At 39.6% G+C, this 56666-nt stretch carries 51 protein-coding genes, 40 tRNA genes, 3 rRNA genes and 1 riboswitch (1 of these 95 running past the window's edge); of the genes, 22 read left to right on the top strand and 72 right to left on the bottom strand.

The window, feature by feature from the left end; translation table 11 throughout:
• The 3 genes from C9J29_RS14845 to C9J29_RS14835 form a co-directional block, all read right to left on the bottom strand.
• Positions 1-742 carry the 5' portion of a SulP family inorganic anion transporter gene (locus tag C9J29_RS14845; protein WP_107922373.1) on the bottom strand. Its footprint begins 1001 nt before the window's first position, so 742 of the gene's 1743 nt are visible here — the first part of the coding sequence; it begins with the start codon at positions 740-742; the stop codon falls past the left edge of the window.
• A 57-nt stretch (positions 743-799) separates the two neighbouring features.
• A complete protein-coding gene (locus C9J29_RS14840; protein WP_008176651.1) occupies positions 800-1147 on the bottom strand; it encodes an ArsR/SmtB family transcription factor in 348 nt (115 codons plus the stop codon).
• Between the two features lie 144 nt (positions 1148-1291).
• The gene (locus C9J29_RS14835) at positions 1292-2473 is read right to left on the bottom strand and encodes an MDR family MFS transporter (RefSeq protein WP_008176650.1); all 1182 of its coding nucleotides are present in this window, start codon (positions 2471-2473) and stop codon (positions 1292-1294) included.
• A gap of 226 nt (positions 2474-2699) precedes the next feature.
• Between C9J29_RS14835 and mnmL the strand changes: the two genes are divergently transcribed.
• Both mnmL and mnmM read left to right on the top strand, forming a co-directional pair.
• The gene (mnmL, locus tag C9J29_RS14830; RefSeq protein ID WP_089985609.1) at positions 2700-3656 is read left to right on the top strand and encodes a tRNA modification radical SAM protein MnmL/YtqA; all 957 of its coding nucleotides are present in this window, start codon (positions 2700-2702) and stop codon (positions 3654-3656) included.
• The gene (gene mnmM / locus C9J29_RS14825; RefSeq protein WP_089985606.1) at positions 3653-4231 is read left to right on the top strand and encodes a tRNA 5-(aminomethyl)-2-thiouridylate-methyltransferase MnmM; all 579 of its coding nucleotides are present in this window, start codon (positions 3653-3655) and stop codon (positions 4229-4231) included. The genes mnmL and mnmM overlap by 4 nt, the downstream gene beginning before the upstream one ends.
• A 59-nt stretch (positions 4232-4290) precedes the next feature.
• Here mnmM and C9J29_RS14820 read toward each other — a convergent pair whose 3' ends face one another.
• Positions 4291-5799 carry an alanine/glycine:cation symporter family protein gene (locus C9J29_RS14820; RefSeq protein WP_107922372.1) on the bottom strand — a complete coding sequence of 503 codons (1509 nt, stop codon included), beginning with the start codon at positions 5797-5799 and terminating at the stop codon, positions 4291-4293.
• 126 nt (positions 5800-5925) lie between these two features.
• Positions 5926-6732 (bottom strand): alpha/beta hydrolase, encoded by an 807-nt coding sequence (locus C9J29_RS14815; RefSeq protein ID WP_008176643.1) that lies wholly within the window; start codon positions 6730-6732, stop codon positions 5926-5928.
• A gap of 134 nt (positions 6733-6866) precedes the next feature.
• On the opposite strand from C9J29_RS14815, the gene C9J29_RS14810 reads away from it, so the two are divergent.
• Positions 6867-7379, top strand: a complete 513-nt coding sequence (locus C9J29_RS14810) for a gamma carbonic anhydrase (RefSeq protein ID WP_036220965.1) — start codon at positions 6867-6869, stop codon at positions 7377-7379.
• Positions 7380-7550: 171 nt separating this feature from the next.
• Here C9J29_RS14810 and metK read toward each other — a convergent pair whose 3' ends face one another.
• Entirely contained in the window at positions 7551-8747 is a 1197-nt protein-coding gene (metK, locus tag C9J29_RS14805; RefSeq protein WP_107922371.1) for a methionine adenosyltransferase, read from the bottom strand.
• Between the two features lie 283 nt (positions 8748-9030).
• A riboswitch (SAM riboswitch) is annotated at positions 9031-9149 on the bottom strand.
• Positions 9150-9541: 392 nt separating this feature from the next.
• On the opposite strand from metK, the gene pckA reads away from it, so the two are divergent.
• Positions 9542-11128 carry a phosphoenolpyruvate carboxykinase (ATP) gene (pckA, locus tag C9J29_RS14800; RefSeq protein ID WP_089985604.1) on the top strand — a complete coding sequence of 529 codons (1587 nt, stop codon included), beginning with the start codon at positions 9542-9544 and terminating at the stop codon, positions 11126-11128.
• A gap of 87 nt (positions 11129-11215) precedes the next feature.
• On the top strand, positions 11216-12172 hold the full coding sequence (locus C9J29_RS14795) for an alpha/beta hydrolase (protein WP_089985603.1): 957 nt from the start codon (positions 11216-11218) through the stop codon (positions 12170-12172).
• Positions 12173-12251: 79 nt separating this feature from the next.
• Here C9J29_RS14795 and C9J29_RS14790 read toward each other — a convergent pair whose 3' ends face one another.
• The 10 genes from C9J29_RS14790 to C9J29_RS14745 all read right to left on the bottom strand — a co-directional run bounded on the left by C9J29_RS14790 (position 12252) and on the right by C9J29_RS14745 (position 21681).
• On the bottom strand, positions 12252-13028 hold the full coding sequence (locus C9J29_RS14790; RefSeq protein WP_008180377.1) for an alpha/beta hydrolase family protein: 777 nt from the start codon (positions 13026-13028) through the stop codon (positions 12252-12254).
• Positions 13012-13479 carry an NUDIX domain-containing protein gene (locus C9J29_RS14785; protein ID WP_107922407.1) on the bottom strand — a complete coding sequence of 156 codons (468 nt, stop codon included), beginning with the start codon at positions 13477-13479 and terminating at the stop codon, positions 13012-13014. Before C9J29_RS14785 ends, C9J29_RS14790 begins: the two co-directional genes overlap by 17 nt.
• A gap of 240 nt (positions 13480-13719) precedes the next feature.
• The gene (locus tag C9J29_RS14780; protein WP_090003229.1) at positions 13720-14643 is read right to left on the bottom strand and encodes an aminopeptidase; all 924 of its coding nucleotides are present in this window, start codon (positions 14641-14643) and stop codon (positions 13720-13722) included.
• 11 nt (positions 14644-14654) lie between these two features.
• The gene (locus C9J29_RS14775; protein ID WP_043990725.1) at positions 14655-15416 is read right to left on the bottom strand and encodes an IclR family transcriptional regulator; all 762 of its coding nucleotides are present in this window, start codon (positions 15414-15416) and stop codon (positions 14655-14657) included.
• A gap of 133 nt (positions 15417-15549) precedes the next feature.
• Entirely contained in the window at positions 15550-16818 is a 1269-nt protein-coding gene (locus tag C9J29_RS14770) for a M20 family metallopeptidase (protein WP_090003230.1), read from the bottom strand.
• Positions 16811-17764, bottom strand: a complete 954-nt coding sequence (locus C9J29_RS14765; protein WP_008180369.1) for a DUF1177 domain-containing protein — start codon at positions 17762-17764, stop codon at positions 16811-16813. The genes C9J29_RS14770 and C9J29_RS14765 overlap by 8 nt, the downstream gene beginning before the upstream one ends.
• A gap of 54 nt (positions 17765-17818) precedes the next feature.
• A complete protein-coding gene (locus C9J29_RS14760; protein WP_008180368.1) occupies positions 17819-18826 on the bottom strand; it encodes an ABC transporter ATP-binding protein in 1008 nt (335 codons plus the stop codon).
• Positions 18810-19832, bottom strand: a complete 1023-nt coding sequence (locus tag C9J29_RS14755; RefSeq protein ID WP_043990724.1) for an ABC transporter ATP-binding protein — start codon at positions 19830-19832, stop codon at positions 18810-18812. Before C9J29_RS14755 ends, C9J29_RS14760 begins: the two co-directional genes overlap by 17 nt.
• A gap of 17 nt (positions 19833-19849) precedes the next feature.
• A complete protein-coding gene (locus C9J29_RS14750; protein WP_008180364.1) occupies positions 19850-20716 on the bottom strand; it encodes an ABC transporter permease in 867 nt (288 codons plus the stop codon).
• Between the two features lie 2 nt (positions 20717-20718).
• Positions 20719-21681, bottom strand: a complete 963-nt coding sequence (locus C9J29_RS14745) for an ABC transporter permease (protein WP_008180362.1) — start codon at positions 21679-21681, stop codon at positions 20719-20721.
• A 216-nt stretch (positions 21682-21897) separates the two neighbouring features.
• Between C9J29_RS14745 and C9J29_RS14740 the strand changes: the two genes are divergently transcribed.
• The 4 genes from C9J29_RS14740 to C9J29_RS14725 all read left to right on the top strand — a co-directional run bounded on the left by C9J29_RS14740 (position 21898) and on the right by C9J29_RS14725 (position 26449).
• Positions 21898-23499 carry an ABC transporter substrate-binding protein gene (locus tag C9J29_RS14740; protein ID WP_089985597.1) on the top strand — a complete coding sequence of 534 codons (1602 nt, stop codon included), beginning with the start codon at positions 21898-21900 and terminating at the stop codon, positions 23497-23499.
• Positions 23500-23562: 63 nt separating this feature from the next.
• Positions 23563-24633 carry an amidohydrolase family protein gene (locus tag C9J29_RS14735; protein ID WP_008180358.1) on the top strand — a complete coding sequence of 357 codons (1071 nt, stop codon included), beginning with the start codon at positions 23563-23565 and terminating at the stop codon, positions 24631-24633.
• Positions 24630-25805 carry an amidohydrolase gene (locus C9J29_RS14730; RefSeq protein ID WP_089985595.1) on the top strand — a complete coding sequence of 392 codons (1176 nt, stop codon included), beginning with the start codon at positions 24630-24632 and terminating at the stop codon, positions 25803-25805. The genes C9J29_RS14735 and C9J29_RS14730 overlap by 4 nt, the downstream gene beginning before the upstream one ends.
• On the top strand, positions 25778-26449 hold the full coding sequence (locus C9J29_RS14725; protein WP_089985593.1) for an AroM family protein: 672 nt from the start codon (positions 25778-25780) through the stop codon (positions 26447-26449). The genes C9J29_RS14730 and C9J29_RS14725 overlap by 28 nt, the downstream gene beginning before the upstream one ends.
• A gap of 66 nt (positions 26450-26515) precedes the next feature.
• On the opposite strand, the gene C9J29_RS14720 is transcribed toward C9J29_RS14725, so the two are convergent.
• On the bottom strand, positions 26516-26833 hold the full coding sequence (locus C9J29_RS14720; RefSeq protein WP_008180353.1) for a hypothetical protein: 318 nt from the start codon (positions 26831-26833) through the stop codon (positions 26516-26518).
• Between the two features lie 137 nt (positions 26834-26970).
• Between C9J29_RS14720 and ytzI the strand changes: the two genes are divergently transcribed.
• The 4 genes from ytzI (at position 26971) to C9J29_RS14705 (ending at position 28688) form a co-directional block, all read left to right on the top strand.
• Positions 26971-27117, top strand: coding sequence for a YtzI protein (gene ytzI, locus C9J29_RS14715; protein WP_094029594.1), 147 nt, complete (start codon positions 26971-26973; stop codon positions 27115-27117).
• 51 nt (positions 27118-27168) lie between these two features.
• A complete protein-coding gene (locus C9J29_RS24360; protein WP_008180350.1) occupies positions 27169-27330 on the top strand; it encodes a hypothetical protein in 162 nt (53 codons plus the stop codon).
• Complete coding sequence (yidD, locus tag C9J29_RS14710) at positions 27327-27560, top strand: membrane protein insertion efficiency factor YidD (RefSeq protein WP_008180348.1); 234 nt, start codon at positions 27327-27329, stop codon at positions 27558-27560. The genes C9J29_RS24360 and yidD overlap by 4 nt, the downstream gene beginning before the upstream one ends.
• Positions 27561-27668: 108 nt before the next feature.
• Complete coding sequence (locus tag C9J29_RS14705) at positions 27669-28688, top strand: metal ABC transporter solute-binding protein, Zn/Mn family (protein WP_107922370.1); 1020 nt, start codon at positions 27669-27671, stop codon at positions 28686-28688.
• Here the strand turns inward: C9J29_RS14705 and C9J29_RS14700 are convergent.
• The 6 genes from C9J29_RS14700 to C9J29_RS14675 form a co-directional block, all read right to left on the bottom strand.
• Entirely contained in the window at positions 28682-29860 is a 1179-nt protein-coding gene (locus C9J29_RS14700) for a transglutaminase domain-containing protein (protein WP_043990723.1), read from the bottom strand. The genes C9J29_RS14705 and C9J29_RS14700 overlap by 7 nt on opposite strands.
• A gap of 142 nt (positions 29861-30002) precedes the next feature.
• Positions 30003-31427: an o-succinylbenzoate--CoA ligase gene (locus C9J29_RS14695; RefSeq protein WP_090003233.1), complete on the bottom strand. Its 1425-nt coding sequence runs from the start codon at positions 31425-31427 to the stop codon at positions 30003-30005.
• A gap of 215 nt (positions 31428-31642) precedes the next feature.
• Positions 31643-32461, bottom strand: coding sequence for a 1,4-dihydroxy-2-naphthoyl-CoA synthase (gene menB, locus C9J29_RS14690; RefSeq protein WP_008180343.1), 819 nt, complete (start codon positions 32459-32461; stop codon positions 31643-31645).
• A 66-nt stretch (positions 32462-32527) separates the two neighbouring features.
• On the bottom strand, positions 32528-33337 hold the full coding sequence (gene menH / locus C9J29_RS14685) for a 2-succinyl-6-hydroxy-2,4-cyclohexadiene-1-carboxylate synthase (RefSeq protein WP_107922369.1): 810 nt from the start codon (positions 33335-33337) through the stop codon (positions 32528-32530).
• Complete coding sequence (menD, locus tag C9J29_RS14680) at positions 33334-35049, bottom strand: 2-succinyl-5-enolpyruvyl-6-hydroxy-3-cyclohexene-1-carboxylic-acid synthase (protein WP_090003235.1); 1716 nt, start codon at positions 35047-35049, stop codon at positions 33334-33336. The genes menH and menD overlap by 4 nt, the downstream gene beginning before the upstream one ends.
• Positions 35042-36427, bottom strand: a complete 1386-nt coding sequence (locus C9J29_RS14675) for an isochorismate synthase (RefSeq protein WP_089985579.1) — start codon at positions 36425-36427, stop codon at positions 35042-35044. The genes menD and C9J29_RS14675 overlap by 8 nt, the downstream gene beginning before the upstream one ends.
• 248 nt (positions 36428-36675) lie before the next feature.
• Between C9J29_RS14675 and C9J29_RS14670 the strand changes: the two genes are divergently transcribed.
• A complete protein-coding gene (locus C9J29_RS14670) occupies positions 36676-37593 on the top strand; it encodes a 1,4-dihydroxy-2-naphthoate polyprenyltransferase (RefSeq protein ID WP_008180339.1) in 918 nt (305 codons plus the stop codon).
• Positions 37594-37607: 14 nt separating this feature from the next.
• Here C9J29_RS14670 and C9J29_RS14665 read toward each other — a convergent pair whose 3' ends face one another.
• The 3 genes from C9J29_RS14665 to C9J29_RS14655 all read right to left on the bottom strand — a co-directional run bounded on the left by C9J29_RS14665 (position 37608) and on the right by C9J29_RS14655 (position 39870).
• Positions 37608-38537: a dipeptidase gene (locus C9J29_RS14665; RefSeq protein ID WP_008180338.1), complete on the bottom strand. Its 930-nt coding sequence runs from the start codon at positions 38535-38537 to the stop codon at positions 37608-37610.
• A gap of 45 nt (positions 38538-38582) precedes the next feature.
• Positions 38583-39035: a TraR/DksA C4-type zinc finger protein gene (locus tag C9J29_RS14660; protein ID WP_089985576.1), complete on the bottom strand. Its 453-nt coding sequence runs from the start codon at positions 39033-39035 to the stop codon at positions 38583-38585.
• A gap of 73 nt (positions 39036-39108) precedes the next feature.
• Positions 39109-39870: a MerR family transcriptional regulator gene (locus C9J29_RS14655; RefSeq protein ID WP_089985573.1), complete on the bottom strand. Its 762-nt coding sequence runs from the start codon at positions 39868-39870 to the stop codon at positions 39109-39111.
• A gap of 176 nt (positions 39871-40046) precedes the next feature.
• On the opposite strand from C9J29_RS14655, the gene C9J29_RS14650 reads away from it, so the two are divergent.
• Entirely contained in the window at positions 40047-41360 is a 1314-nt protein-coding gene (locus C9J29_RS14650) for a trypsin-like peptidase domain-containing protein (protein ID WP_107922368.1), read from the top strand.
• Positions 41361-41412: 52 nt separating this feature from the next.
• Here C9J29_RS14650 and C9J29_RS14645 read toward each other — a convergent pair whose 3' ends face one another.
• Together C9J29_RS14645 and C9J29_RS14640 are read right to left on the bottom strand one after the other, a co-directional pair.
• Complete coding sequence (locus C9J29_RS14645; protein ID WP_008180332.1) at positions 41413-42621, bottom strand: diaminopropionate ammonia-lyase; 1209 nt, start codon at positions 42619-42621, stop codon at positions 41413-41415.
• Between the two features lie 118 nt (positions 42622-42739).
• On the bottom strand, positions 42740-43735 hold the full coding sequence (locus tag C9J29_RS14640) for an ABC transporter substrate-binding protein (RefSeq protein WP_107922367.1): 996 nt from the start codon (positions 43733-43735) through the stop codon (positions 42740-42742).
• A gap of 146 nt (positions 43736-43881) precedes the next feature.
• On the opposite strand from C9J29_RS14640, the gene C9J29_RS14635 reads away from it, so the two are divergent.
• Genes C9J29_RS14635 through C9J29_RS14625 form a run of 3 tightly spaced genes read left to right on the top strand, consistent with a single transcriptional unit; the run spans position 43882 to position 46751 of the window.
• On the top strand, positions 43882-44883 hold the full coding sequence (locus C9J29_RS14635) for a FecCD family ABC transporter permease (RefSeq protein WP_089985571.1): 1002 nt from the start codon (positions 43882-43884) through the stop codon (positions 44881-44883).
• Positions 44883-45938 (top strand): FecCD family ABC transporter permease, encoded by a 1056-nt coding sequence (locus tag C9J29_RS14630; RefSeq protein WP_008180327.1) that lies wholly within the window; start codon positions 44883-44885, stop codon positions 45936-45938. The genes C9J29_RS14635 and C9J29_RS14630 overlap by 1 nt, the downstream gene beginning before the upstream one ends.
• 15 nt (positions 45939-45953) lie before the next feature.
• Positions 45954-46751, top strand: a complete 798-nt coding sequence (locus tag C9J29_RS14625) for an ABC transporter ATP-binding protein (protein WP_008180325.1) — start codon at positions 45954-45956, stop codon at positions 46749-46751.
• 120 nt (positions 46752-46871) lie between these two features.
• Here C9J29_RS14625 and C9J29_RS14620 read toward each other — a convergent pair.
• From C9J29_RS14620 to C9J29_RS14515, 22 genes are all read right to left on the bottom strand, one after another.
• A tRNA-Glu gene (locus C9J29_RS14620) sits at positions 46872-46943 on the bottom strand.
• A 2-nt stretch (positions 46944-46945) separates the two neighbouring features.
• A tRNA-Ser gene (locus C9J29_RS14615) sits at positions 46946-47036 on the bottom strand.
• An 11-nt stretch (positions 47037-47047) separates the two neighbouring features.
• Positions 47048-47124 (bottom strand) — tRNA-Asn (locus C9J29_RS14610).
• A gap of 8 nt (positions 47125-47132) precedes the next feature.
• A tRNA-Ile gene (locus C9J29_RS14605) sits at positions 47133-47206 on the bottom strand.
• Position 47207: 1 nt separating this feature from the next.
• A tRNA-Gly gene (locus C9J29_RS14600) sits at positions 47208-47281 on the bottom strand.
• 5 nt (positions 47282-47286) lie between these two features.
• A tRNA-Phe gene (locus C9J29_RS14595) sits at positions 47287-47362 on the bottom strand.
• A gap of 53 nt (positions 47363-47415) precedes the next feature.
• Positions 47416-47491 (bottom strand) — tRNA-Asp (locus C9J29_RS14590).
• Positions 47492-47494: 3 nt separating this feature from the next.
• A tRNA-Met gene (locus C9J29_RS14585) sits at positions 47495-47569 on the bottom strand.
• A gap of 50 nt (positions 47570-47619) precedes the next feature.
• Positions 47620-47712 (bottom strand) — tRNA-Ser (locus C9J29_RS14580).
• A gap of 18 nt (positions 47713-47730) precedes the next feature.
• Positions 47731-47804 (bottom strand) — tRNA-Ile (locus tag C9J29_RS14575).
• 6 nt (positions 47805-47810) lie between these two features.
• A tRNA-Met gene (locus C9J29_RS14570) sits at positions 47811-47884 on the bottom strand.
• 26 nt (positions 47885-47910) lie between these two features.
• Positions 47911-47986: transfer RNA gene (locus tag C9J29_RS14565), tRNA-Ala, on the bottom strand.
• 17 nt (positions 47987-48003) lie between these two features.
• Positions 48004-48080: transfer RNA gene (locus C9J29_RS14560), tRNA-Pro, on the bottom strand.
• Between the two features lie 9 nt (positions 48081-48089).
• Positions 48090-48166, bottom strand: a tRNA-Arg gene (locus tag C9J29_RS14555).
• An 8-nt stretch (positions 48167-48174) separates the two neighbouring features.
• Positions 48175-48263: transfer RNA gene (locus tag C9J29_RS14550), tRNA-Leu, on the bottom strand.
• A gap of 5 nt (positions 48264-48268) precedes the next feature.
• Positions 48269-48343 (bottom strand) — tRNA-Gly (locus tag C9J29_RS14545).
• 36 nt (positions 48344-48379) lie between these two features.
• Positions 48380-48464, bottom strand: a tRNA-Leu gene (locus tag C9J29_RS14540).
• A 21-nt stretch (positions 48465-48485) separates the two neighbouring features.
• Positions 48486-48561: transfer RNA gene (locus tag C9J29_RS14535), tRNA-Lys, on the bottom strand.
• A gap of 8 nt (positions 48562-48569) precedes the next feature.
• Positions 48570-48645: transfer RNA gene (locus C9J29_RS14530), tRNA-Thr, on the bottom strand.
• A gap of 6 nt (positions 48646-48651) precedes the next feature.
• Positions 48652-48724, bottom strand: a tRNA-Val gene (locus C9J29_RS14525).
• Positions 48725-48734: 10 nt separating this feature from the next.
• Positions 48735-48850, bottom strand: a 5S ribosomal RNA gene (gene rrf / locus C9J29_RS14520).
• A 248-nt stretch (positions 48851-49098) separates the two neighbouring features.
• Positions 49099-50169: a cysteine desulfurase family protein gene (locus C9J29_RS14515; protein WP_107922405.1), complete on the bottom strand. Its 1071-nt coding sequence runs from the start codon at positions 50167-50169 to the stop codon at positions 49099-49101.
• 100 nt (positions 50170-50269) lie between these two features.
• On the opposite strand from C9J29_RS14515, the gene nadB reads away from it, so the two are divergent.
• The 4 genes from nadB to C9J29_RS14495 all read left to right on the top strand — a co-directional run bounded on the left by nadB (position 50270) and on the right by C9J29_RS14495 (position 54319).
• A complete protein-coding gene (gene nadB / locus C9J29_RS14510) occupies positions 50270-51856 on the top strand; it encodes an L-aspartate oxidase (RefSeq protein ID WP_107922366.1) in 1587 nt (528 codons plus the stop codon).
• A complete protein-coding gene (gene nadC, locus C9J29_RS14505; RefSeq protein ID WP_107922365.1) occupies positions 51813-52673 on the top strand; it encodes a carboxylating nicotinate-nucleotide diphosphorylase in 861 nt (286 codons plus the stop codon). The genes nadB and nadC overlap by 44 nt, the downstream gene beginning before the upstream one ends.
• Complete coding sequence (nadA, locus tag C9J29_RS14500; protein WP_107922364.1) at positions 52660-53763, top strand: quinolinate synthase NadA; 1104 nt, start codon at positions 52660-52662, stop codon at positions 53761-53763. The genes nadC and nadA overlap by 14 nt, the downstream gene beginning before the upstream one ends.
• Positions 53764-53902: 139 nt before the next feature.
• Positions 53903-54319 carry a VOC family protein gene (locus C9J29_RS14495; protein WP_008181739.1) on the top strand — a complete coding sequence of 139 codons (417 nt, stop codon included), beginning with the start codon at positions 53903-53905 and terminating at the stop codon, positions 54317-54319.
• Positions 54320-54386: 67 nt separating this feature from the next.
• On the opposite strand, the gene C9J29_RS14490 is transcribed toward C9J29_RS14495, so the two are convergent.
• From C9J29_RS14490 to C9J29_RS14385, 22 genes are all read right to left on the bottom strand, one after another.
• Positions 54387-54458: transfer RNA gene (locus C9J29_RS14490), tRNA-Glu, on the bottom strand.
• Between the two features lie 2 nt (positions 54459-54460).
• Positions 54461-54551, bottom strand: a tRNA-Ser gene (locus C9J29_RS14485).
• Between the two features lie 11 nt (positions 54552-54562).
• A tRNA-Asn gene (locus C9J29_RS14480) sits at positions 54563-54639 on the bottom strand.
• A gap of 8 nt (positions 54640-54647) precedes the next feature.
• Positions 54648-54721 (bottom strand) — tRNA-Ile (locus C9J29_RS14475).
• A gap of 1 nt (position 54722) precedes the next feature.
• Positions 54723-54796: transfer RNA gene (locus C9J29_RS14470), tRNA-Gly, on the bottom strand.
• Positions 54797-54801: 5 nt separating this feature from the next.
• A tRNA-Phe gene (locus C9J29_RS14465) sits at positions 54802-54877 on the bottom strand.
• 53 nt (positions 54878-54930) lie between these two features.
• Positions 54931-55006, bottom strand: a tRNA-Asp gene (locus C9J29_RS14460).
• Positions 55007-55009: 3 nt separating this feature from the next.
• Positions 55010-55084: transfer RNA gene (locus C9J29_RS14455), tRNA-Met, on the bottom strand.
• A gap of 50 nt (positions 55085-55134) precedes the next feature.
• Positions 55135-55227 (bottom strand) — tRNA-Ser (locus tag C9J29_RS14450).
• 18 nt (positions 55228-55245) lie between these two features.
• A tRNA-Ile gene (locus C9J29_RS14445) sits at positions 55246-55319 on the bottom strand.
• A 6-nt stretch (positions 55320-55325) separates the two neighbouring features.
• Positions 55326-55399: transfer RNA gene (locus C9J29_RS14440), tRNA-Met, on the bottom strand.
• A gap of 26 nt (positions 55400-55425) precedes the next feature.
• A tRNA-Ala gene (locus C9J29_RS14435) sits at positions 55426-55501 on the bottom strand.
• Between the two features lie 17 nt (positions 55502-55518).
• Positions 55519-55595, bottom strand: a tRNA-Pro gene (locus C9J29_RS14430).
• Positions 55596-55604: 9 nt separating this feature from the next.
• A tRNA-Arg gene (locus C9J29_RS14425) sits at positions 55605-55681 on the bottom strand.
• A gap of 8 nt (positions 55682-55689) precedes the next feature.
• Positions 55690-55778: transfer RNA gene (locus C9J29_RS14420), tRNA-Leu, on the bottom strand.
• A 5-nt stretch (positions 55779-55783) separates the two neighbouring features.
• Positions 55784-55858 (bottom strand) — tRNA-Gly (locus C9J29_RS14415).
• Between the two features lie 36 nt (positions 55859-55894).
• A tRNA-Leu gene (locus C9J29_RS14410) sits at positions 55895-55979 on the bottom strand.
• Positions 55980-56000: 21 nt separating this feature from the next.
• Positions 56001-56076, bottom strand: a tRNA-Lys gene (locus tag C9J29_RS14405).
• An 8-nt stretch (positions 56077-56084) separates the two neighbouring features.
• Positions 56085-56160: transfer RNA gene (locus tag C9J29_RS14400), tRNA-Thr, on the bottom strand.
• A 6-nt stretch (positions 56161-56166) separates the two neighbouring features.
• Positions 56167-56239: transfer RNA gene (locus C9J29_RS14395), tRNA-Val, on the bottom strand.
• Between the two features lie 10 nt (positions 56240-56249).
• Positions 56250-56365, bottom strand: a 5S ribosomal RNA gene (gene rrf, locus C9J29_RS14390).
• Between the two features lie 187 nt (positions 56366-56552).
• Positions 56553-56666, bottom strand: a 23S ribosomal RNA gene (locus C9J29_RS14385); the annotation flags it as partial.

Genomic DNA, 56666 nt, shown 5'->3' with positions numbered 1-56666 from the left:
CAATAAGCTGCTGTAGGCGCTCGATTGTAATAGTAGGTATTGCGAAATAGGGTAATGTATTAGGTATTTGACCATAGGCTGTGGCAATCGTAGCCACTTGACCTGAAAAAAAGAAAGTCGCCACAAGAGTGGAGACTATAATACCCACTAATGCACCGGGAACCTTTGGAAAGAATTTAGGTGTCATCATTATTGTTATGAAACAAATGACTGCTGTTAAAATACTGAAAATATTAGTAGTTCCAATTTGCTTTCCTATCTCTTGAATATTCGCTATAAAATACTCATGTCTTGTCATATTGGTTAGTCCTAAAAAATTGGCAATTTGACCTGTAAAAATAATTACTGCTATACCTGCTGTAAAACCAATTGTTACAGGACGGGGAATAAATTTTATTAAGGTCCCTAGCTTAAAAATGCCCATTAAGCAAAGCAATACCCCCGCCATTAAACCTGCCAGTAATAAATCCTCATAGCCATACGTTAGGACAATTCCTAAAAGAATCGGCACAAAAGCCCCTGTAGGTCCTCCAATTTGATATTTTGATCCACCAAAAATGGAAATCAAAACACCTGCAATACAAGCCGTATAAATACCATATTCAGGCTTTACACCTGATGCAATAGCAAAGGACATTGCAAGTGGAATAGCAACGATTCCAACAATGATTCCGGACAATAAATCCTTTTTAGCATGATGGACTGAATACCCTTCAAAACGTCCTGTAAACAGTGACTTCATAGATAAATCTTCCCTTCCCAATAATAAGCAAAGCATAACTTTTCCACATTATGGAGGTTACTTATTTTCTTCGTCACTATCATTACTTGTCATTTCCTCTAATCTTGAAATGGTATGAACTAAATGGTTATTAAAAATATCCTTGGCCACACCAAGTAATTCACCAATCATCGGATCGCTTAAAGAATAGTAAACTTTCTTGCCTTCTTTCACTCCATAAACGATATTTTTAGCGCGTAATACACTTAGCTGCTGAGAAACGGCGGATCCCTCTTTCTCTAAGCAATCTTGAATCTCATTGACACTCTTCTGACCTTCTACAAGAAGTTCCAGTATTCTAATACGTAATGGATGTGCTAACGCTTTAAAAAAATCTGCCTTAAACTGCTGCAATCCTTCTTCCATAAAATAAATCCCCCCATACAACTACATATTCAAATATTTGAATATGTATGATTGTAAGCCTATATTGATAATTTTTCAATATCCACTATGAAAAAAAGAGCAAACCAAGTGTGTAACACTCGATTTGCTCTTTGCATTTATTCACTATGAATCTACTACTATGTTGTTCTTCTTGAGAGGATAATCATAAATAAGACATGGTATAATCGCGAACAGCACAATGACTACTAAAGTTAAAACGAGAGGAATCATGCCATATTGATCCACCATAATTCCACCAAACAAAGGACCGATCATACGTCCACCAGTCGCAGCACTGTTAATAATACCCTGATAGAAGCCTTGTCGACCTTTTGGGGCAAGTTGATTTGCAATAGTTGGTAATGCTGGTGTATAAAACATTTCTCCGAAAGTTAAGACAAGCATGGCTACACCAAACATTTTAAAATCACTCGCAAACGCGATAATACCAAAGGATATAGCGATTAAGATGACACCAAAAACCAATTGACGTTTTAACTGATGCTCCCAACGTTTGATAAGCGGTGCAATGAGCGGCTGCCCTATCACAATTAGCAGACCATTAATCGTCCATAGTAAACTATACTGCTTTAATCCTAAACCTAAATCTTGCGTATAGGATGAAATTGTTGCACTCCATTGCGAATAGGCTAGCCAACATAAAACGGAGGATGAACTAATGATTAATAAGGCATAGAATGGTGCCTTGTTAATGATTCGCTTACTTTCACCAACCACATTCTTTGGTGCAATACTCCCTACCTCTAAACGTTTAAATGTCAGCAAAGCAATAATAAAGAATAAAATATACATCCCTAAATTGACCTTAAACACATAGTCAAATTGATAATCGGCCACCACACCTGCAAGTGCAGGACCTACAGCTACACCCACATTTTGAGCCAAATAGATGGCATTAAAGGCCTTTCGCCCACCCTCTGGCCAGGCTGCTCCAGCCAATGCGAACATACTAGGAAAAACAATACCCCCACTAAAGCCTAATATCGTTAAAAACCATACATAATGCGGCCACCCGTGCCAAAGCGTTAAGCCTATTAATGAAGCAATTGTTAAAAGGATTCCAAGCATGATGGCTTTATAACCACCTATTCTATCAAATAGGTAACCACCTAATAGATTGCCTAAAACACCCGCAGCAGAATTTAGCATCAGGACAAAGCCAGCCATCGCCAGCGTTTTCCCTAAATAATCATGCATATATATGGCATTTAAAGGCCATAAAAATGAGTTGCCTGTTGTGTTCACAAGCATTCCGATAATTAAAAACCAAACACGTTTTGGCATTTGATGTCCTCCATTATTTCGCGTCTCTAAATAGCTAGTTTATGCTGAAATACTTAAAAGTACAAGGAAAATAATTTTACCTTTTTTACAATTTATTAAAGGCTATGAATAGCTATAATTCACTAGATCCAAGCGAAAATTGGAGCAACATCTTTCATGATATATCCTTACCCCATGACGGAACGAGATGCTCATGATAAAATAAGGCGTTAGAGGAGTGAAATAGATGACAGAAATTAATTTTCCTTTTCCTTCTGAAGGGAAAAGATACTATACATGGAATCGCTATTTACGCGATCAATTTGGTCACAAAGTATTTAAAGTAGCATTAGATGCTGGCTTTGATTGTCCAAACCGTGATGGTACGGTTGCCTTTGGCGGCTGTACATTTTGCAGCGCTGCAGGCTCAGGTGATTTTGCAGGCAACAAGGTTGATCCGATTGAAGTTCAATTCGCTGAAATTCGAGACAAAATGCACCAAAAATGGAAAGACGGCAAATATATGGCTTATTTTCAGGCCTATACGAATACACATGCCCCGCTCCCAGTGTTAAAGGAAAAATTCGAAGCTGCTTTGGCGCAGGAAGGTGTTATAGGTCTTTCTATTGCTACTCGACCTGATTGTTTACCAGATGATGTTGTAGAATATTTAGCAGAATTAAACAAGCGTACGTATTTATGGATTGAGCTTGGTCTTCAAACCGTTCATGAAAAAACTGCCAATCTTATTAATCGTGCACATGATTATGCAACCTATGTGGAGGGCGTTGAAAAACTTCGAAAGCATGGTATTCGTGTTTGCTCACATATTATAAATGGTCTACCGCTTGAAGATTATGACATGATGATGGAAACTGCACGAGCAGTGGCGAAGCTAGATGTCCAAGGTATTAAAATCCACTTACTTCATTTATTAAAAGGGACACCAATGGTGAAGCAATATGAAAAAGGGATGCTCGAGTTTTTAGATCAGGATGTTTATACAAAACTAGTCGCTGATCAGCTAGAAATTTTACCACCCGATATGGTCATTCATCGCATTACAGGTGATGGACCTATAGATTTAATGATTGGTCCAATGTGGAGCGTTAATAAATGGGAAGTATTGAATGGCATCGATGCCGAATTGGAGCGCCGTGGTAGTTGGCAGGGGAAATTTTATAAGACTGAGGTTGTTAAATGAAACTACAACGAGTTTTACAATATGCTCAACAGCTACTAAAAGATAGTGTGGAAGAAGGAGATACAGTTGTTGACGCCACTGCCGGAAATGGCCATGATACGCTGTTTTTAGCACAGCTAGTCGGGGATGAAGGACAAGTTTATGCTTTTGATGTCCAAAAAGAAGCAGTCGACGCAACACTACATCGTCTACTAGACCATGGTTTAGAACATCGCGCCCTTGTTTTAAATAAAGGGCATGAAGAAGTAGCCAATTTCGTACACAAGAAAGTAGCCGCAGCCATTTTTAATCTCGGCTATTTGCCGGGTGGCAATCATGATATTATTACCAAGCCTAGTACAACGATTCAGGCTATTGAAGACTTGCTTAAGCTTTTAAAGGTTGGCGGTTTAATCATCCTTGTTATTTATCATGGTCACCCTGGTGGCAAAGAAGAACGAGATACTGTAATAGACTTTGTCAGCCAACTTCCACAAAAATATGTCCATGTCTTAAAATACGAATTTCTCAATCAGCAAAATGACCCTCCATTCGTCATTGCGTTAGAAAAGATGAAGGATTATCCTAATTTATAGACAATTTAAAAGGCTAACTAATAGTATAGTGGGAACTATTAGTTAGCCTTTCTCTTTACCTATTTATTTTTACGTTTTTCATTATAGTCTACCCAGAAATCTGCGCCTTTAATGCCTAGTTTACGAGGATCAAAGACAGGGTCTTTTCCTTCTTTTTTCTGTTTCTCGTAATCTTTTAAAGCAACGATAGCCGGTTTCATAATAATTAAAATGGCTAAAACGTTAATCCATACCATCAGACCAAGACCTACATCCCCCATTGCCCAAGCGAGTCCAGACGTACGGATTGTGCCATAGAATGCTGCAATTAAAATCGCTATTTTCGCAATCCAGATGAAGACCTTTTCGGTACTACCTCTAAATAAATAAGCCACATTTGTTTCAGCGATATAGTAATACGCCATAATCGTTATAAAGGCAAAGAAGAATAGTGCGATAGCTACAAATGGTGCACCAAGTCCAGGTAAGGATGATTCAACTGCATATTGCGTATACGCAGCACCTTCCTGAATACTCTTAGCAAATGTCATTTGCTCATCACCCGTTAAGCCGCCTTTATTGAATTCCCCAACATGGATAAATGGATCTGTTCCTTCGGCTGCCTTTTCATCTTGTACATTATACATACCCGTAAATAAAATCATAAAGGCTGTAGCTGAACAAATTAATAAGGTATCAATGTATACAGACGCTGCTTGGACAATCCCTTGTTTAGCAGGGTGGGATACTTCTGCTGCGGCAGCTGGGTGCGCCCCAGTCCCTTGACCAGCCTCATTTGAATAGATTCCTCGTTTCACACCCCAAGCAATTGCGGAGCCAATAATACCTCCAAATATTTCTTGTGCTCCAAATGCACTTGAGAAAATTAAAGCAAAGACGGATGGTACCTCTGAAATATTCATAGCGATTATAATAATTGCCATAATAATATAGGCTATTGCCATGAACGGTACAATTACCTGTGCAGCGTTGGCAATCGATTTAACGCCCCCAATAATGATAGCACCAAGTAAAACGACAATAATTAGTCCTGTAATCCAAGTTTCAATACCGAAAGCGTTTTCAACAGCTCCTGCAATGGCATTCGATTGCACACCTGGCATAAGTATTAACATAGCAATCAAAGCAGCTACAGCGAAAATCACTGCAAACCATTTTTGACCCATTCCTTTTTCTATGTAATAGGCCGGTCCACCACGATATTCAGTATCTTTCTCTTCTTTATAGATTTGCGCTAATGTTGATTCTACATATGCGGTTGCCGCACCAATAAAAGCAATTGCCCACATCCAAAAGACAGCACCAGGTCCACCCATCCCAATAGCTGTTGCAGTACCGGCAATATTCCCTGTACCTACACGACCCGATAGTGCGATAGACATTGCTTGGAAGGAGGAAATCCCCTTTTCTGATTTCTCCCCCTTAAACATTAACACAAACATATCTTTAATAAGTCTTACTTGCAGGAATCTTGTAATGACTGAGAAAAAAAGCCCAATCAACAAGATACCATAAATAAACCAAGGTCCCCATAATATGTCATTCAATTTGCCAACAACTACATCCATCTTACCCCTCCAATTTGAATTACCTTACTTTAAGTCACTATATTATTACACTTTTCAGAAAATTACAATATTATATTTAAGTAACAATATTTAAGTAAGGATCCTATTATTTGGAAGGTGTCGAAACTATTTTATTATATATCCAATCCGTCTAAGAGCATTATTGATAAAATCTCGAATATACATAAAAATCTCTTCACGCTCTACTTCATGAAATAAATTATGATAACAATTTGCCCATTCTTTAAATTGAAACTCGGTTAGCTCTTGCTGATGAAGCCAATTGCGCATTTGTCGAGTTTCCGTAATTTTATCTTTTTCAGCTGTCATAATTAACATAGGCATATTAGGAAATTCATGCTTAGGTAGCATAACTAAATTTTTCATCATCTGTTGAAGCTCACGATACCATTTCACTGAAACAACAGACATAAATGGAATATCATCCTTCATTTCCTCTCTACCCTCAACACTGCGCGTTAATGTTTCAAATGTCAGGTCATGCGTCAATTTAACATTTGCTGTTAATGCACTCAAACTCGTTAAAGCATTTGATAATTTACCTGGTAAAAGCTTCAAATGCAGCCAGGGTGATGTCAAAATAATACCTGCACACTCATACTTTTTCTTTTGCATGGTATGAAGAACTAAAGTAGCGCCTAATCCATGCCCTATTACAAAGGTTGGCAAATTATATGAAAAGGCATTCTCAATGAGATTTCTTGTATATTTATTGTACAATTTGAAGTCCTCATCATGGACACGCGCAAATCTTGCATTGATGCCATGATTCGGTAGATCCCCCATGACTATGTGGAAGCCTTCCATTCTTAATTTTTCTATAAGCCATGCATACCAACGGTGGTTTTCATAAGCACCATGAAGAATAGCAATCACAGCCTTTGCTTGTCCATCAGCTTCCCATTTCCACATTCACATAGTCCTCCTAAAAAATAATTACAATTTGATTATATCGAAATAACAGCACATTTTAATTTTATATTTCCTTAAAGTTGCGTATTTGATACGATAATACTATATCTACAGAAAGAAAAGAGGCGATTCTCATGATTTATCCATTTAAAGATAAAACACCAAAGATCGATCCATCTGTTTTTATTGCCGATTATGCAACTGTTACCGGAGACGTAACAATTGGAGCTGAAACAACTATTTGGTTTAATACCGTAATTCGTGGCGATGTTTCACCAACAATTATTGGTGAACGGGTAAGTATCCAAGATCTTTGCTGCTTACATCAAAGTCCTAGGTTTCCACTCATCATTGAAGATGAGGTCACAGTAGGACACCAAGTGACTTTACATAGCTGTACCATTCGAAAAAATGCCTTAATCGGTATGGGCTCCATTATTTTAGACGGAGCAGAGATTGGAGAGGGTGCATTTATTGGAGCCGGAAGTCTTGTGCCTCCTGGTAAAGTCATACCTCCAAATAGCTTAGCATTAGGTCGTCCAGCGAAAGTTGTCCGAGAATTAAACGCTGAGGATAAAGAGGATATGGAGCGTATCGTACGTGAATACGTAGAAAAAGGTCAGTATTATAAATCTCTACAAAAATAAAAGCTTATAAAGAATACATTCATTATAAAAAATCCCTCGCTTTCCATGACCATTGTTCAAGGAATAAAGGCGGGGCATTTTTGCAAAAAAACAAAAGGGGCAGAAAAGCCCCTTTTGTTCATCATACATTAGAATAATTTTCTAACGACTTCAGCACTTTAGCACAATAGTTTACAGACGTGCTTTTACACGTAATGCGTCAGCTTTATCAGTTTGTTCCCATGGTACATTTAAATCTGTACGACCGAAGTGACCATAGGCTGCAGTTTGTTTATAAATTGGACGACGAAGATTAAGCATTTTAATAATTCCTGCTGGGCGTAAATCAAATAGCTCACGAACCCATTCTACGATTTCGCTTTCCTTCACTTTTCCTGTACCAAATGTATCAACAGCAATGGAAACAGGCTGTGCCACGCCAATTGCATACGCCAACTGGACTTCAGCGCGTTCTGCTAAACCAGCTGCTACAATATTTTTAGCTACATAACGTGCCGCATAAGCAGCTGAACGGTCAACTTTTGTTGCATCCTTACCTGAGAATGCACCGCCACCGTGTCGTGCATAACCACCGTATGTATCAACAATTATCTTACGGCCCGTTAAACCAGCATCTCCTTTTGGCCCACCAATGACGAAACGGCCAGTCGGATTGATAAAGTATTTTGTTTTTGTATCTAATAATTCGCTTGGCACAACAGGAGCAATCACAAGTTGTTTTAGATCAGCCTGAATTTGTTCAAGTGTTGCTTCTTCATCATGCTGTGTTGAAATAACAATTGTATCGACACGTACAGGTACGTTATTGTCATCGTACTCAATTGTTACTTGTGTTTTACCATCGGGGCGTAAATAAGCTAGCTCACCAGATTTACGAACTTCAGTTAAACGACGTGCTAACTTATGAGCTAAGCTAATTGGTAACGGCATTAGCTCAGGTGTTTCATTACATGCATAGCCAAACATTAAGCCTTGGTCCCCTGCACCAATTGCTTCAATATCTGCATCTGTCATAGAACCCTCACGAGCCTCTAAAGCTTGGTCAACACCTTGAGCAATATCTGGAGATTGCTCACCAATTGCTACAAGTACCGCTAAGTTTTCAGCATCAAAGCCATATTTCCCACGTGTATATCCGATTTCTGCCACAGTATCACGTACAATACCTTTGATATCTACATAAGTAGAAGTAGTAATTTCTCCCGCTACTAATACTAATCCTGTTGTTACAGTTGTCTCACACGCTACACGTGCATTTGGATCTTCTGCTAAAATAGCATCTAAAATAGCATCCGAAATCTGGTCACAAATTTTATCTGGATGCCCTTCTGTTACACTTTCTGATGTAAACAGTCGACGTTTTGTCATTTAGTTTTCCTCCTATTACTCTTACAAAAAGTATTTGAATACGGTACTCATTACCCATGTCAAGTCCGCTCCTAAGGATTGAACTCTCAAGCCGCTGTTGTTGTCATTTCACTTTACGTGAAAAAATAACTGCTACTTTTAACACGAGGATTTCGAAAGATCCGTCATTATAATAAGGAAAGAACTACATATACTTACCTTTACATTGATTTTTAACAATAAAAAAATCCTTTACTCACGTTACTATACATGAGGAAAGGAATAATGACTTCGTTACCTTTCACTCTTATCGTTCAAGGGATTTTCCCTTGCATCAGGTTGGCACCAACGCATGTCGTGAAATAATTCATGCAGGTTGCCGGGTTTCACAGGGCCTGACCCTCCACCAGCTCGGGATAAGAGTATCCGTTCAATTTTCATGTTACTGAAAAGGTAGAACGTTGTCAAATATTTTCTTATGTATTACTGTATAGTAAGGAAGGAACAAATAATCACCATAAAAATTTTCATTCTTGGGTGATGATGTAAACAGAAGAAAATTAATCCCTACAACATACCTAGCATCTTGTGGTAACATATGTGTGGCTCAAATTTTAGACAATTTACTGTAGCATTGAATGTTTTCTACTCGAAAAACATTATTTTTTGTCAGTTTATTGAAAAGTAATAAAAACTCTAAAATAATTTCTTAATTAGTATAGATTATTTAACCAATTGTGTTATACTATTTTTGAAATTAAGAAAAAATCCCTCTAAATCAAGGGAATACTATAAAAAAGGATGGTATTTAATCGATGAATTCAGTAGAAATTGCAAACGAACTGAAGGAATTATTAAGCGGCGGTAACATTAACGTTCAACTTTCAGTACCACAATTAGCAGAAAAAGCTACTTCTCGTGGTGAGGCAATGTTAACAGTAGATGGCGCAGTTCGTGCAGAAACTGGCAAATACACTGGTCGTTCACCTAAAGATAAATATACAGTAGAAGAAGAAAGCACAAAAGATCAAATTGACTGGGGTAAAGTCAATCAACCAATTTCCTCTGAAGTGTTCGATAACCTGTATGTAAAAGTAATAAAATATTTAAAAGAACAAGATGAATTATTTGTATTCAAAGGCTTTGCTGGTGCTGACAAAGATTCACAATTAAGCATCCAAGTTATTAATGAATACGCTTGGCACAACCTTTTCGCTCATCAATTATTTATCCGTCCAACTAAAGACGAATTAGCTTCGCATGTTGCAGACTTCACTGTCATCTCAGCTCCTAACTTTAAAGCAGATCCTGCGGTTGACGGTACTGCTTCTGAAACATTCATCATTGTATCACTTGAAAAGAAAATTATCTTAATTGGTGGTACTGAATATGCTGGTGAAATGAAAAAATCTATTTTCGGTATTATGAACTACTTATTACCACAACAAGGTATCCTTTCTATGCACTGTTCAGCAAACGTTGGTGAAGCTGGCGATGTAGCATTATTCTTCGGTCTATCTGGTACTGGTAAAACAACATTATCCGCTGATCCAGACCGTAAGCTTATCGGTGACGATGAACACGGCTGGTCTGATAATGGTGTATTCAATATTGAGGGTGGTTGCTATGCAAAAACGATCAACCTTTCTGCTGAGAAAGAACCAGAAATCTACAATGCAATCCGCTTCGGCTCTGTTTTAGAAAACGTAGCTGTTGATCCAGAAACTCGTATTTGTGATTATGATGATGGATCATTAACAGAAAATACACGTGTAGCTTATCCGATTCAATACATCGAAAACATTGTTGATCCTTCTGTAGCAGGTCATCCAAAAACAATCATCTTCCTAACAGCTGATGCGTTTGGCGTTTTACCTCCTATCAGTAAATTAACAAAAGAGCAAGCTATGTATCACTTCTTAAGTGGTTTCACTTCAAAACTTGCTGGAACTGAACGTGGTGTAACAGAGCCAGAACCAGTATTCTCTACTTGCTTCGGTTCTCCATTCCTTCCACTTCCTGCAACAGTTTATGCAGAAATGTTAGGTCAAAAAATTGACGAACATGGCGCACAGGTATTCCTAGTGAACACTGGTTGGACTGGTGGAGAATATGGTACTGGTAGCCGTATGAAGCTTTCTTATACACGTACAATGGTGCGCGCAGCTATCGATGGTAAATTAACAAATGTTGAAACGACACAAGATGCTGTATTTGGTTTACACATCCCAACAGCAGTTGAAGGTGTACCTTCACAAGTGTTAAATCCTCGTGAAGCATGGGCAGATAAAGCTGCATACGATGCAAAAGCTGCTGAACTTGCAGGTTTATTCAACGAAAACTTCCAGAAATTTGCAAACGTTTCTGAAGCCATCACTACACTTGGTGGCCCATTAAAATAACAACTAGAACAAGAAAAGGGAACGAGATAATTCGTTCTCTTTTTCTTTCCCATAAAACATAGATGAAGCTAATATAGGGAGATACATATGAAAAGAAAATACAAATTACTAGTAGCAATCATTACTATATTATTGGCATTATTTATTGGTGCTGGTTTTTTTGCAGGCAACTACTTTTATAATCTGGCATTAAATCCGGATACTGATAAAACAGCTGTTCTAGATGCCCCCCATAATTTAATTGATAGCAATTCAAATGAGGCTCAAGAGAAAGAGGACCGTGAGCAATGGTTTAACAAGCATTATGAGGAGAAGGCTATTCAATCCTATGATTCTCTTAATCTGCATGCTTACGCTATCCAAAACAGCCAGCCCACGGACAAATGGGCTATTATTTTCCATGGCTATTCAAGTGATGGTACACAAATGACTAAGTATGCTAAACAATTTTATGATATGGGCTATCATGTGCTAATTCCCGATGCAAGAGGACATGGTCAAAGTGAAGGTGATTATATCGGCATGGGGTGGCATGATCGTTTTGATGTTGTTTCATGGATTGACGACATTGTAAACGGGAATAAAGATGCTGAAATTGTGCTATTTGGAGTTTCAATGGGAGGCGCCACTGTGATGATGGCTTCAGGCGAGGATTTGCCGTCAAATGTAAAGGCAATCATTGAGGATTGCGGTTATTCTTCCGTATGGGATGAATTTTCCTATCAATTACAAGCAATCTTTCACTTGCCTTCATTCCCAATTATGCAATTCTCTTCAGTCGTAACTAAATTAAAAGCAGGCTATACTCTGGGAGAAGCTAGTGCTGTTGATCAAGTGGCAAAATCGAAAACCCCTATGCTGTTTATTCATGGAGACAACGATACTTTTGTCCCTTCGACCATGTTGAATGACGTATATGAGGCAGCAAATGTACCGAAGCAAAAATTACTTGTCGAAGGTGCTGGTCATGGCGAGGCGGAAAGCGTAGCTGGCGAGCTCTATTGGGAAACGATTCAGTATTTCTTAGAAACTTATATGAAATAATAAAGTGCCCCTTCTTTTAGAATACCTATTCATCTCCAGATGATAGCTATTTAAGAAGGGGCCTTAATAATTTCATTTTCTAGTGTTGCTTCATCCATTCACAAAGAGCACGTACGGTTTCACGATTTTTAGCTGGCGGGTATTGGTGTGCATAATGAAGGTCATACCATGTTTCGTATGTTTTATTAGCATCCTCTAAGAAAAATGCCAGTTGTCTAGCATGCTCTATATCCACATTCTCATCCTGATAGCCATGAATAATTAACACTGGAGCTGTTATATGCTCTACTTCAAACAAAGGTGTACGAGCATCATAGGCTTCTGGTACACGGTTTGGTGTTCCTCCGATAACGCGTTTCATCATCCGTCGCATATCTGTACGTTCCCAGTAAGTGGCCGTTGCATCAGAAACTCCAGCCCATGTCACAACGGAAGTAATATCCCTTCGTAAAATTGCTGTCCATAGAGCCATGATGCCTCCACGCGAAAAGCCAAAAACATGAATATTATCATTGCAAAATTGCTTCAGTACATCAACAGCAAAAACAGCATCATAACGATCCGCCCCTGCAAACTCATCTTTGCCCTCGCCACCTCTATTTCCACGATAATACGGTGCAAAGACGATAAAGCCTTGAGCGGCAAATTGGGCAATACGTGAGGGTCTTACCATACCTATGCTTTGCATACCCCCTCTTAAATATAAAAAGCCATCATATGTACCCTCAGTTTTCGGCTCTGCTAGAAGTCCTTTTATTCGCAAGCCCTGTGACATATAAGTGATTTCAGTTAAACGTATTGCTGGATTGGGTGAAGGATAGGCGCGCTTTTCAACGATATCACCATTTTTTGTCACGTCGTTTCAACTCCTCCAGCATTTTCTTCATTCCTTCATCCTTCATATGAAAGCTCAAGTTTGGATGATGGGTAAATTCCTCATCAGATAACCACAGCATACCGGATGTTTCTAAATCAAATTCAATGTCCTCCTGCCCAGCAAATTGTGCAGTAAAAACCGTTTTACAAAATAATATGTCATCATGAACCGCATATTCTGCAAACCATTGAAGATTTTTCACACGGACACCGGTTTCTTCAAATACTTCCCTTATAGCTGCATCCTCTAGCGTTTCGCCTTTCTCCAATTTGCCTCCTGGCACCTCGACACCACGTCGTTTATGTATAGTACATAGCCACTTATTTTGATGCTTTAATAAAACAAGGACGTGTTTGGGTTCTACGGTAGACTCCCCTCTCGTAAAACTCAATTCTACGCGCAGGCCATGTAAATCTGTAAATGTTAACATATCTTCAACCTCACGTTCTTTCATGCTGAATAACAGAAGTCATTTTTCATTGCCTTCACTTACAGGCATCGTGAATTCCTAATTTCTGTTTTGTTGGGATTGCATTTCCACTAAGTGCAAATCATTTAAATCCCTCTAGTTTATCTAAGTTAACTATAGAGTAATCATACAGAAACAAGCAACTTTAAATATAGTGTAAGCAAGCAAAAAAGCGTGCTTCAAATGAAGACACGCTTTACATTAAATGACTCGTTCACCATCGAAATAAACAACCGGATTTTTCACTACACAATCAATATGGACATCCGCTGTATTTGCTCCACCGAATGGTACATTGCTACCGAATGCGATATGGATTGTCCCATAGACCTTCTCATCTTCTAATACATTACCACATAACATAGCACTTTTATTAGCTCCAATGCCGAACTCTGCGATGATCCGACCATTCTCTTCGCCAAGTAACTCTAGCAATCGAGGACCATCCGGACCAATTGCTTCTACTAATCGTCCATTAGAAATTTTTAATAATAATGGTTCCTTTAAGACTCCAATATTAGCAATAGAACCATCCACTAAAATTTCACCATTTGCAGATGTCTCTATTGGCGCAATATAGGATTCACCGGAGGGAATATTACCATGCTCTCCTGCTTGGCGAATAACGCCAGTCGAACGAATGCCTAAGCGGTTTTCTACACTAAATGTTAGCTCATGACCATCCTTAACAATTCGAATTCCTGCCGCCTTATCGAGAAGCTGGACATATTTTTCTACCATTTCCTCAATCTCTTGCGCATCTGCATGAAGCGCACCTTGTTCCAGCATCTCCCACGTAATACCTGGCATAGTCGCTACACGACCACCTTTTTCACAGGCATTTTTACGGGCTGCTGTATGTGTCAAGGAGTGAGTAGTCAAACAAAGTGAGACATCAGCATTTGCCAAAAGCGATGAAACTGCATGAATAGGCTCCTGTCCTGATTTCTCCAATAACGGCATAACCATAAGCATTGTATTAGCCGTTATTGTTAGCCCAGCCTCATAAAAGATTGTTGCTAAGTCTTGCTTTTGAACATCTGTCAAAATTAAAAGCGTTTCTGACGATTGAACATTTAAATGATCTTTTAATACCTTCAGTGCAATATCATGTAAATGCTGCATAGTAGCACTCCTTAATTAAAATTCAAATGATATCTACGAATGATTCCTTCTATTTCATTTCTAGCATCTGTTAAAGGACCCAAAAATTCAGGTACTCGTTGTTCCGTAAATCGGTAGATAGGGCCAGAAACAGTGATAGAGGCTACGACCTTTTCATCACTATTAAATATAGGCATAGCAAGTGCCAATACATCGACGGAATATTCACTGTTACTGAGTGCATAACCACAGCTACGTATTTTTTCAAGCTCTAACCGTATGTCATTTGCATTCGTCATCGTATTGGTCGTATAAGCGGTTAGCGGTTCATCAATAACCTTAGAAATTTGCTCATCACTTAGGAAAGCAAGCATAGAACGATAGGAAGCACCTACATAAAGCGGAGATCTACTTCCTCTTGAAACAGTAAACTTCACCTTATTCACAGGCTCCGCTTTTAATAAAGTTAACGCTTCCAATCCATTTAAAACTGTAAATATGGCGGTTTCACCAGTAACATCCTTTAAGTTATCAAGAACAGGCATACATAGCTGATCTATGTTTAATGAATCATACATATTCATACCAATTTCCCATAATGCAATACCCAAGGAGTACTTTTTGGTTACTGGATCCTTTGTAATAAACCCATTATTCTCAAATGTTTCGAGAATGCGATATAAATTTGTATGATTCATGTTCATCGCCATCGCTAACTCTCGACCACCCCATACAGGCTTTTCCTTTGTAAACATCTTTAAAACCGCAATTGATAAATTTAACGTCTTTAGCATATCTCTCATCCTTTTGATCTATTTATCTGTACAAACGGCTGCAAATCCCTCTCTTAAGGGGGATTAATTGAAAGATTTAACAGCCGTCAGCACCTGATATCACTTTATCAAAAGTAAGAGAGTAGCTAATCTCTTACTTTTGATAGAGGAAATCAATAGCAGCAGTAATATATACTTTTGCACAGCGTACGATATCCTCAACACGCACTTTTTCATTATACCCGTGAATGCTTGGTAAATAGGCCGGGCCGTATTGCAAAACCGGAATATCATACTGTCTGAAATGTCGAGCATCACTGCTTGCCCATTGCATAACACCATAAGCTTCTAATCCTGTTACAAATGAAATATTATCCACAATCGATTGGCAAACGGGATTTTCAGCTGGGGTATAATTGGCTACACTTTTGAAACCAAAACGTCTGATCGAATACTCAATGTCTAAGGCATCTAATTTATTCTTCAAGATTTCCGTTACTTCCTCCTGTGTAATACCGAATGGTAACCGACAATCGACCTGTACCTTACAATAATCTGGGATAACATTGGACTTCGTACCTCCCTCAATTGTACCAATATTTACAGTAATTTTCTCTAGTACTTCTTGATATTTCAGGCGGTCTTTCTCCACTTCACGCATATATTTTTTCGATACTTCTATTAGTGGCTGTACTTCTTCAGGAATGACAATATTCATGTCCCATAATGTGCGAATTTCTTGAATAGCTCGGATTGCATCATTAATTGCATTACGACCCGCTAAAGGTGATAAGCTACCATGTCCAGGTTCCCCATGCACTTCTAATTCAAACCAGTAGGAGCCTTTTTGCCCAATTGTCGGATTTAATGGAGATGAAGGCTCTGCAATTAAACATCCATCACCCTTAACTAAACCTCGCTCCAACAACCAAGGAACACCAAATTCCCCACCAGTTTCTTCGTCAGGTACAATGGCTAATGTTAATTTTCCTGGCAATTCAATATTCAATTTCTTGAGTAGTTTTGTAGCAAAAATAATACCTGCTAAACCTGCTTTCATATCGCTTGCACCACGCCCAAGCATCCAACCATCCTTCACTTCTCCAGAGAAAGGATCAAAATCCCATTTAGATAAGTCTCCAACAGGCACAACATCTGTATGCCCACAATAAACAAGTTCTTTGCCTTCACCATTTCCAATAGAAGCTACTAAATTAAACATTTTATCCGCAGCCTCATATTTTTGGTAAGCAATGCCTACATCATTTAGATAGTGCTCGATAAAGGCAGTTATTTCAGTCGTATCTCCTGGAGGATTCACACTTGGAATTTGAATGAGTTTCGAACAAAAATCAATTAACTCTTCTTGATGATTTTCCACTTCATCTACTAGTTGCAATTTTAGTGCTTGTAAGTCATTCATGTGCTTGTACCTCATTTCCTTTAGTTTGCAAATGCTTCATGCTACCGTATAAATTTTTCATATGTGTAAACTGCTTTTCATCAAAGAAAGAGCATTTATGTGCACCGTACGTTTTCGCCACTTCTAAGACAAATCGAACAACATTCTCTACATCTGTAACATGTGTTGCACCTGTTGCACAGCCTGCCACGATAGATTCGGTTGTAATTGCTACCCCTACAACAGGACTTGATGTCGCCACAGCGGGTTGTAAAATACTATTGATATGGAATAAACCATTCCCATATGGGGTAATGTCTTGCATTGTTAGCGGCAGTACAACTGGTGCAATACCTGCTGATTGCGTGTAAATTTGAAGCAAATCATCACTAATTTTTAATATGTAACCTTCTTTAACTGTTGGTGTAATGGCAAATCCTTTATGGTTACATACTTGGTTACCTTTTGTTGTATCAATTGAAAGAATAGCATCCATTGTTTCTTCCACTTCATTCTCGTTCATGACGCTAATATCGACTGGAGAATTCATAAATGGCACTGGCTCATGTGGTAAAGTGGGTGCAGTTGGACAAATATGAGTGGAGAAAATTACATCCCCCTCTAACTGGTCACCTTTTAAAGCCATATCAATCGCTTTTGCAGCGGAGGCCATACAGGCTAGTGCACCATCTCCATCCGATACAAAGCCCGTCATTTCAGGGCGTGCCCCAATACCGCCTAAGCGACCGATGATTCCTAATGTAGGCGCATAGCCACCTGAGGATTTACCATTCTTACCTTTCACTAGAACGCGGACAAAATCGGTTGAGCCATTTTCACCTTTAATTGTTTTAACTACTACATCTGCTGCTGGATTAATATTGTGTAAATACTCTTTCATAACTTCACCATTTACATACATACTATCCATTACCTCGTATAACTCCATAACATGCTTCAATGACATAATTAGTCCGCTCCTTTTTCTATCAAAAAATTTTATTCATTATGATTTATAAGCTTATATTGTAGATGCTTCTTGCTGAATAGCTTCCCATAAATGACATGATACTTGATGGGTTGCTGTCACCGTATCGAGTGTTGGTTGCTCTTCTGCACATTTGTCTGTGGCAAAACGACAACGTTTATGGAAGGCACAGCCACTCGGAGGATTCACGGGACTTGGAACATCCCCTGTTAAAATAATTCGTTCCTTTGTATCAAAAGGATTTTCCTTAGGGATAGCTGATAACAAAGCCTGTGTATAGGGGTGTTGAGGGTGATCATAAATTTCTTTATATGTGCCCATTTCAACAATTTTGCCTAAATACATCACTGCAATGCGATCACACATATAATTCACTACATTGAGATCATGTGAAATAAAAATATAGGTTAAACCAAAATCTTTCTGTAAATCTTTTAATAGATTGATTACTTGTGCCTGTACAGATACATCTAAGGCGGATACAGGTTCGTCACAAACAACTATATCTGGTTGAAGTGCAAGCGCCCGTGCAATATTAATGCGCTGCCTTTGTCCTCCTGAAAACTCATGGGGGTAGCGCTTTGCATGATAAGCACTCAACCCTACTGTTTCTAGTAGCTCCATGACACGCTTTTTACGTGATGATTCATCACCTATCCCATGTATCACTAATGGTTCAGCAATTAAATATTCAATCGTTTTACGAGGATCTAGGGATGCATAGGGATTTTGGAAAACCATTTGTATCGATTTTCGTGCAGAGCGAATATCCTTCGTATTTAAGCTTGCTAAATTGGTTCCCTTAAACTCAACGATACCCTCGGTTGGTGCTATTAACTGGTTGATTAAACGAGCAACCGTCGATTTCCCACAGCCCGATTCACCCACAATCCCAAGTGTTTCTCCTTTAAATAATTCAAAGCTTACTCCATCTACTGCTTTCACAAATTGTGTGGACTTTTTAAAAGGAATTGAGCTCTTAATAGGAAAATGCTTTTTTAAATTATTTACCTTTAAGATCAATTCATTGGGCTGTTGCATGAAAAACCCCCACCTTTCTAGCGACAATTTGATCTTTTGATTGCAAATGGCAGGCTACAAAATGATTGTCCTGGACTTCCACTAAATCGGGTATTGTACTACGGCATAGATCCGTTGCTAACGGGCAGCGAGCTGCAAAATGACAACCGCTTTGTGGCATGGTTAGATCGGGTGGACTTCCTGGGATGGCTGGCAACCTTTGCTGTCCTTGTGTCCCCATCGTAATCTGCGACTCTAATAATCCCCAAGTATAAGGGTGTAATGGTTTTTCATAGAGCTGCCTTGTTGTAGTCGACTCCACTGTACGGCCTGCATACATGACATTCACTTTGTCACAAAGCTCCCAAACTACACCTAAATCATGCGTAATCATAATAATGGCCGTATCATGTTCTTGCTGTAATTTTTTCATCAAATCAAGAATTTGAGCCTGTACAGTTACATCCAATGCTGTAGTGGGCTCATCAGCAATAAGTAGCTTTGGATTACAAGCAAGCGCAATAGCAATCATGACACGTTGACGCATTCCACCTGAAAATTCATGAGGATACATTTTCAAACGCTTTTCTGGCTCCGGAATCCCTACCATTTTCAGCATATCCACAGCTTTTATTGCTGCATCCTTCTTGGATATATGCTCATGAGCTTGGATCACTTCAAAAATTTGATTGCCCACTGTTAAAACGGGATTTAGACTCGTAATAGGGTCTTGAAAAATCATCGACATTTCATTACCTCTGACATTCCGCATTTCCTTTTCTGAAATCCCTATTAAATCACGCCCATTAAAACGAATTACTCCGTTCGTTATTTTTCCTGGCGGAGATGGAATTAAACGCATGAGAGCAGTGGCAGTAACACTTTTTCCCGATCCAGACTCACCAACAATTCCTAGTGTTTCCTTCTTATTTAATTGTAAATTAACTCCATTAACAGCTTTCATTGTAGAGCCACCACTCTTAAATTCTACTGTCAAGTTTTCTACATCTAGTAAACGTTCAGTCATGACGCCATCCCCTTTCATTAAACTTTCATTTTCGGATCTAATGCATCACGTAATCCATCTCCTAACAGGTTTATACCAAGGACTGTTAATAAAATACAGATACCTGAAAATGTCGCCATTTGAGGATTTAATACTAAAAAGTCTTTACCATCCTTTAAAATGCTACCCCATGAGGCTGTTGGAGGCTGTACCCCTAACCCTAAAAAGCTAAGTGCAGCCTCCGAAATAATAGCGCCTGCTGTACTCATCGTTCCATAGACAATCAATGGAGCTAAACAGTTGGGTAGTATATGACTAAAAATGATACGTGAATGTGTAGCCCCTAAAGAATGCGTCACCTCAATAAACTCTTCTTCTTTAACACTTAAAACCTGACCACGAACAAGCCTAGCAAACCCTGGTATATTGGCTATACCAATGGCGACTATAACGTTTACAAGCCCTTGTCCTAATACCGTCATTAACGTAATAGCTAATAAAATAAATGGAAAGGCGAAAAGGCCATCCATCGTGCGCATGATAATGGAATCACTACGGCCTCCAAAATATCCCGCAACAAGACCGAGTAATGTCCCAAACACAGCACCAAATAACACTGCTGCAATTCCAACAATCATAGATATTCGGGTTCCATAAACTAAACGACTAAACAAATCTCGACCATAGTTATCGGTTCCAAGCAAATGTCCATCGGTATTCATGGGTAAAAATGATTTACCAACAGTCATTTCATTTGGTGGGTGGGTTGCAATTAATGGAGCGAAGATAGCAACAATGGCCATCAAGGATACAATCACTAACCCAATTGTTGCTAATTTATTTTTAAGCAACTTTCGTAACAATGTATTTCTTTTTCTAGTTTCATTGACAACTGCTTGAGTCATTGTTATTTCTTCCCTCCATTCGATTCTAGATTGACCTTTGGATTCACAACCTTATACAACACATCAACGATTAAGTTAATAAGGACAAAGATAAAGGCAATGAAAATAACTGTACCTTGTACAACGACAAAGTCACGTTTATCTATCGCATCTACAATCAGTCGACCCATCCCAGGCCAGCTAAAAATCGTTTCTGTTAAAACGGCACCACCTAGTAAATTAGAAATTTGCATACCTAGTACCGTTAAGATTGGCGTTAAAGCATTTTTAAACGCATGCTTCCCAATAACCAAATATTCTTTTATGCCCTTAGAACGTGCTGTTTTAATATAATCTTGTGAAATGACCTCTAACATACTCGAACGTGTAATACGTGCGAATGTCGCCATTGGAATTGTTGCTAAAGCAAAGGCTGGCAAAATTAAATGCTTTAAATATGACCAAAAACCTTCACTCATATTCCCCATTCCAGTCGCAGGGAACCAGCCAAGATTGACACTAAAGAATAAGACAAGCATGATTCCCAACCAAAAAATTGGCATGGATACTCCTACTAGTGACACAAGCATGACCACATAATCAATGATCGTATTTTGTTTTCTAGCTGCCAATATACCTGCGGGGATTCCAATTACGACAGCTATTAATAAGGCTGCTAGTGCAAGTACAACTGTATTTGGGAATCTTTCGATAATAAGCCCCAACACAGACTCACTATAAGAATAGGAATAACCCAAATTTAACTGCGCTAAGTCACCTACATATGAAATAAATTGTGAAGGCATTGACTTATTTAATCCCAGCTCTTCTCTTAAATTCTCTACATCTTCCACACTAGCCTGGGGACCAAGCATGACAGAAGCCGGATCACCGGGAATCATTCGCGTGATAATAAATACGATGATACCAACTACTAACAGTGTTGGAATAAGGTTTACTAACCTTCTTAAAATAAATGAGCCCATCTTATTAAGACCTCCTTTTCATTATTAGAATCATTGGTTCATATTGTGAATAACTAAATACTACACCTAGCGATAATTATTTGTAAATATATTTTTTCTGAATTTTTTTAATTTTATATTTACTTCTTGTTTACAAATGTGCTACTTTTATTTCGAACCTACCATTTTTGAATCAACGGTTCATATTGTGAAACATAATAAAGGAGGCTAGCACGAATGAAGAAAATAAACGTAAAAAAATCTTTCCTACTTTTCTTTTTAACTTTAATGATTGCTGTTTTAGCTGCTTGTGGTGGGAATACAGAAAAAAATAACTCATCAGATGAACAAGATGGAGAAGTTACTTCTGGAGGATCATTAAATGTTGGTCTTTCAGCGAATGCCAAAACGTTTGACCCGATCAAATATACAGGGGTTTATGAATCACAGGTAATGCGTCAAATGGGTGATACTTTAGTTGTTTATAACAAAGATCTGTCGGATATCATTCCCTCATTAGCAACGGAATGGAAAGTATCAGATGATATGTTAGTTTATACGTTCCAATTACGTGAGGGTGTAAAATTCCAAAAGGGACAATACCAAGATGGTCGTGAGATGACAGCTGAAGATGTGAAATATTCATTAGAACGTTCTGCTAAAGAATCGGCTATGAATCGTCTTAGTGGCGTGACAGAGGTTAAGGTGCTATCTGATTATGAAGTAGAGATTCACTTAGCTACTCCTAATGCTGCCCTACTTGCTATGCTAACTGATGCTGGGAATATCATTATTCCAAAAGAAGAGATTGAAGGATGGGGCGATAAATTTTCTGAGCATTTCATTGGCACCGGTCCATTCCAGTTAACAGAATGGAAAAAAGACCAAGAAGTAAAACTGGCACGCCATGAAAATTATTGGGGAGACAAGCCAAATCTCGACCATTTAGCAATGAAATTTATCTCCGACCAAAATATGATGACCAATGCATTACGTTCAGGTGATATTGATATCGCGATGGACGTAAAAGGCCAAAATCGAGAAATTATCAATCAAGATAGTAATCTTGAGCTGTTAACAAATCCGGGCTTATCCATTGTTTACCTGGATCTCAACAATAAAGTAGGCCCAACTGCTGATAAGCGTGTACGTGAAGCCATTTATATGGCAACAAATGTTGAGGAAATCATTTCTGGTGTTAATCAATGGGGTGGCGGTGATGTTTCCTATTTACCTTTACCTCCAGGTTCTTGGGGTTATGATAAATCCTTAGTCGATATGGTACCGAAATATAATCCTGAAGAAGCTAAAAAATTATTAGCGGATGCCGGCTATGCTGACGGCTTCAAAACAGAGATTTACGTATCAGAGGCACGTGTTCCTTACGCAACGATTTTCCAAAGTCAATTGAAGAAAAATTTAAATATAGATGTTGAAATTAAAGTCCTTGAATGGGGTACTTACAGTGATACAGTAGCAAAGGGCAATGCTCCAATGAATATTGGTGGTTGGACTTGGTATCCAGATCCATATTTCTTCCTCTATCAATTATTCCACACAAATCAAATCGGAGCGTTAGGTAATGGTAAAGGCTACAGCAATCCAGAAGTTGATAAATTATTGGAGCGTGCTGTATCCGAAACAGTCGTACAAGAAGAACGAGCAAAACTATACCAAGAGGCATTAAAACTTATACTAGCGGATGTTCCACGTATCGAATTAGAAGCAACGCAAACTGTTGCAGGCGTAAATAAACATGTACAGGGCTTTGAAGTTTCAGCTGATAACTCTGTTCAAATTGTTCATCCAAATGGTACGAACGTATCCCTATCAAAATAACTCAACTAGAAAAGTGGAGATTCTTGTCTCCGCTTTTCTCTTCATAAGGAGAGATCTGATCCGATGACTCGATATATAAATGGGCTTGTCTTTAACTCTGACACTCGTAGCTTTGATAAACAGTCATTCCAAGTGCAAGGAGAATATTTCGAACAAGCTACACATACTGCCGAGAATGAAATAAATTTAGATGGCTATTATATTACTCCTGGCCTTATCGATAGTTGTTCACAAATTGGTTTAGCTGAAATTGGCATTCGTTGGGAAGGTGATGATAGCTATGAATTTGAATCGCACTTACAATATTCAGTTATTGATGGTATTTACCCCTTTGATGGTGCCTTTCAAAAGTCTGTCTCACATGGGGTTACAGCATCGCATATTGTTCCTTCTCCCAAAAGCTTAATTGGTGCCAAAACGGCTATCATTCATCATACACATACAACTGTAGATGAAATGATGATTGCAAAAGATGTTGCATATTCCTTTTCTATTGGACACCAGGCAAAAAGTACATTTTTTGCTGAAAAGAAAAAGCCATTGACTCGTATGGGCATCGCTAAAATCTTAAGGGACACACTCCAACAAATTCAACAACAGGAACCTTCCATTCATAAGATTGTTGTACGGGCCCATAAAGCTGTCGATATTGAATTAATTCATCGACTACAACAAGAATTTAATAATGCTTTTGACTTTCATATTATTCATGGCACGGAAATTCCTCTTGTTGAAGAAACAGCTTTCCATACGGTTATTGCTGGGCCGACATTCCGTTATATTGAGCATAATGAGATGATGGAGCTGTCACCAAAGCTGTATCATCAGCTATTCACTCAAACAATTCCATTTGTTTTTTGTACAGATCACCCTGTTAGTAGCACATCCCATCTGACATTAGAAGGTTGTTTAGCTGTTAGAGAAGGTATGTCACGCTCCGATGTTCTCTATACTTTGACAACAGGTGCTGCTAATTTCCTAGGCATTGCCCATAAAACAGGTGCTATTCGTGATGGCCTTTATGCTGATTTTGTGATTTGGGATAAGCACCCATTAAATTTAGATGCACAGGTTATCGCTACTTTTATTAAAGGGGAAAAAGTTTATGCAACGGAAGAAGGTATGTCAAAATGATAATTTATCATCATGCAACGTTTCTCACAGTCAATGAACAAAATGATTTTTTTGAACAGCTATGGGTTGAAGATGGACGCATTGTTTATGTAGGGCCAGCAAAAGAAATACCCCCTTATGCGCACTTAATCGATCTACAGGGAGCATATGTCACACCAGGATTAATTGATATCCATGCACATGTAGGAACATGGGCAGAAGTAACTGAAGATATTAATGATGCTAATGAATATAGCGAACCATTTACGCCGCTTATGCATGCTTTAGACAGTGTTGATATTCGCCATTTCTCCTTTCAGCATGCCCTCGAAGGTGGCGTGACAACTGTACAAACTGGTCCGGGTAGTGCCAATGTTATTGGTGGTATTTGGAGTATCCTGAAAACAGCAGGTCCCACTCTCGCTTCTCGCGTCCTAGTAGAACGAAGTGGATTAAAAGGAGCATTAGGGGAAAATCCAAAGAACGTCTTTGGTAATCAATATAAACGAAAGCCAATGACCCGTATGGCGATTGCTCAACTGCTACGGGATGGCTTCCAACGGGCTAGCCTGCTGAATGAACAGGAGCAAGCTGAAGAGGTATTCCGAAATTCGGAATTACGACCATTTATTGAGGTACTCCGTGGTGAAATGCCCCTTCGTCTTCATTGCCATAGAGCAGATGATATTATGACCGCTATACGAATTGCCAAAGAATTTAATGTGAAGCTCCATTTAGAGCATTGTACAGAAGGCTATCTCATTGTTGATGCAGTAAAAAATAGTGGATTCCATGCAACGCTTGGTCCCTATATGTTAACCCCATCTAAATATGAAACCCGGCATTCTACACCAGCTATTGCTGCGATATTTAAAGAGCATAGTATTCCTTTTGCTATCATGACGGATCATCCCTTTGTACCCATTCAGTACTTAAAGTATTGCGCCTCTGAAGCAATTCGTTATGGGTTAGATGAACAAACAGCCTTAAAAAGCATTACGATACATGCCGCTAAGCTTGTACAGCTTGATCATCGAATTGGTAGTCTTGAGGAAGGTAAAGATGCTGATTTTGTTGTGTGGTCTCACCCTATTTTTGAAACGGAAGCGAAAGTACTACAAACCTATGTAAACGGAGAAAAATATTTTGAAGCGGAGGAAGCACAATGGAACACTCAAAAATTGCCATTGTAACTATTGGTCAAGCTCCTCGTAAAGATATGGCGGAGGATATTCAGCATTTAAAACAAGATGGCCTCCATGTTCATGAATTTGGTGTCCTTGATTCCCTATCTCCATCTGAAATTTCAGCGCTATCTCCCTCACAGGAAGACACTGATGTTTTAGTGACTCTCCTGACAAATGGTCAGCAGGTAAGGTTAAGTAAAGCAAAGCTCATGCCTTATATTCAGCAATGCCTTCATGATCTCCATGGCTTTACTTGGATTTTACTAATGTGTACAGGCGATTTTGCCAATAAACTATCCATTAAAAATCTATTACTCCCGGATCGTATGATGACTAATTTAGTGAAAGGCCTTCATACGGAATTAGCCATAGGTTTAATAGGCCCTGAGCCTGATCAACAAATAACGGTTGCAGAAAAATGGCAAAAAGCTCATTTTGAAGTGAATTTCTCTGCAAGTTCACCTTATCACTTTAATGCACACGATTTATTAGCAAAGGCACAGCAATTAGAATACGATGGTGCTGATTTGCTCATTCTTGATTGTATGGGCTATTCCACACCGATGAAAAATATGATTAAACATCAACTGAATATACCTATCATCGTTCCACGTGAAGCTGTTTTTACTATATTAAAGGCAATATGTTAATATCCTCTACTGAGGTGATTGATTTTCACTGAGAGTGGCGACACTCAAAGTGAAAATCAAACCCCATTAGACTCGCTTATTAAAATAAGGTAGCTGCTCCACAAATGACTTCGTTTCCTCATCTCCATACTCATGAACTAATGCATAAATTTTCATCAATCTTAAATCAATTTCATCATTTTCTCTATCTAAGTGATATTGGATATACGGTAACTGTGCACGCCATGCATTGGAAATTTCTAACAACTGCATTTGCTGAAAAATTTTCTCAAAAACATCTAATGCTTGTCGATCCACATTCAGTTCAAAATTCCAAGGCCCTGCATATGGATTCGTATAATAGGTTCTATTGGCAAGTGAAAAATATACACGTTGACGATCCATCATTACGATTCACTCCTTTTCCCATAGTATGGAGAGAATGATGTTGTTTTATTCTTTGGAATGTCAAACTTCCTTCACAATTAAAATGTCCATATCACTTATAATAAGTATGATGAACAAAGAACGGAGTGAGTATGATGAGTTTAACTACGCTCTTAATCGTCGCAATCATCATCGTTATTATTATCACTATTGCGACAGTTATCAGTGTCAACCGTGCCTATGCTTTTAAACATACCGTTGATGAAAAACCTAAACAAAGCTATCATCAAGAGGAGAACTAGCAAGTCATTCATTACTTATAAATTTTATTAATTGAATTTGGAGTGAAAGCAATGGGTGTACCATTACCAATTATTATTATGATTGCTATGATGATGTTAATGTTCGGTCTTTCTGTCATTTTCATTATCAAGAAAAAAAATAATATCTTTACGCAAACAATTGACGCAAAGCCAGAACAATTTCCATCGCAACAAGAGGAAGAACAACGATGAAATATCCCTTTATTTGGCTCATTAAGTTTTATAGAAAATACATCTCGCCAATGACGCCACCTACTTGTCGTTTCCATCCCACATGTTCTTCTTATGGCCTCGAAGCTTTTCAAAAGCATGGGGCGCTAAAAGGTTTTATTCTAACTATTACACGTATATCCAAATGCCATCCTTTTCATCCTGGTGGCTTTGATCCAGTGCCAGAAAAATGGCCTTCGAAAAAGAATTAATTTTCGGAGGTCATTTTTTCTTGTACTTTTTGAAGTTGTGCGTTATTATAATAACTGTTCTAAAAAATAAATCGTAATGGTTACTATTTAAGAAAGGGATTATATTATATGAAAAAAGTTTATGTATTATTGCTAGTCACAGTTTTTGCCCTGTTTACCGCTGCTTGCGGAGATCAATCATCTACTTCCCCAAAATCTTCTAATGAGACGGATAAATTAACAATTTATACTACTGTTTATCCTTTAAGCTATTTTGCACAGCGTATTGGCGGTGATTTTGTTGATGTCTCTTCTATTTATCCGGCTGGTGCCAATGAACACACATTTGAACCAACTCAAAAAGATATGATGAAATTAGCAGATGCCGATATCTTTTTCTATATTGGCTTAGGACTAGAGGGCTTTGTTGAAAATGCTAAAAAAACATTAGCGAATGAAGATGTCACAATGGTGGCAACTGCCGATGAAGTTTCAGATGAAAAATTAGCTACAAGTACAGGTCATGTTCATCCAGAAGAAGATCACCATGATCACGCTACAACTGAGGAAGAACACGATCATGCGGAAGAAGAACATGGACACGATGATCATGAGCATGGCGATATAGACCCTCATGTTTGGCTGTCTCCAACAATTAGTCAGGATTTAGCACTTGCTATTAAAAACACGTTGGTGGAAAAAATGCCTGCTCAAGAATCTACTTTTAATCAAAATTACGAGGCATTGGTAAAAGAATTACAAGATTTAGATGGTGAATTTAAAGCAATGGCTGATCAAGCACAAAATAAAACATTTTTTGTATCTCATGCAGCATTCGGCTATATTGCAGGTCAATACGGTCTAACACAAGTACCTATTGCTGGCTTAAATTCTCAAAATGAACCATCACAAAAAGAACTAACATCGATTGTTGATAAAGCTAATGAATTGCATATTCACTATATTTTATTTGAACAAAATGTCTCTTCTAAATTAGCAGAGGTCATTCAAAAAGAAGTTGGTGCAGAATCACTTGTATTGCATAATTTAAGTGTATTAACGGCCGACGATGAAAAAAATAAGGAAACTTACTTCACATTGATGAAGAAAAACATTCAAACATTAGATAAAGCTTTAAGCAGTCAATAATTGATTGAAAGAAGGAGGTGCCCCGAAATTGGATGGGACACCTCCTTTATTATGACGTATTTTTCTTGCGGTATTCGTTTTTCTGTTCGCTCAATCGATAGGAACCGCTTCGTTGTTTGGGACACTTGAATATCTTTTGAATGAGGCACTAGGAAAGCCACCATACTTTCTACTAAAATCGTTGCCCATTCATTAACATCAAAAGAGTCTATAGTGTTTAAATCGTTCTGGTTTTGTGAAACAAGTTTTGTAGGCTTTTCTATGAATGGTTTGTTGGCTAGCCTATTTTCGTCCATTATAGATATACCCTTATTTGGATTAAAACCTTCATGCAAAGGCGTTGTTACACTTTGTCTTTTTGTTACTTCCTGCATTTCAGAATATTTCTCACTTGTTGCAGCCGGGAAGCTTGCATAATCCCATGTATGATCCTGTGATAATTGGCGATCCGACACTAGAAAGTATTGATAACGTACTTCCCCCTTCCGGTCAGGTAATGGATCATCCCACGTCACATCGATATGATACCAATTATGATCAAGTTTCACTAATACCCAGGCATGGAGCTGTTCGCCCACTTTTCCAGGTACATATTGCACCTCAAAGCCCAGCATTTCTAGCATTCGATAAAGCACTAATGCATATGCCTGACAGACTCCCTTATTTTCTGTCAGTAGCGTGTAAGGGGAATATTGACTTCCTTCTGTTTCTTTTGAATATTCCGCAGTTAGAACAATAAAATCATGTGCAGCCTGTAATTTTTGTATGTCGCTTAATCCTTGCATAGGTGCAATAATATCCGTCAATGATTGTTCGACAATTGCTTCCTCTGTTTGTGAATGATGATAGGTAAATGTAAAAGCAATAGCTATATTTTTGTTATAACCATCATACTTCCATTTAAAGCTAGAAATATTAGTATAAATATAAGAGTTTTGAATCGCACCTTTCGTAATGTCTGTTAGTTCATCTTTAATATCAGATATGTCACCAGTATAGTAAATAGAGAATTCCGTTGATAGCTGCGTAACTTCTTTATTAATGAGAGATTGTAGTGTTTTAATTGAATCAGCAGTTGCTACATCATCTTTTTCATAGTTTGCAAAAACTTGCACATGACTCATTTGTAGAACAAATAATATAATGACAGCATTATATATATATTTCCTCATATGAGTCATTCTCCTTTACTAAATAGTTTATGCCTCTCCTTTTTTATTATGTTAATGAATGACTAATTTCATGCTAAAAGTTCAAATATTTACAAAATAAAAAGAAGCCTAGTGTACAAAAGGCTTCTTTTTTACATGTATTTTATTGTAGTAATTTTCGTCTAAGCAGCTTATCTGCTCCGTTTCGTGGGAGACTGTTTGTTATAATAATTTCCTTTGGCAACTTATATTTAGCCAGCCTCTGTTGACAGAAAGCTTGTAATTGTTCGACTGATACTTGTTCATTCAACACAACAAAAGCAACCGGTACTTGTCCCCATTGCTTATCATCGGCACCACATACACCCGCTTCCTTAACAGCTGGATGCATGAGCAGCACATTCTCTATTTCTGCAGGATATATATTTTCTCCACCAGAAATTATCAAATCTGCTCTGCGATCTATGACAAATAAATAACCATCTTCATCTAGATAGCCAATATCTCCCGTATGCAACCAGCCATCTCGCGTGGCGCTTTTTTGTGCAAAACGGCCGATATAGCCAGGTGTAACATGGGGTCCTCTAATACAAATTTCTCCTTCGCCTTGCGCGTTGGGTTCTACAATTTTGATTTGATTAAAAAATAAAGGCTTTCCGGCAGAGCCAATTTTCCGAATCGCATCCTCACTTGCTAATGTAGCTGTTTGCGAGGAGGTTTCCGTCATACCATACGTTTGAGCTACAGCTAAGTTTAACGTATGTGCTCTCGATAAGTAATCAGCTGGCACTGGTCCTCCACCAGCAAGCATTAATTTAAAACGGGAGGAAGCTTTAGCTTTATGTTGCTCCAACGTATGTAAAATTCTTTCCAACGTCACAGCTACAACTGACATATGCGTTACTTCACCATTCATAATATGATGCGTAATAGCTTCTACATCAAAATGATCATATAAATAGACTTGATTGCCATATAACAGTGAACGCACTAATATTGAAAATCCACTAATATGGAATAATGGAACAGCACATAGCCAAACATCATCAGCCTGTAGGCCAATATTTAAAACCGAGGCCGTTGCACTAGCCTGATGGTTACCTACCGTTTGACGGACCCCCTTTGGAAAGCCTGTTGTCCCAGAGGTATACATAATCGTTGTTGTTTGATCCAAAGGCCATTCCTTTCCGATATCGAATGCACCTTCTTCTCCCTCTTCAATCGTTGAAAATAAATAATGAGCCGTATTTGCAGGCAACTTATTTACATCTTCATCCGCAATCAATACGGCAACTGCCTCAGAATCCGCCAACTGGTAACCAAGTTCATCCTGTGACAATCTACGATTTAGCATAACCATCTCACATTGTAGATGCAAGCAAGCATACATGGTGATTACAAGCTCTGGTTTACTTGGCCCCATGATGGCAATTCGATCACCCCGCTTTATACCCAGTCCCACTAATTGGCGAGCACGCTTACTAGATAAATCATTCAACTCTAAAAAAGTCCAACTTTGTTCTTTATAAGTTAATGCCTTACGTAACGGTGTTAAATAGGCACGCTGTATAATCCAATTCGGATACATATTTGTCACTCCAATCACCCTACATCTTAACGCTTTACCCTAGCGCTTGTCTATTCGTGATGCATTTGCTTTTAAAACGCTATAATTTTGTTTTATCCATCACTTTTGCCTTTTTATCCGTCACTTTGCTTCTACGCCACTACCAATTTCCCAGGCATACAAAAAAGCTCGTATCTCTAATAGATACGAGCTTTACAAGCACCCTAGCTAATAAATCAAGGGAATCTTGGGAATTGGCCAAAGTCTGGTTGACGTTTTTCTTTGAAAGCGTCGCGACCTTCTTTTGCTTCATCTGTTGTGTAGTAAAGAAGTGTAGCGTCACCAGCCATTTGTTGAAGACCTGCTAAGCCGTCTGTATCTGCATTCATCGCTGCTTTTAAGAAGCGCAATGCAGTTGGTGACATTTGTAGCATTTCTTCACACCATTGAACAGTTTCATCTTCTAATTGGTCATAAGGAACCACTGTATTAACTAGGCCCATATCAAGCGCTTGTTGTGCATCGTATTGACGGCAAAGGTACCAAATTTCACGGGCCTTTTTATGTCCAATAATACGAGCAAGATAGCCTGAACCGTAACCAGCATCAAATGACCCTACTTTTGGACCTGTTTGTCCAAAGCGAGCGTTGTCCGCAGCAATTGTTAAATCACAAACAACATGTAATACGTGTCCTCCACCAATTGCATAGCCTGCAACCATTGCCACTACAGGTTTTGGAATTACACGGATTAAACGTTGTAAATCAAGAACGTTTAGACGTGGGATTTCATCGTCTCCTACGTAGCCACCATGACCACGAACTTTTTGATCTCCGCCTGAGCAGAAGGCATGTTCACCTTCACCTGTTAAAATAATTACACCGATATTTTTATCATCGCGTGCACGTGAAAATGCATCAATCATTTCCATAACCGTTTTTGGGCGGAATGCATTACGCACTTCTGGACGATTAATCGTAATTTTTGCGATTCCGTTATAGAACTCATACTTAATATCTTCATAAGTATGTAATGAAGTCCATTGACGTGTCATTGAATTGCCTCCTATATTCTAAATTCGTCTCGTTATTATCGAGGCGCTAACGTAACAAGTATAATATTACGTTATATACTCCTCTACTATTGTAGCAAACTCAGCGGGATTTTCCACATGAATTGCATGTCCAGCATCAATTACTGTCATATGCCTAACAGTTTTTAATAGCGCTTTCATTTCTAGTGCAATTTTACAAAATTTCTCATCTAATGAACCCGTAATCAGGAGTACAGATATTTCTAGTCGGTCCAAGAGGTGCCAATTCGAAGGCTGGGTTCCTGTTCCAACCCCTCTTAAGCTACCAGCCAATCCTTCTTCCCTCTGTGAAAGTCTTTCTGCACGAATAGCCTTTCGCACAGTGGCAGGAAGATGACGCTGTGATGCAAAAAGCGGTATATTCTCCCATGAATTCACAAAAGAGACTAACCCATTAGTGATGATTTTTTGTGCTAAAATGTCATCTCTCTCACTACGTTCACGTCGTTCTTCTACTGTTCGTAAACCGGGAGATGCACTTTCTAAAATAAGCTTTTGAATACGATCAGGAAACGCAATGGCATAAGATAATGCAATTCTGCCTCCCATTGAATAGCCCAACAATGTAAACTTCTCCATATGGAGCTGACAAAACAATTCCTCTAAGTCCTGTAATTGTTCCTCCATTGAAAAACGCTTAATTTGCTCTGGAGTAGCTGTTTGCCCATGCCCAATTAAATCAATCGCAATAACACGGACATCCGGCAAGGATTGTGCCAAATTGTACCAGGTAGCAGTGCTTCCCGTAAATCCATGTAAAGCAACTAATGTATAGCTACCGTTTTCATTCCATATGTCCACATGGGTTTTAAGTCCTCGGATTAATAAGCTCGTCATGCTTTGAACTCCGCATTAATACGATTCCATAACGCTCGATGAGCCTGAACGTTCTCTGCTCTATCTGTAAATATTTCAATTAAGCGTAAAGGCCGTTTTTTGTCTGATGAAAACTTCTCTGATAATTCAGAGATAGTATCTACTCGTATATAATCCATATTATACATATGGGCAATATCATGAAATTCAAGTGCCGTCGGTGTGCCAAAAAGATCCTCGTAATGGGCTTCTACTGTTGATTGAGGTAAATAAGAAAAAATACCTCCACCATCATTATTCATCACAATAATGGTTAAGTTACATTCTTGGTATCTAGAAGCAATCAGCCCATTCACATCATGTAGAAAGGCTAAATCACCAATTAATAAATAGGTTTCTCGGTCATTTCCTTCACTAAAGCCCAATGCTGTAGATACTACTCCATCAATCCCATTCGTCCCACGATTCGCAAAGAAACGTATATCCTTCGGTGTTGCTAATAAAAATGTATCAATATCACGCACTGGCATACTACTGCTAACGAATATATCGCTACCATCAGGAATCATTTTCAGTAAACGACTGACCATCGCACCTTCATCTTTTTCTATCTCTGAATACTGTTCAATATAAGTAGCAGCCAACTGATTGGCTTTTTGCCATTCGGCTAAGTATGCTTCCTCAAATGCAGTGTTAGTAATGGCTAATTGTGTTAACCATTGATCGATATTTGCATGAATAAAATGTGTAGATACGCCAGTAGCATCTCTAAACATAGGATCTTCATCAATAATGACATAAGCATTTGGCTCTGTTTTTGTAATAAATTGCATGATAAATTTTGAAACAGGCTGTGCCCCAATACGTAAAACTGTATCCGGCTGAACAAGTGCCTTAAAATCCTCACTCTTCATAATGGCATCGTAGGTTGTCACGAGATATGGTAAGCAATCCTCTGGTACAGCTGCACGCATATTTGACAAGCTTTCTACTAGGACTGGCCATTTCAACTGACGTACAAATTCCCAGACAAACGCTAGGTCCGTGCCAAGTGCTAATTCTCCAACAATAATAAAGCCTCTTTTAGTCGACTTTAAAATAGAGGAAAGTTCCTGCATAGCAGCGCTTGTTGGGATTAATTGTCCCATGCTGCTATGTTTAAATGTCATAGTTGGCAATTCATCCTGTAAATCAATTAATAAAGGCTCTCGGAAAGGAACATTCATATGCACTGGTCCAAAAGGCGCACTGGTAGCAATTGCTACTGCTCGTGCAATATGACGTTCGATAAAAGGCAATGTAGGAGCAGCACCATCTGCTAATGGAAAATCTACACTCCATTTCACATGTGAACCATATAAATGAGGCTGATTAATTGCCTGCGGTGCACCTACCTCTCGTAGTTCATGTGGTCGATCAGCTGTGATGACAATTAGCGGCACACGAGCATAGTTTGCCTCAACAATTGCAGGAAAGTAGTTTGCTGCTGCTGTACCGGATGTACATAAGAGAACAACAGGCTTAGCAGTAGCTTTCGCAAGCCCTAAAGCAAAGAAAGCAGCTGAGCGCTCATCTACTTGACGATACATTTTTATTTGTTTTGTAGAAGCGACCGCGTAGGCAAGAGGTGTTGAACGTGAGCCTGGACTAACGACAACAGTTTCTACCCCAACTTGTACTAACGACGCGACCATTTTATAAACATAATCTGTTAAAATTTTTCGTTCACTCATGTAATTGTCCTCCTAGCGCACGAAGCATTGGACGGAATTTTACTAATGTTTCATCATATTCAGATTGTGGTTCTGAATCTGCTACAATACCTCCACCGGCATATAAATAAGCCTTATCATGAAGCAATGCCGCTGACCGTATCGCGACTGCAAATTCTCCATTTCCCTCTGCATCTAACCAGCCAATTGGTGCAGCATACAAGCCTCGATTCATCGGTTCATACTTACGAATAGCTGCCAAAGCCTCCATACGTGGTACTCCTCCTAATGCTGGAGTAGGATGTAAAGTTTTTGTGAGCTGTAATATCGTAGCATCCTTATTGAGCTGACCTTCGACAGGTGTATATAAATGTTGAATATCTCTTATTTTTAATAGACGTGGACTTTCAGGAAGCGTGATATCCACACAATTTTTACGGAATGTGTCAGCAATCATATCGACAACATATTGGTGTTCCCCTCCGTTTTTTGGATCCTGTAACAAGCTTTGTCCATAAGCCTCGTCTTCTTCTGCTGTTTTTCCTCGCTTAATTGAACCAGCAACACATGAAGAAAATGCTCGACCATCCTCCACTTTTACAAGGCGCTCAGGTGATGCTCCGAAGAACAATAGATTTTCATGCTCTAAGCCGAATAAATAACTTTCTGGTTGTTCATGGATAATTTGCGACAGCACTTGTGGAGCAGTTACTTCCTCTTTAAATTGCAGTGCAAGTGATCGTGCAATAACAACCTTATCCGCTTTCTTTTGCTTAATTAAAGCTGTCACTTGGTCAATAGAAGCTAAATAAGGATCTTTATAAGGCTCAAAGTAGCTTGATATTTCAGGCTTTGAATACGTTTTCACTTCCTTAACCTGTGCGGCATGAACTAAATGATCTCGCTCTTTTCTCAATGCCTCAAACTGAGCCTCACCATGCCGATCCTGTGTCAGAAGATGAATGCTCACATATGCCTTATCATCTCGTATGACAAGCTGAAAAGTCGCTAATGCAAAATAAGCCTCTGGAAAACCCGTCCATTCCCCAGCAACATTATTTTGTGGATCAAATGTAAAGCCCCCAAACAAAATAGGTTGGAGCTCGCTTTGTCCTTTCAGACAGTTCTTTGTTAAACTCTTCCATTCAGCTTCTACAGCATCAAAACGATCATTTTTTTTATTATTTTGAATGGTATGGGCATGTCCTAGCCCAACTAATGTCATTGTTTTTTCTCTATTTTGCCAATAAAATCGTTCACCTTTATAGCACTCTTCACCTGCTGCATAAAATGCTAATGCAGATAGGTGACTCACTTCCATTGTTTCCATATAAAAATGAAGGCTTTGGCCCAAAGAGTCCACTTCTACTTCTGTGGCTTGGTACCACTTCTGTTGCATGAAAATTACCTCCGTTGTTGCAGTGTACATAATAAATGATGGCGAAAATACATCATTTTATGGGCTGGCAACCGTGTCATTCGTACTGTTGCTATCCACCCTATTTTTATTTTCAGTTCATAAATGCATGTTCTATTGTATCACTTTTTTTCATTTTACAGTATGTAATAAGCTGTGAACCTACCCATTTTCTCAATCTTCGTTTAAAATAAGAAGAGTCGACAACATTTGAAGGAGAGAAAGACCTTATGACCAAAGTCATTGAAGCTGATAGGGGTTTTAAAGTTTGGTGGCATTTAACACGTCCACATACTTTAACCGCTTCATTTGTTCCAGTATTCCTAGGAACAGCAATTGCACTAGCAATTGAAAAAGAAACAATTGATTTTGGACTATTTTTTGCTATGCTCATTGCAAGTATGCTTATTCAAGCAGCAACGAATATGTTCAATGAATATTATGATTACAAATTAGGATTAGATAACGAGGATTCTGTCGGAATTGGCGGAACGATTGTCCGTCATGGTGTACAACCAAAAACGATTATGATGATTGCGCTAAGCTTTTATGCTATTGCCATGCTACTTGGCATTTACATATGTGCCTCCACATCTTGGTGGTTAGCTGCTGTCGGACTAGTTTGTATGCTGATTGGTTTCTTATATACAGGTGGGCCATATCCAATCGCCTATTCACCTTTTGGAGAAATTGTTTCTGGGGCAGTAATGGGAATGGGAATCGTTTTGATTGCTTTCTATATTCAAACGCTTACAGTAACACTGGATGCCGTCTTACTTTCCGTTCCAAGTATGATTTTAGTTGGCGCTATTATGCTATCCAATAATATTCGTGATATTGTTGGCGATACAGAAGGTGGACGCAAAACATTGGCTATTTTGGTAGGACGTGATAATGCAATCTCCGTGCTATCAGGATTTTTTATCGTTTCATACTTATGGGTGATCGCCCTTGTTGCAATTGATGGCATTACTTTTTGGGCTTTGATTATTTTCTTAAGTATCCCTAAACCATTGCGTGCCATTCAAATATTCAGAGATAAAAAAGAAGCCAAAGAAGTGATGCCTGCGATGAAATATACAGCGCAAACGAATACATTCTTCGGCTTCCTATTAGGAATTGGTTTATTAATTGATTATTTCTTTTAAAAAGTGCGGCAGCCTTATCGGGTTGCTGCTTTTTTTACATACCGTATGAAATTTTGACTAGCGATGCCATGTACCTCTTCCTCTGAAAAGCGAGTTCGTAATGCCTCTAATAAATTTTGAGCCTCTCCCGCATGAGCTAATCCTTTTACGGTCACATCTATGCCATCAAAATCTGAGCCCAACCCTATATGCTCGACACCTACTAAATTGGCGAAATGCTCCACATGATTTACCAATTGTTCTAGCGTTGCATCTTGACCACCAATAAAGAGTGGATAATAAACAACATGGATATGCCCTCCATATTTTACAAGGGCCTTCGCTTGTGCATCTGTTAAATTACGGGGATGATCACATAATGCTCGTGCATTACTATGACTAGCAATAATATGCTTTGCTAACGGTAACACATCCCAAAAGCTTTGTTCGTTTAGATGGGAGACATCAATAATAATATCACGGTCATTTAATAGTTGAATGACTTCTTTACCAAATGGCTTCAATCCAAGACTTGCATCTTGTTCCGCTCCATGGGCAACAGCATTTTCCTCATTCCACGTTAAACCGACTAATTTGACACCTGCATCAAGTACAGCAATTAGCTTTGTTAAATCATCGCCAATTGCGCTGCAACCTTCTAAGCTTAAGATAGCTCCTATTTCATGGGGAGCCAATTGCTCTAACTGTGCCCAATCTGTAATATGCACCATGCCCTCTGTTTGTAAAACATGGGTATGAAATGCTTCCATTTGGCGAATGACTTCAAGAAATTGTTGGTTTTGAGGGATCGCTGGGTCAATAAAGATGGCGAATACTTGAGCTTTTATTTGCCCTAACTGCAGTCTTTTTTGATTGACGTGTATACGCACATCCTCTGCAAAACTAGCCGCTTCAAGCGTTGTTAATTTCAAAAGTGCATCACAATGTAAATCAATAATGTTCATCTTCTCACCTCTACAGCTATTATACTGCTTTAGTAAGGAAAATACTTACTGATTTTTATCCTGTGGTGTATCAGAAGAACCAAATTCTTCAAGCTCTATAAAATCATCCGATCTTGGTGTTGAAGAAAGCACCTCCTCCTCCACTGGTCGTAAATTATCCTCTTTCTTTTCCGCATGCTCGACACATGTCAGAGCTTGTGGCATAGCCTCTAAACGTCCAATTGGAATCTCTTTACCACAGACAGTACATTCGCCATATGTTCCGTCAGCCATTGCTTGAAGAGCTTCTTTTATTTCCTCTGCATTGTCGCCACGATGCTCATCAATAGCCATTTCTGTAAGCTGATCCGTTAAATCACTGGCATTATCAGCTGGATGATTATCATAATTAGATAGCTCTGTCGCTTGGGGACGCTCTGATTCATCTATTCGCTTTTCGATTTCTTGTAATTCTTGCTCCAATTGTCTTTTTAATTTTTGCATAACTTGTTGATCCAAAAAAATCTCCTCCTTATGCTTTCATTTTTTCCTAATTTATTGTTTCTAAAACATCAGCATAAGGAAGGTTTATTTATTTACTCGTATAAGCTACGATTGCATCGTGTAAAAACTGTGCAGCTCCCACTACACTACGCTCGTCGTAATAAGCGGTGAAACGTTCATCTGCTATATACATTTGAGCGAGTCCTACATGTGCCTCTTTAGAATATTCTTTCCATGAAAAGCTCAACCATCGTTTATGGAGCTCTGCGACTTCCATTGCAATATCACTTGTTGCGTCTCCCAACCCCATTGCCTCTGTTAAACGTTCAAACATTTGCTGCTCCAATTGCTGCATTGCCTGAAATTGTTCCTCTGTCATATTCATAAGCTTAGCATTGGAAGCATCTACCGTTTTATCTCCATATTTGGCACGAATTTCTTGACCATATTTATTTTCATTATCCTCGATTAGCTTTTCTTTAAATCCATTAAATTTTTCTTCATTTGACATAGGTCTTTCCCCCTCAATTGATAATATCGTTTTTTCTACCGTCTGTAAGATCGTCTCAAGCTGTTCTTTTCGTTTAAGCAGAGCAGCTTTATGTGACTTTAGCGCCTCGGAATGTTGAAAATGAGGAGCTTGAATAATATCCTGAATAGTTGCTAGCTTCATATCCAATGCTCGGTAAAATAAAATCTGCTGCAGCAAATCGACTTCCGATTGACCGTAAAATCGATAGCTCGCCTCATTGGTTCTAGCTGGTTTCAGTAGCCCAATTTCATCATAATAACGCAGAGTTCTCGTGCTTACACCAGACAATTGGGCAAGTTCTTGAATTGTATATTCCATGTTTTCACCTCCATTACTGCTACTGTAAACTTTGACGCAACGTTAAGGTCAATAGGAAAAATAAATTTTTCCTCTTCCTATAATCATCCTCTCCGTTCATATAATTCCATAACTACCTATAAAACTATATTTTCCAACCGATATAAATAGTAAATATTTCACAGGAGGGTAATAGGATGAAATGTCCAAATTGTCAGCATGAGAATCTAAATGACAGTAAATTTTGCTCGGGTTGTGGTACTAAATTGACAAATACACCCTCAAAACAGGGTATCCCAACATGGGCCATTATCGTATTGTCCGTCTGTTTCATTGCAATTGGTGGGCTGGGCTATGCCTATTGGGATTTCTTCTCCAATAAAAAAAGTAATTCAGCCACTTACTCGGAAATAAATGACAATCAGAATTTAGAGACAAAGCAAGTTTCCTCTGAGGAACTGACGAAAAAGCAAGAAGCTCATGCACAGCAGGTTGATCGTGTCACTCTTATAAAGGAGATTCAGCAAAAGGTATTCACCATTCTAACTAACAATGCGCAAGGTTCCGGCTTCCTATATAAAAAAGGGGGGTATGTTATTACTAATGCGCATGTTGTCCAAGGTGAAGTCGAAGTAATGGTTCGAAATTCTATGGGTCAAGAATCACCTGGTACAGTAGTCGGTATATCTGATCGTTATGATATAGCTTTAATACATGTTCCTAGCTATCAAGAGACAGCACCATTAGATATTGAAACATCAGAATCACCTATTGGCTTAGAAGTCATTGCCTTTGGAAGTCCACAAGGCTTTGAAAATTCAGCCTCCATTGGCTATATAACAGGCAATAAACGGGATATGAAGCTTGAAAATTTTATATACAAACAAATATATCAGGTCGATGCACAAATTGATAAAGGTAGTAGTGGCGGTCCTTTGGTGGATGTTAATACAGGAAATGTAATTGGGATTAACTCCCTACTTTACACAACCGAAACAAGCACACACTTCGCCTTCTCTATCCCTCTTTACAGTATGGTAGACCAATTTGATGGATGGATTGCTCAGCCTCTTTCTGCAAATGAGGTTCGTTCTGTTGCTAATCTATACGATAGCAGTCAACAACCTGCTAGTCATACAGAAACTACTACTGAAGCAGAAAATTTGTTAGCAGGGCAATTCGTGCAGTCATTCCGCCTATACTATGAAATGGCCCTTAATGAGGGTGATTTTTATTGGATTGCCGATATGCTTGCACCTAGTAGTTCTGCTTATAAAGAACTAGAAAAATATATAAATGAAATTGCGTATCAGGGCAATTACTTCTATTTTACAAACAATGAAGTGCTTGATGTACAATATTCGAGTGGCCAATACTATGTTGATATGAATGAAACCTTTGATTTCTATGATGCCCAAGGTAATTATCAATTTTACAATCGGTATAAGACGTATACTGTAATCACAGATGAATATGGTGCTTATAAAATTGCCGCTATTAAAATTCACTAATAACGTCTGAAAGCCATCGAGAGTAACTTCTCGATGGCTTTCGTCTAAATTGCTATTGATATTTTCCATGCCACACTATTTGTCGATAATTTTCTTTATCCGTGTCACCCTCTGTATTAATTAATAATACTCTCGCATCTCTATTTAACTGTAACGTATCTTTTAATTGTCTGTAACGATCATTTGTTATGATTTCATAAAAACAACCAAATGGAGCTGCTCCCGATTCTCCTGCTACAATGCGTGTATCAGTGTTCAATGGATTACCAAGGATACGCATTCCTGTTGCTGCTACTTCTTCCCCACAGCTAATGCTTATTTTCGTATAGGCTTTTAACAGTTTCCACGCCTGAGGATTCGGTTCACCACACGCAAGCCCTGCCATTATCGTTTGCATGTCGCCGCCAACAGTTACAAATTCATTGGTACCCGCTTTAAAGCTTTTATAATAACAATTAGCTACATGTGGCTCCACTAAAACAATAGTCATTTCCTGCTCATAGTATTGTCTTAAAAAGGCAACTACTGCTGCTGCAAAAGACCCTACTCCAGCCTGTAAAAACACATGAGTCGGTGCTTGTTCTATCTCTTCAACAACCTCTTGTATTAGAGTTGTATAGCCCTGCATAATCCATAATGGGATTTTCTCATAGCCATCCCACATTGTATCCTGAATTAAAACCCAACCATGTTCTTCAGCTAGCTGAGAAGTATAACGAACAGTATCATCATAATTCATTGCGGTGATTTCAGCATAGGCTCCCTCATTGATAATGTTTTGTAATCGTTCCTTAGCGCTACCAGCAGGCATATAGATTCGTGCTTGAAAACCTAGCTCTCGAGCTGCCCAAGCTACCCCTCGACCATGGTTCCCATCAGTTGTTGAAATAAACGTTAACTCACCCAACTGATCTTTTAGTTCTGATGACTTTAATTGTTCATAGGAAAGATCTTCAATATCTTTATTGAGCATATTGGCAACATATTGTGCGATAGCATAAACGCCTCCTAGTACTTTAAAGGCATTCAAACCAAATCGAAACGATTCATCTTTTATCCAGATTTTTTCTACATCCATATAGGAAGCCAATGATGCTAAATGATGGAGTGGTGTCTTTTCAAACTTCTCATATGTACGTTGGAATTGACTAACTTTCTTTACTTGTTCTAGAGTAAAATTCGAAAGTAAGGCTGTTATTTGTTCGTCATTATCTTGCCCTACATAATGTTGATTAGGAACCCATTTTAATTTTTCACTCAAATCTATCCCCCCTCTCCCACATCTTAGTCTATCTCGCTAAAAAATACAAAATGCTCTTACGGAAATAAAAAAACTATACACTCATCTTATTTCGATGAATGTATAGCTTATCCATTAATTATTTCGTAAAGATTTCTTCTACTTGATCTAGCATAATATCAGCAGCTAGAATTCCTCCAGCTGTATTCCAAATGACATCATCTACTTTATGTGCATTGCCTTTTTGAACAGCAGAAAGGTTTTTCCAAAGAGGATCTTGTGTCCACTCTTGTTCAGTTGCTAATGCTGAATCATCACCAGTTGGCATGTATGTGAAGTAGAAAATAACATCCCCATCCATTTGAGGAATTACTTCTTTCCCTACCTCTACAGCTAAGTTTCCTAGCTTTGCATTATCTTTAAATAAATCTGCTTGCGCCGGAACACGTTTAAATCCTAACGCATCAAAAATAATACCTGAGAATGAATCTGTGTAATAGATACGAGATTTATCTGCCATAAAGCGGACAAATGAAACTTCTTGGTTTGTTTGATCACCAAGTTTTTCTTTTAACGCTTGTAGCTTATCATCGTAAGCTGTTAACACTTCTTTACCTTTTGTTTCTTGATTTACTGCTTTTGCGTATAACTGAAAGTTCTCTTTCCAATCACCACGTAATGTTTCAGAGAACACGGTTGGAGCAATTTTGCTAAGTTTCGCATAATCTTTTTCTTGTCGTAATTTATTACCAATGATTAAATCTGGTTTTAATGAAGCAATTTTTTCTAAATTAAGTTCATGTTCAATGCCGACTACTTCGACACCTTCCATCTGATCCTTAATATGATCATACCACGGATCACCTGTCCATGATTGTACCGCACCAACTGGCTTAATGCCTAACGCTAAAAGTGCCTCTGTTCCTTCATTTGTTAAAACAACAATGCGTTTTGGTGTGTCTTTTACTTCAGTTGTTCCCATAGCATGTTCTACACTGTAAGCATTGCTTTCTTTTGAACTTTCTTCTTTCTTATCATCGTTAGAATTACCGCATGCTGCCAAAACAAAAATAGCAACAATAGCTAGCAAAACTAAGAGTTTTTGAAATCCTTTTTGCACCTTTTCTTCCCCCATTGTATATGATAAAATGTTTAAGCATAATTGACGAGAATGAAAATCAGTTTCATTTGTCTCTTAGAACGTTACTAATCTTATTGTATGAGCTTATCAGTGTCAATACATATTTTAATAATTATGAAAGAAAAGAGTATAGTTTAAACATGATTTTAAAAAATAATTATTCTAAAACGTTGACTTTAATCGTAGGGGTTTTGCTACTACTTCTTTGCATGGGCATTAGTATTGTCTATGGCTATGCAAATACTTCTATCCAAACTACCCTTGAATCTTTTTTTCATTTTAACCATTCAAATGAGCATATCATTATTCAAAATGTTCGTATTCCAAGAGCACTTATAGCCAGTTGTGTTGGAGCATCGTTAGCGATTACGGGTGTGCTTATGCAAACTTTAACGAAAAATCCTTTAGCTTCTCCTGGAATATTAGGGATAAATGCTGGAGCAGGATTTGCCGTTGTCTTTGCCATGATTTTTTTCCATATTTCAGGTTTACAATCATTTGCATGGATCGCCTTTCTAGGTGCTGCCATCGCGGCACTAGCTGTTTATGCAATCAGTTTCTCCGGAAGAGATGCCGTAACACCCGTAAAAATTACTTTAGCAGGCGCTGCCATTAGTGCACTTTTTGCATCATTTACACAAGGGTTACTCGCTACAAATGAAGCAGAACTTGAGCAAGTATTGTTTTGGCTAGCTGGCTCTGTCCAAGGGCGTAAACTCGAAATTCTGATCTCAGTTCTCCCATATTTAATCATCGGGTGGATAGCTGCTCTAATCATTTCCCCTAAAATGAATACTCTTGCGCTAGGAGATGATGTGGCAAGAGGACTAGGATTACGTATAGGGTTAATGAAAATAATTGTAGGTTTGATTGTTATTTTTTTAGCAGGGGGTGCTGTTGCTATCGCTGGCCCCATCGGTTTTATTGGCATTGTAGTTCCCCATTTTGCGCGTAAGTTTGTCGGCACAGATCATCGATGGCTTATTCCTATGGCTGCCTTACTTGGAGGCATTTTATTATTGTTAGCGGATGTCGCAGCCCGATATATCATCATGCCACAAGAAGTACCAGTCGGAGTCATGACCGCAATGATTGGCGCGCCATTCTTTATTTACCTTGCGCGAAAAGGTGGAAAAAAATAATGAAAAACATACGAACAGTCCGTTTATTTCAGAAAAAAATATCATTTTTATTAGATGTACAAGCTATGAAAAAATTACTGGTGATTAGCTTTCTAACACTAGCGGTTTTCTTTCTTAGCGCATCATTCGGTGATTCTTTTATTAGTCCTATTAAAGTTGTACAAACTCTCTTCGGCCAAGGCTCTGATTTTGATCAGTTGATCATTATTGATTTTCGAATGCCCCGAATTTTTATGGCTATGTTTACTGGTATGGCGCTAGCTGTAGCAGGTGCTGTTTTACAAGGAATCATTAAAAATCCACTGGCCTCTCCTGATATTATTGGAATATCTGCTGGGGGCGGTGCAGCTGTTGTTGGTTTCTTAGCCATTTTCAGTGATTCTAATCACTCTTTAACAGTCAGTATAGAATGGATGCCATTAGCAGGTTTTATTGGTGCTACTGTAGTTGGGTGTTTGGTTTACCTATTTGCATGGAAAGATGGTGTTACGCCAAATCGTCTTGTTTTAATCGGTATTAGTGTATCCGCATTGATGCAAGCCATTACGACCATGCTAATGATTATTGGTCCTATCTATCAAGCAAGTGAAGCAAATAAGTGGATTACTGGGAGCGTCAAAAGCGCAGACTGGGATCAAGTTCAAATCGTTGTGCCCTTAATACTAGTACTCCTACTTGTCACGTTCTTTACTACACGTCAGTTAAATGTACAAGAATTAGGTGATGATACAGCGGCAGGATTAGGACAATCCGTTCAAAAAACTCGTCTATATTTAATTCTGTTATGTTGCTGCTTAGTAGCAAGTGCCATTTCCTTTGCGGGGGCAATTGGATTTGTAGGGTTGATGGCCCCTCATATCGCACGTCGTATCGTTGGTTCATCATTCGGAGTACTTGTGCCAACATCCGCAGCCATTGGAGCATTGCTCGTAATGGTTGCGGATATTATCGGTCGTACTGCGTTTAGCCCTTTAGAAGTGCCAGCTGGTGTCTTTACTGCTGCCATCGGTGCTCCTTATTTTATCTATTTATTATTTAGAAATCCTAATAAATAAAGGAGTTCATACATCATGACTGAATCCTTATTAACTAAATCCCTAACATTAAGTTATGGTGATTCCAATATTATCGAAGATCTCAATTTATCTATCCCTTTGAATGAAATTACTGTCTTAATTGGAGCGAACGGCTGTGGCAAATCTACACTTTTACGCTCTATTGCTCGATTATTAAAGCCCAAAAAGGGATCTGTGTTATTAGATGGCGAAGATATTTTTAAACTATCTACAAAGCAAGTAGCTAAAAACCTTTCTATACTTCCTCAATCACCAGTAGCACCAGAAGGCTTAACGGTTCTACAGCTCGTTAAACAAGGACGATTTCCTTATCAAAGTTGGCGCCAGCAATGGACGGAGAAGGACGAGGAAATTGTGATGAATGCCTTAAAAGCAACAGGTACGGAGCAATTACGAGATAGACCAGTGGATGAGCTATCAGGTGGGCAACGTCAACGTGCATGGATTGCTATGACACTTGCTCAAGATACAGATATTATTCTTTTAGATGAGCCTACAACCTATTTAGATCTAACTCATCAAATAGAAGTGTTAGATTTATTATTTGAATTAAATCAACAGCAAAAGCGAACAATTATTATGGTCTTACATGATATAAACCTCGCTTGTCGTTATGCCGATCATATCATTACTGTACGTGATCGAGGAGTTTACCGCCAAGGTAAGCCTGAAGAGATCATGACGACAGAATTAGTTAGCCATGTATTTGATCTTGAATGTCAAATGACATCAGATCCAATCTTTGGAACACCTTTATGTATTCCTTATGGTAAAGGACGAAATATTACGTAAGTCTTCAAAAAACAACAAGCCTTCGCCGATTGATTATCTGGCGAAGGCTTTCTTGTTACCTGTTCTTTTCCGTTCATAAAAAAAGTGCAGTAGATGTAAATTCATCTACTGCACTTAGTATGACCCGTACGGGATTCGAACCCGTGTTACCGCCGTGAAAGGGCGGTGTCTTAACCACTTGACCAACGGGCCAATGGCGGAGAAGGAGGGATTTGAACCCTCGCGCCGGTTACCCGACCTACACCCTTAGCAGGGGCGCCTCTTCAGCCTCTTGAGTACTTCCCCACACAAAAAAATGGCTCCGAAGGCAGGACTCGAACCTGCGACAACCTGATTAACAGTCAGGTGCTACTACCAACTGAGCTACTTCGGAATAAATAATGGGCCTAAATGGACTCGAACCATCGACCTCACGCTTATCAGGCGTGCGCTCTAACCAGCTGAGCTATAGGCCCTTGGAGCGGGTGATGAGAATCGAACTCACGACATCAGCTTGGAAGGCTGAGGTTTTACCATTAAACTACACCCGCATAAATGGTGGGTCAGGACGGAATCGAACCGCCGACACTTAGAGCTTCAATCTAATGCTCTACCAACTGAGCTACTGACCCATTTCGTCCATGCTAAGCTTGCTCACTTTTTGCTTCTCATGTCTATAAAAAAATGGCGGTCCCGACCGGGATCGAACCGGCGATCTCCTGCGTGACAGGCAGGCATGTTAACCGCTACACCACGGGACCATTTGGTTGCGGGGGCCGGATTTGAACCAACGACCTTCGGGTTATGAGCCCGACGAGCTACCACTGCTCCACCCCGCGATAATCTTATTGTCTTTTCGAGTTTTTAAAGCACCATTTATGAATAAAACTGGAGGAGGTAGAGGGATTCGAACCCCCGCGCGGTGTTACCCGCCTGTCGGTTTTCAAGACCGATCCCTTCAGCCAGACTTGGGTATACCTCCGTAATAATATATAAATGATGGACCTTGCAGGACTCGAACCTGCGACCGGACGGTTATGAGCCGTCTGCTCTAACCAACTGAGCTAAAGGTCCTTAAGATGGCGGCAGAGGGGATCGAACCCCCGACCTTACGGGTATGAACCGTACGCTCTAGCCAGCTGAGCTACGCCGCCAGGATCTTTATACTGGTTAATTACTATGGTGGAGCCTAGCGGGATCGAACCGCTGACCTCCTGCGTGCAAGGCAGGCGCTCTCCCAGCTGAGCTAAGGCCCCATAATATTTTTTGGAAATGGTCGGGAAGACAGGATTCGAACCTGCGACCCCTTGGTCCCAAACCAAGTGCTCTACCAAGCTGAGCTACTTCCCGTTCGTTTTATGGCGCGCCCGACAGGAGTCGAACCCATAACCTTCTGATCCGTAGTCAGACGCTCTATCCAATTGAGCTACGGGCGCATATAAAATGGTGCCGAGGACCGGAATCGAACCGGTACGGTAGTCACCTACCGCAGGATTTTAAGTCCTGTGCGTCTGCCAGTTCCGCCACCCCGGCACATTTGGAGCGGAAGACGAGGTTCGAACTCGCGACCCCCACCTTGGCAAGGTGGTGTTCTACCACTGAACTACTTCCGCATGTGCATAAGTTTTTTTATCTGGCATATTGAAAAATGGTGCGGGTGAAGGGAGTCGAACCCCCACGCCTTGCGGCGCTAGATCCTAAGTCTAGTGCGTCTGCCAATTCCGCCACACCCGCTTAATATGGTTGGTACTTAAATGGTGAGCCATGAAGGACTCGAACCTTCGACCCTCTGATTAAAAGTCAGATGCTCTACCAACTGAGCTAATGGCTCGTCTGAAATGGTGCCGGCTATAGGAATCGAACCCACGACCTACTGATTACAAGTCAGTTGCTCTACCTGCTGAGCTAAACCGGCAAATGATGGAGGATGACGGGCTCGAACCGCCGACCCTCTGCTTGTAAGGCAGATGCTCTCCCAGCTGAGCTAATCCTCCTGGGTATTATGCCTAGCGACGTCCTACTCTCACAGGGGGAAGCCCCCAACTACCATCGGCGCTAAAGAGCTTAACTTCCGTGTTCGGTATGGGAACGGGTGTGACCTCTTTGCCATCATCACTAGACTACTTTATTATGTATCTTGTTTTGAAGTTGTTTACCTGTCCTTCAAGACAAGAATTATTGTATAACGTTTTCTCATATTGTGCAATACTTTTTTATAAAAAAAAGAAATTATTACTTTTAAAAGATATTTTTGTTAAGAAAGAGAAAATATTGCCCTGCAAAATATTATATCAATAGTTGTTTCAAAAGAAAACAATTATTTTTCATCTATATATTTTCAGCTTATGATCTTGCTTAAAACTTGCTACTAAATAGTAGCAAGTTCCATAGTCAATCTATCAATTTCTTTAAATGTTGTTGAATCTCCGAAAGATATTCTAAAGAATTGCCGTGCCGCTTCCATTGAATAATTCATAGATAAAATGGCTTTTGTTCCAGATTCGCTATGAATATCACACGCACTTCCCGTTGATATACTGATCCCTGCCTCGTTTAATTTTAATAATACATATTGCCCCTCCACTTTACTCATCATGACACCACAAATATTTGGCAATTGCTGCTTACACTCTATTAGTCGAACTGTTTTTGGTAGACGACTTTTAAAATATCTTCTTAATTCCTCGTAATGCTGTCTTTCATAACTATTATTTTCAACCGCTGCCGCAAAGGAAACAATGGCAGGTGTATCTAAAGTTCCCCCTCTTAATCCTCTTTCATGAGTTACGCCTGGTGTCAGTGCTGGAACACGAATTGCAGGGTTTATATAAACAGCGCCGCAGCCCTTAGGTCCTCCTATTTTATGTGCTGAAATTGTCATAGCGTCTCCTCCTCTTGGTATAGTTAATTTCCCAAAGGATTGTACACAATCAATATGACAGTAAACAGCGGTTTCTTTTGCCGCTTCAATTATTTTTTCCACAGGTTGAATAGAACCAATTTCTGAATTTACATGTTGAATGGAAATTAATGCTGTATCTTTTCGAATAGCGAGTAGTAGTTGTTCTGAGTCAATACAACCATCCTTTTGCAACGGTAATTTTGTCACCTCAAAACCCATTTTCTCCAATGTATTCAAAGCTGCATGTACAGACGTATGTTCAGCTTGTGATGAAATAATATGTTTTCCTTTTTTAGAGGCAAATGCTAATGACAAAATGGCCATAATGTTTCCTTCCGTTCCGCTTCCAGTAAAGATAACGCCATCACTATTGACACCAAGTTCATTGGCTATAATTTCTCTTGATTGCTGGATAAAATAATACGCTTGTCCCCCTAAATCATGGAGACTTGAGCTATTTCCATAATAACGCTGTGCCACCTCTACATATGCTTCAAGCGCCTTCTTCGTCATTGGTGTTGTTGCTGCGTAATCCATGTAGATCATCGTATTCTTCCTCTCTCGTTCAACAGGTCTTGTTTTCTTTTTTATTTTATGTAAAGATAAGTGTCAAGACAACTGTAAAGAAGGTATAACTATGGATGTAAAGACAGACGTCCTTATAATTGGTAGTGGTATTGCAGCACTTCAGGCAGCTCTACTCCTCGAAGAACATTTTAAAATACAAATAGTTACAAAATCATCCGTCCATACGAGCAGTTCCTATCGTGCACAGGGTGGCATTGCCGTCGTGACAAGTGAGGAGGATCATATTGATTGCCATATTGCGGATACATTGAAGGCCGGAGAGTTTCATCATGAAGGTAGAAATGTCCAAACGCTCATAGAAGAAGGCACAAAAATAATGCGTAACTACCTTCAAGCTGAATTCCCCATTGATCGGAATAGCAATGGAGCTCCTGCTCTAGGTCTGGAGGGAGCACATAGCCATCATCGTATTCTCCATGCAGGTGGTGATCGTACTGGTCAAATTTTCATAGATTACTTGCTTCATAAACTTTCTCCTAATACAAAGGTAAATTGCTATGAAATGGCCTATGAACTTTTACTAAATACAAATGGTGACTGTGTAGGTGTACTTACAAAAGGAAGCGAAGGCACTAAACGCTACTTTGCCCATCATGTTATTTTAGCGACAGGTGGTGCAGGAGCACTTTATTCAAGTACATCTAATTACCCAACAAATACTGGTGATGGTATTGCTTTAGCCTTTCGAGCAGGAGCTGCCATCAGTGATATGGAATTTATGCAGTTTCATCCAAGTCTGCTTTGGTGTGAAAACGAGGCAAAAGGATTGATTTCTGAAGCGGTACGAGGAGCTGGTGGTATTTTTGTCGATGCCCAACGTCGTCCAATTATGAAGGGCATCCATGCACAACTTGATTTAGCGCCAAGACATATTACAGCACTCACATTATTTAAGAAACGGGCGGCTGGTGAGGAAACATTCCTTGATATATCCTCCATCCAAAATTTCGATGTAAAATTTCCATCAATCACACAGCTTTGCCGTAACAACCATATTGACTTACAAGATGGCCTGATTCCTGTTTCACCAGGTAGTCATTTTTTAATGGGCGGTATTATTGCTGATGATAAAGGCAGAACCACTATAGCCAACTTGTATGCTATCGGCGAAGTGGCCTGTACAGGTGTTCACGGAGCAAATCGTTTAGCTAGTAACTCCCTATTAGAAGGGATTACTTTTGGTCACAGAATGGCATATTTCATTATCCAACAAGGCTGTAGCCAAAAAGATTTCTTACTTGCTAGCGATAAAAATGTCGATTCAATGCCTTCATTATTTAGCAAACAACAATTACAGCAACATATGATGCAGTACTTAGGTATCGTTAGGAACGGTGACGATTTGCAATATTCCCTCCAGCAATTACCCTCTATACAAGCACTTCTCCATGCAAATTTAAAGGGTTTGCAACAGACTGAGCTGGAACTATATATGATGCATGTTGTCGCCACATTAATAACCCATGCGGCCATTACAAGAACTGAAACACGTGGAGCCCACATTCGTAGCGATAAACCCGCGATGGTAGCAAAGTGGGCAAACCGATGGATTATTTTTTCGCAAGGACAAATGAAAGTGAGGAATTCATTGTATGAATATCATCAAACTCGAGGAAATGCTCAAACAATTTTTTAATGAGGATATAGGTGATGGGGATTTATCGAGTGAATATATTTTTTCTCCTAAAGAGCAAGGAACTTTTTCATTTTATGCCAAAGAAAGTGGCATTTTTTGTGGCGCACCTATTATTGAGCATGGCTTTCACGTACTAGATCGGTCTATAAAAGTCAACCTTCCTAAAAAAGATGGGGAAGCCGTAGAGGCTGACGACGTCATTGCTATTATAGATGGCCCCTTACAAAAATTATTAATGGGAGAACGCGTAATTTTAAATCTTATACAACGGATGTCTGCAATAGCTACGGCGGCTCACCTAGCAGTACAGGAAATTGCAGGAACGAACACAAAAATATGTGATACCCGTAAAACGATTCCTGGTTTGCGTATGCTTGATAAATATGCTGTTCGAATCGGTGGTGCTTTTAACCATCGCAATGGCCTATTTGATGCAATCATGCTAAAGGATAATCATATTGCTTTTGCTGGTAGCATGACAAACGCCATTCAGGCTGCTAGAGAAAAAGTTGGTCATACCGTTAAAATTGAAGTGGAAATAGAAACAAAAAAACAGCTAGATGAAGCCATTTTAGCTGGAGCAGATATTATAATGTTTGATAATCGAAGTCCTGAAGAAATACGTGCATGGCTGCCTGCTGTTCCTTCTTCTATCACGACTGAAGCGTCAGGTGGCATTACTCTTGAAAATATAAGAGCTTATGCTCAAACTGGTATACAGTGGATTTCACTTGGTTCTCTAACCCACTCTGTCAAAGCCTTTGACATTAGCGCCCTTGTACAAATGAAAGGAGGCTATTCCATTGTCCATCACTAGTTTATTACAGCAGACGACGTTACTTCCTGAGCATTATCGAGCATTATCCGTAACGGAAATGGAATCTCGTATTTTATCCATCAAAAAGAAATTAGGATCTAAGCTTTTTATTCCGGGTCATCACTATCAAAAAGATGAAGTTATCCAATTTGCTGATGCAACGGGAGATTCCTTACAGCTAGCTCAATTATCTGCAGCAAACAAAGAGGCGGAGCACATCGTATTTTGTGGGGTACATTTTATGGCTGAAACTGCTGATATGCTAACATCAAAACAGCAACATGTATATTTACCAGATATGCGTGCAGGTTGCTCGATGGCTGACATGGCTGATATTTATCAAACTGAACAAGCATGGCCCATTTTACAGCAGCTCTTTGGTGATACGATCATTCCACTTACCTATGTTAATTCAACAGCCGCTATTAAAGCCTTTACAGGAAGACATGGTGGTGCATGTGTAACATCCTCTAATGCGAAAGAGCTTGTTCAGTGGGCATTTACACAAAAACAGCGTATCTTCTTTTTACCCGACCAACATTTAGGAAGAAATACTGCTTATGACTTAGGTGTTCCACTCGAGAATATGGCCGTTTGGAATCCGCATAAAAATATACTTGAAACTAAACAGCCTCTTGAGAACATCCAAGTTATTCTGTGGAAGGGTCATTGCTCTGTACATGAAGGATTTACAGTTCAACATACAGAGACTGTTCATAAGGAATATCCAGCCATGAAAATTATTGTTCACCCTGAATGTAGTCGTGAAGTTGTAGATGCGGCTGATGATGCTGGTTCAACTAAGTACATTATCGATACAATTAGTCAAGCACCTAGTGGATCTGCATGGGCAATAGGGACAGAAATGAATCTGGTCAATCGTATTATAAAGCAGCATCCAGATAAACAGATCATCTCTTTAAATGAAAACTTTTGTCCTTGCCTAACAATGAATCGCATTGATCTCCCCCATTTACTATGGTGCTTAGAAAGCATTGAACAAGGTCAACCACATAACCGTATTCAAGTGGATAGCCATACTAGCACTGAAGCTCTTAGTTCTCTGGAAAGAATGTTAGCAAGAAGATAAATTACGATTTTAAAGCAGAGATGTTGTAAAAAACAATATTTCTGCTTTTTATTTGCTCATAAAATTAAGTATCTGGTTACCTCCTGAAATTGACACTCATTTATTTTTTATGATAATGTCGATTTGGAGGTGATAAGAAATGTCTTTTCAATCGAAAAATATTTTCATTAATTTACCAGTAAAAAATGTAAACAAATCCACGTCATTTTTTAAGGAGTTAGGTTTTGAGTTCAATCAACAATTCAGTGATGAAACAACTTCCTCAATGATTATTAGCGAAAATATTTTTGCTTTACTAATGGTCGAAGATCGCTTCAAAGGATTTAGTAACAAGGAGATACCGGATACTACTGTTTCTGCCCAAGCAATTTTATGTCTATCTGCAGAAAATCGCGAGCAAGTAGATCAGCTAGTAAATAAGGCACTTGCCTCCGGGGGTAAACCTTATAGTGATCCACAGGATCATGGATTTATGTATGGCTGGGGTTTTCAAGATTTAGATGGGCATATTTGGGAAGTAGTTTATATGGATGAGCATGCAATGAATCAAGAGTAAATCGTTTATCTTATATTAGTTTTCTATAAAAAAACAGTAGACGCACATGCATCTACTGTTTTTTGTATGACCCGTACGGGATTCGAACCCGTGTTACCGCCGTGAAAGGGCGGTGTCTTAACCACTTGACCAACGGGCCAATGGCGGAGAAGGAGGGATTTGAACCCTCGCGCCGGTTACCCGACCTACACCCTTAGCAGGGGCGCCTCTTCAGCCTCTTGAGTACTTCCCCACACAAAAAAATGGCTCCGAAGGCAGGACTCGAACCTGCGACAACCTGATTAACAGTCAGGTGCTACTACCAACTGAGCTACTTCGGAATAAATAATGGGCCTAAATGGACTCGAACCATCGACCTCACGCTTATCAGGCGTGCGCTCTAACCAGCTGAGCTATAGGCCCTTGGAGCGGGTGATGAGAATCGAACTCACGACATCAGCTTGGAAGGCTGAGGTTTTACCATTAAACTACACCCGCATAAATGGTGGGTCAGGACGGAATCGAACCGCCGACACTTAGAGCTTCAATCTAATGCTCTACCAACTGAGCTACTGACCCATTTCGTCCATGCTAAGCTTGCTCACTTTTTGCTTCTCATGTCTATAAAAAAATGGCGGTCCCGACCGGGATCGAACCGGCGATCTCCTGCGTGACAGGCAGGCATGTTAACCGCTACACCACGGGACCATTTGGTTGCGGGGGCCGGATTTGAACCAACGACCTTCGGGTTATGAGCCCGACGAGCTACCACTGCTCCACCCCGCGATAATCTTATTGTCTTTTCGAGTTTTTAAAGCACCATTTATGAATAAAACTGGAGGAGGTAGAGGGATTCGAACCCCCGCGCGGTGTTACCCGCCTGTCGGTTTTCAAGACCGATCCCTTCAGCCAGACTTGGGTATACCTCCGTAATAATATATAAATGATGGACCTTGCAGGACTCGAACCTGCGACCGGACGGTTATGAGCCGTCTGCTCTAACCAACTGAGCTAAAGGTCCTTAAGATGGCGGCAGAGGGGATCGAACCCCCGACCTTACGGGTATGAACCGTACGCTCTAGCCAGCTGAGCTACGCCGCCAGGATCTTTATACTGGTTAATTACTATGGTGGAGCCTAGCGGGATCGAACCGCTGACCTCCTGCGTGCAAGGCAGGCGCTCTCCCAGCTGAGCTAAGGCCCCATAATATTTTTTGGAAATGGTCGGGAAGACAGGATTCGAACCTGCGACCCCTTGGTCCCAAACCAAGTGCTCTACCAAGCTGAGCTACTTCCCGTTCGTTTTATGGCGCGCCCGACAGGAGTCGAACCCATAACCTTCTGATCCGTAGTCAGACGCTCTATCCAATTGAGCTACGGGCGCATATAAAATGGTGCCGAGGACCGGAATCGAACCGGTACGGTAGTCACCTACCGCAGGATTTTAAGTCCTGTGCGTCTGCCAGTTCCGCCACCCCGGCACATTTGGAGCGGAAGACGAGGTTCGAACTCGCGACCCCCACCTTGGCAAGGTGGTGTTCTACCACTGAACTACTTCCGCATGTGCATAAGTTTTTTTATCTGGCATATTGAAAAATGGTGCGGGTGAAGGGAGTCGAACCCCCACGCCTTGCGGCGCTAGATCCTAAGTCTAGTGCGTCTGCCAATTCCGCCACACCCGCTTAATATGGTTGGTACTTAAATGGTGAGCCATGAAGGACTCGAACCTTCGACCCTCTGATTAAAAGTCAGATGCTCTACCAACTGAGCTAATGGCTCGTCTGAAATGGTGCCGGCTATAGGAATCGAACCCACGACCTACTGATTACAAGTCAGTTGCTCTACCTGCTGAGCTAAACCGGCAAATGATGGAGGATGACGGGCTCGAACCGCCGACCCTCTGCTTGTAAGGCAGATGCTCTCCCAGCTGAGCTAATCCTCCTGGGTATTATGCCTAGCGACGTCCTACTCTCACAGGGGGAAGCCCCCAACTACCATCGGCGCTAAAGAGCTTAACTTCCGTGTTCGGTATGGGAACGGGTGTGACCTCTTTGCCATCATCACTAGACTATAGTCGGCTTTCAATATACATCGCATTTCTTCGTCAGCTGCTGTCGTTCAGTCAGTCACGTACTTGAGTACGCTCCTTCCCTCTCTCTATTGCTTCCTCGAACTACTCGTATCTTGAAACCCTTCATAAAAGAAATTATTCTTTCAAAACTGGATAAACGGTTCATTGAAGGTTTCAAACTTTTTTGGTTAAGTCCTCGATCGATTAGTATTCGTCAGCTCCATGTGTCACCACACTTCCACCTCGAACCTATCTACCTCATCGTCTTTGAGGGATCTTACTTACTTGCGTAATGGGA

Source organism: Lysinibacillus fusiformis, assembly GCF_003049525.1.
Taxonomy (GTDB): domain Bacteria; phylum Bacillota; class Bacilli; order Bacillales_A; family Planococcaceae; genus Lysinibacillus; species Lysinibacillus fusiformis.
The sequence above is the reverse complement of the archived record's forward strand: the minus strand, read 5'-3'. Positions and strand labels throughout refer to the sequence as shown.

Coding starts and splice junctions, on each gene's coding strand:
- C9J29_RS14840 (WP_008176651.1), bottom strand. CDS start 1,147: ATGGAAGAAGGATTGCAGCAGTTTAAGGCAGATTTTTTTAAAGCGTTA.
- C9J29_RS14835 (WP_008176650.1), bottom strand. CDS start 2,473: ATGCCAAAACGTGTTTGGTTTTTAATTATCGGAATGCTTGTGAACACA.
- mnmL (WP_089985609.1), top strand. CDS start 2,700: ATGACAGAAATTAATTTTCCTTTTCCTTCTGAAGGGAAAAGATACTAT.
- mnmM (WP_089985606.1), top strand. CDS start 3,653: ATGAAACTACAACGAGTTTTACAATATGCTCAACAGCTACTAAAAGAT.
- C9J29_RS14820 (WP_107922372.1), bottom strand. CDS start 5,799: ATGGATGTAGTTGTTGGCAAATTGAATGACATATTATGGGGACCTTGG.
- C9J29_RS14815 (WP_008176643.1), bottom strand. CDS start 6,732: ATGTGGAAATGGGAAGCTGATGGACAAGCAAAGGCTGTGATTGCTATT.
- C9J29_RS14810 (WP_036220965.1), top strand. CDS start 6,867: ATGATTTATCCATTTAAAGATAAAACACCAAAGATCGATCCATCTGTT.
- metK (WP_107922371.1), bottom strand. CDS start 8,747: ATGACAAAACGTCGACTGTTTACATCAGAAAGTGTAACAGAAGGGCAT.
- pckA (WP_089985604.1), top strand. CDS start 9,542: ATGAATTCAGTAGAAATTGCAAACGAACTGAAGGAATTATTAAGCGGC.
- C9J29_RS14795 (WP_089985603.1), top strand. CDS start 11,216: ATGAAAAGAAAATACAAATTACTAGTAGCAATCATTACTATATTATTG.
- C9J29_RS14785 (WP_107922407.1), bottom strand. CDS start 13,479: ATGTTAACATTTACAGATTTACATGGCCTGCGCGTAGAATTGAGTTTT.
- C9J29_RS14780 (WP_090003229.1), bottom strand. CDS start 14,643: ATGCAGCATTTACATGATATTGCACTGAAGGTATTAAAAGATCATTTA.
- C9J29_RS14775 (WP_043990725.1), bottom strand. CDS start 15,416: ATGCTAAAGACGTTAAATTTATCAATTGCGGTTTTAAAGATGTTTACA.
- C9J29_RS14770 (WP_090003230.1), bottom strand. CDS start 16,818: ATGAATGACTTACAAGCACTAAAATTGCAACTAGTAGATGAAGTGGAA.
- C9J29_RS14765 (WP_008180369.1), bottom strand. CDS start 17,764: ATGTCATTGAAGCATGTTATGGAGTTATACGAGGTAATGGATAGTATG.
- C9J29_RS14760 (WP_008180368.1), bottom strand. CDS start 18,826: ATGCAACAGCCCAATGAATTGATCTTAAAGGTAAATAATTTAAAAAAG.
- C9J29_RS14755 (WP_043990724.1), bottom strand. CDS start 19,832: ATGACTGAACGTTTACTAGATGTAGAAAACTTGACAGTAGAATTTAAG.
- C9J29_RS14750 (WP_008180364.1), bottom strand. CDS start 20,716: ATGACTCAAGCAGTTGTCAATGAAACTAGAAAAAGAAATACATTGTTA.
- C9J29_RS14745 (WP_008180362.1), bottom strand. CDS start 21,681: ATGGGCTCATTTATTTTAAGAAGGTTAGTAAACCTTATTCCAACACTG.
- C9J29_RS14740 (WP_089985597.1), top strand. CDS start 21,898: ATGAAGAAAATAAACGTAAAAAAATCTTTCCTACTTTTCTTTTTAACT.
- C9J29_RS14735 (WP_008180358.1), top strand. CDS start 23,563: ATGACTCGATATATAAATGGGCTTGTCTTTAACTCTGACACTCGTAGC.
- C9J29_RS14730 (WP_089985595.1), top strand. CDS start 24,630: ATGATAATTTATCATCATGCAACGTTTCTCACAGTCAATGAACAAAAT.
- C9J29_RS14725 (WP_089985593.1), top strand. CDS start 25,778: ATGGAACACTCAAAAATTGCCATTGTAACTATTGGTCAAGCTCCTCGT.
- C9J29_RS14720 (WP_008180353.1), bottom strand. CDS start 26,833: ATGGATCGTCAACGTGTATATTTTTCACTTGCCAATAGAACCTATTAT.
- ytzI (WP_094029594.1), top strand. CDS start 26,971: ATGAGTTTAACTACGCTCTTAATCGTCGCAATCATCATCGTTATTATT.
- C9J29_RS24360 (WP_008180350.1), top strand. CDS start 27,169: ATGGGTGTACCATTACCAATTATTATTATGATTGCTATGATGATGTTA.
- yidD (WP_008180348.1), top strand. CDS start 27,327: ATGAAATATCCCTTTATTTGGCTCATTAAGTTTTATAGAAAATACATC.
- C9J29_RS14705 (WP_107922370.1), top strand. CDS start 27,669: ATGAAAAAAGTTTATGTATTATTGCTAGTCACAGTTTTTGCCCTGTTT.
- C9J29_RS14700 (WP_043990723.1), bottom strand. CDS start 29,860: ATGAGGAAATATATATATAATGCTGTCATTATATTATTTGTTCTACAA.
- C9J29_RS14695 (WP_090003233.1), bottom strand. CDS start 31,427: ATGTATCCGAATTGGATTATACAGCGTGCCTATTTAACACCGTTACGT.
- menB (WP_008180343.1), bottom strand. CDS start 32,461: ATGACACGTCAATGGACTTCATTACATACTTATGAAGATATTAAGTAT.
- menH (WP_107922369.1), bottom strand. CDS start 33,337: ATGACGAGCTTATTAATCCGAGGACTTAAAACCCATGTGGACATATGG.
- menD (WP_090003235.1), bottom strand. CDS start 35,049: ATGAGTGAACGAAAAATTTTAACAGATTATGTTTATAAAATGGTCGCG.
- C9J29_RS14675 (WP_089985579.1), bottom strand. CDS start 36,427: ATGCAACAGAAGTGGTACCAAGCCACAGAAGTAGAAGTGGACTCTTTG.
- C9J29_RS14670 (WP_008180339.1), top strand. CDS start 36,676: ATGACCAAAGTCATTGAAGCTGATAGGGGTTTTAAAGTTTGGTGGCAT.
- C9J29_RS14665 (WP_008180338.1), bottom strand. CDS start 38,537: ATGAACATTATTGATTTACATTGTGATGCACTTTTGAAATTAACAACG.
- C9J29_RS14655 (WP_089985573.1), bottom strand. CDS start 39,870: ATGGAATATACAATTCAAGAACTTGCCCAATTGTCTGGTGTAAGCACG.
- C9J29_RS14650 (WP_107922368.1), top strand. CDS start 40,047: ATGAAATGTCCAAATTGTCAGCATGAGAATCTAAATGACAGTAAATTT.
- C9J29_RS14640 (WP_107922367.1), bottom strand. CDS start 43,735: ATGGGGGAAGAAAAGGTGCAAAAAGGATTTCAAAAACTCTTAGTTTTG.
- C9J29_RS14635 (WP_089985571.1), top strand. CDS start 43,882: ATGATTTTAAAAAATAATTATTCTAAAACGTTGACTTTAATCGTAGGG.
- C9J29_RS14630 (WP_008180327.1), top strand. CDS start 44,883: ATGAAAAACATACGAACAGTCCGTTTATTTCAGAAAAAAATATCATTT.
- C9J29_RS14625 (WP_008180325.1), top strand. CDS start 45,954: ATGACTGAATCCTTATTAACTAAATCCCTAACATTAAGTTATGGTGAT.
- C9J29_RS14515 (WP_107922405.1), bottom strand. CDS start 50,169: ATGGATTACGCAGCAACAACACCAATGACGAAGAAGGCGCTTGAAGCA.
- nadB (WP_107922366.1), top strand. CDS start 50,270: ATGGATGTAAAGACAGACGTCCTTATAATTGGTAGTGGTATTGCAGCA.
- nadC (WP_107922365.1), top strand. CDS start 51,813: ATGAATATCATCAAACTCGAGGAAATGCTCAAACAATTTTTTAATGAG.
- C9J29_RS14495 (WP_008181739.1), top strand. CDS start 53,903: ATGTCTTTTCAATCGAAAAATATTTTCATTAATTTACCAGTAAAAAAT.